We start from the raw sequence: 57,671 nt of genomic DNA, 5'->3' as shown, positions 1-57,671 counted from the left end.
ATTAAATTATATAATTTAATATCTACTCCATTAATTAACAAACAACCTTTTGTCGGATCAATTAATCTAGGAATTAAATTAATTAAAGTACTTTTTCCAGAACCTGTAGAACCAACTACAGCAATTAATTCTGAAGTTTTAACTTTAAAATTAATATCTGATAAAATCATTTTATCATCATTAGAATATTGAAAATAAACATTTTTAAACTCTAAACTTACAATAGGTTTAGATAAAGTTAAATTATATTGTAAATTATTTTTAATCGATGGTTTTATATTTAATAAATATTCTATTTTGCGCAAAGAAACTAAAGCTTTAGGAAACATAGTAAATAATAATAAAAAATTTAAAATGGAATAAAGTATATGGTATTGTAAATTAATACAATTATATAAACCGCCTAAATGAAAATCAGTTGATGCCCCTATTTTTAAAATATAAGCTCCAAAACCAGTAGTAAAAATAATAGAAATATTCAATAATAAATAAAATAAAGGTTCCATTGAAAAAATTGAATTAAACAAATGAATATTTAAAAGAGCATATTGAGAATTTATTTTATCAAATTGATAACCTTCATAATTTTCTGTATTTAAACTTTTAATAACTTTAATACCAGTTAAATTTTCCCGAACTTTAGAGTTTATTTTTTCTAAAACTTTTTGTTTTTTTGTAGATAATAAATAATTTTTAAAAATAATACAAACAAAAACAATAACTAATAAAGGTATAATAGCCAAAACAATATAAGAAAAAACCATGTAAATTCGATAAATTAAAATTAAACTAATTATCAACATAATAGGAGCCACAATTAAAGCTCTATAAAGGCTAGCCATAAAATTAACAATTTGACCAACATAAGTAATACTACAATTCATCAAAAAAGGAACACCAAGATTTTTCATTTCTATAATTGAAAAAGTCTGAATTTTCTTAAAAATATCTGCATTTAAATCTTTAAAGATTAAAGATGATGTTTTAGCAGAACAAAAATTAATAATTAAATTACCTAAGATAGCACACAAAACCAATAATAATAAAGTAAAAGTAAAAAATAAAAAATTTTGCGAAGCAACAGGATTATCAATAACATAACGACCTATAATCAAAGGAATACCAATTTCACCACTTGCTATAAATAAAACTGCCAAAATATTTAAAAATAATATAATTTTATAACGCATAATATATTTAAAAATTAATTTCATAAAACTGATTTTGTACCTTCTTAATTAAATAAAAATCAAAAAAATTAAATTTTTACTAATCTTTATTCGTTTTTTTAAATATCAATAAAAATTCTAACATTTTTTTAATATTTTTGATATAAAAAAAAATTAATTCATATTACAAAAAAACAAATAAGTTTTCTTGATTTAATGAATTAATTTTTAAAAAAGATATAAAATAATTTATTTAAATATTAAAGTAAATCGTTATTCATATTATCAATATTTGGATAATTTTTTTCTAGTACTTCTTCAACAACAGCAGCACCAGTAGTTACCATTATAGATGCTATAGAAGCTGCATTTAAAACAGCTTGTCTAGTTACCGCTGTAGGATCCATAATACCATCTTTAACTAAATCTACAAATTGACCAGTTTCAGCATTAAAACCAAAATTATCTTTTTGTTCTAATTGTTTCTGAAGAATCATAGAAGCATCAAAACCCGCATTAGTTGCAATTTGTTTAGTAGGTTCTAATAAACTTTCTAACACAATACTATAACCTTTACGAACACTTTCGTTTGCAGAATTTAATTCACTTGATGCAGTTTTATAAATTTCTACTAATGCTTTTCCTCCACCAGGAACAATACCTTGTTCAATAGCAGCCTTAGTTGCATTTAAAGCGTCTTCGATACGTAATTTTTTTTCTTTTAATTCTGTTTCAGTAGTAGCTCCTACATGAATAATACCAATACCACCAGTTAATTTAGCTAATCTATTGGTCAAATTATTTAAATCATGTTGATTAAAATCTTTCATGTTTTTAATATTAGAAATTTGTGATTGAATTTCTTGAATACGTGTTTCTAAAGCAGAAGTTTTATTATCAACTACCAAAGTAGTACTATTTTTTTTAATAATAACTTTATTAACTTTACCTAAAAATTTTTCATCTACATCTTTTAACTTCATATTTAAATCTTTAGAAACAAAAGTAGCTTGAGTTAAAATAGCCATATCTTGAAGCAATTCTTTTTGATGATCACCAAAACTCGGAGCTTCAACCGCAACTGCATTTAAGTAATTACCCTTTTTATTAGCGACCAAAATACTTACCATTTCATTATCGAAAGATTCGGCAATAATTAGCAAAGGAACTCTATTACTTAATGAATATTCTAAAATACGATTAATTTCAAATATACTATTAATCTTATGATCAGTAATTAAAATAGCAGCTTGTTCTAATTCTATTAAAGAATCTTTTTGATTTACTACAAAATAAGGAGACACATAACCTTTTTCGAATTGCATACCTTCAACAACATCTAATACAGTTTCAAAACTCTTAGATTCGTCCACATTAACAACTCCCGTTTTACCTACTTTTTCAATAGCAGCAGCTACAATTTTTCCTGTTTCTAAACTACCAGACGAAATAGTAGCAACATTTTCGATTTCTTCTTGAGTATTAACAGAACGAGATTTGGCTAAAAGTTGTTGAGCTACTACACGAGATGCTTCTAAAATACCTTGTTTTAAAAGAACCCCTTTAAAACCACCTGTGTCTAAAGCTTCAAAACCTTTACGAATCATACTCTGACCTAATAAAACAGCTGTAGTTGTACCATCTCCTGAAACATCATTAGTTCGAGTAGCTATTTCGCATATAGCTTTAGCGCCGGCATTATGATAAGCGTCTTTAAAACTAATTTCTTTTGTAATAGTTACTCCATCATTAATAATTAAAGGACTACCATATTTTTGTTCTAATAAAACATTTTGGCCTTTAGGACCTAAAGTTATTTTAACTGTATTAGCTAATAAATCTATCCCTTTTAAAATTTTTTTTCTTGCTATTTCGCCATAAACAATTTGTTTTGCCATATAATTATCAAATACTCCTCTTTTATCCTAATAAATAATTAATTTTTTTAAAATTTTCAAAATGATTAATATTAATAAAAAATCAAATTATTAAGAATTAACCTTATTATTAATTTTAGCAATAATATTTTCTAATTTAACAATCAAATATTCTTCTTCTTGAAATTGAACCTTTTCTCCAGAATAATTCTTATAAACTACTAAATCATCCGTTTTTAAATCAATGACTTTCGGTCCAAAACTAACTACAATACCTAAAGATTCTTCTTTGCGAGGGCTAGTACTAACAATAAGACCTGAAGAAGTACGTTCATCTTGAAATTTTGGTTTTAAAACAACATAATCATTTAAAGGTTGAATTAAAAAATTTGTCATAACTTTCTCCTTTTTTGTTATAAAATAATCAAATTTAAAATTTTTTTATATAATGAAAAATAAATTAAAAATTTTTAACAATAATATTCTTAATTGTTTTATCAAATAAATTTTCAGAATTTAATTATTAATCAATAAATTAAATAAACAATTATAAATAAATATTAAAATATGAATAGATTATTTTCATTTCGGCATTCGGGAATTGTCTTTCTGATATTCTATTAAAAAAGCCTTTTTTAAGCTTAAAAAAGTGTCTAACTGCCCCATGCAATAATATCTTATTATAAGATATTAAAGTTCTTTCATCTTGCAAAGATCATTGTTCTTTGCATTAGCCATATTCTTATAAAATATTTACTTTGTCTTTTGTTCTGATAATTTTTATTACCTCCATTGTTCTTTTAAGAACTGTGGTCTTTAAGGGAATCTTTTTAACTTTTTTAACTTTAAATATCTACCTTAATTATCAAGGAAAGATTATCGTTAAAAAGCTGTGAAAATCCAGTTTCCCATTAATAAAATAAACAATGCCAAGAATTTATATTGATAAATTTTGAACCTATCACTTATAGTAGTGTACAAAACAGATGTATTAAATAGATCAGCCACTTTTGGCTTATCTTTGTAATCATGTGGTAGCGGCATATTTTGAACTAACTAATTAGTTGTAACCTGATTTTAAGAACTGCGTTAATTATTTATCGTTTCCTTTAAAAAACCGGTAAAAAACAGTCTTATCCTTTAAATATTTATCGGCACTGGTTTATTGGTTAGATAACATAATATTCATGTCTCTTTAGAGTCCAACACTAATTAATTATAATTCAATTTATAATCTTTTTTCAATATCAATTTAACAAAAAAAATTAAATTTTATTTTTAATCGCATGTTGAAACATTTGTAAAAACTCATTCATAGACATATTACGTTTTTCAAGTTTATTATATTGACGAACATGTAAAGTATTATTTTGAATTTCACGTTCACCAATAATAACTTGAAAAGGAATTTTGTCTTGATAAGCAGAACGAATTTTAGAATTAAAGGTGTGATCTTTATTATTTAATTCCACTCTTATATGATTTCGTAACATTTCTTTTCGTAAATGTTTAACATAATCAAGGTGTAATTCATTATTAACCGGGATAATAACAACTTGTACAGGTGCAATCCATACAGGGAAAAAGCCCTTGTGCTGTTCCATTAAATAAGCGGTAAATCTTTCTATAGTAGATGTGATAGCTCTATGAATAACTACAGGAGTTTTAGTTTGATTATTACAATCTATGTAAGATAAATTAAATCTTTTAGGCAATAAAAAATCTAATTGAATAGTTGATAAAGTGATTTCATGATGTAAAGCAGTTAGAACTTGCACATCAACTTTAGGACCATAAAAAGCAGCATCACCGATTTTTTCCTGATATTTAAGATCTAATTCGTTTAAAATATCTCTTAAAATTTTTTCAGAATTTAACCACATATCGGGATCATCAAAATATTTATTTTTATTATTAGGATCACGAGTACTTAAATTAAAATAATAATCTCGAATTTGAAAATCTTGATAAACCTCTTTAATTAAATTAATAATTTCAACAAATTCTTGTTTAATTTGTTCCGGTGCAATAAAAATATGGGCATCATTTAAAGACATAGCTCGTACTCTTTGCAATCCTGACACAGCTCCAGAAGGTTCATAACGATGCAAAAGACCTAATTCAGCTATTTTTATAGGCAAATCTTTATAACTATGTATTTTTTGACGAAAAATTTCCATATGATGAGGACAATTCATAGGTCGTAAAATTAATTGTTCCCCATCTGGCAATTGCATAATGGGAAACATATCTTCATTGTATAATTGCAAATGACCAGATGTTTTATATAAAGAGATATTAGCTACAACCGGAGTATAAACGTGTTGATATCCATATGATATTTCTTTATCAACAATATATCTTTCAATAATACGACGAATGGTTGCTCCTTTAGATAACCAAAAAGGTAATCCAGTTCCAACAACTGACGAAAACATAAAAAAATTTTGTTCTTTATTAATAAATTTATGATCTCGTTTTTTTCTTTCATCTAAAGTTTTTAAATAATTAGCTAAATCCTGTTTTCGAAAAAAAGCTACCCCATAAATACGAGTTAAAACCTTATTTTGTTTATTGCCTTTCCAATAAACTCCAGATATTTTTAAAATTTTAAAATAACGATTAAGATTAATATTAGGTAAATATTGATCTTCTGTGCAAAAATCTAAAAAATTACCTTTTTTATATAAAAATAACTTTTGCGAAGACTCAATTTTTTGCAAAGAATCTATTTTATAATAATTAAATTTAAATAAACTTCGAATTTCAGAAACAGATAATTCTGTTTCAGTAATAGGTAATTTTTCTTGCATGATATTAATCATAGTTTTTTCAATAATACCAAAATCTTTTTCTGAAATTATATTATTAACTGGATCAATATCATAACAAAAACCTTCTGAATTTATATACTTATCCACTAACAATGAATTTGGATAAACACGACAAATAGCCTGAGCCATAATTAAAGCAGTATTGTTATTTAAAATAGACCAAGCTATACTATCGGATATTGTGATAATATTTAATACACCATCTTCATTTAAAGGCTTATCCAGATTCACTAATTTATTATTAAAATAAGCTGCTATTGGTAATTTTTCAGAATTATTTAAAAATTCCAAATTTTCAGAAATAATAATTTTACTAACAGTAATATTATTTGGAAATATTTTTTTTTGATGATTTTGTTGATATTCAATTTCAATCATGTCATAATCCGATCCTTTAAACAATTTAATTATTTTATACAATTATTCCAATAATTAATTTAAATTTATTAATAAAAATATTTTCAATCTTGCAAAAATTAAATAAAAAAATAACAAATAACATGTATATAAATAAAAAACCAAAAATAATAAATATTATTTACCTAAACAAAATTTCGAAAATAATTCATTAATCAAATTTTCTTGTAATTTGCTACCTAAAATATTTTCTAAAGATTGATAAGCTTCTTTTAAATGAAGCACATGTATATCTATAGGCATATTTCTTTTTATATCTTTTAAAATATTTTTTAAAGATATAATAGCTTTTTTTAATTGATGAACTTGCCGAAGGTTAAATAAATAATCGAAATTTCGCTCTTGAATATCTTGCAAATTAAATTTTTTTATAATTTCTCTTTTTAAATTTTCTATTCCCTCTTGTGTATGATTAGAAATAAAAATAATCTGCGATTCTAATTCGGATGATAATTTCAGATTAATTGACAAATCCGATTTGCTACCTACAATGATTCTATTTTTATGTTTAGTCATTTCTAATAACATTAAATCTTCCGGTTCTAAAAGATCATGAGCATCTAATAATAATAAAATCAATTCAGCTTCGTTTATAAATTTTTTAGAAATATTAACTCCTAAATTCTCTAAATAATCATCAGTATTACGAATTCCTGCTGTATCAATTAAACGTAAATTAATACCATTGATAGTTACATAAACATCCAAAAAATCTCGAGTAGTTCCCGGAATATCAGATACAATAGCTCTTTCTTCTCCTAAAAAATTATTTAGAAGGCTAGATTTTCCTACATTAGGTTTACCTAAAATTAAAGTTTTAATACCTTCTTTAATAAAACGAGTTTTACAAGAATTATCTAAAATACTTTGCAATTTATTAATTAAAAATTCCGTTTGAGGAACAATCAAATTATTAGTAACATTAGGTATATCATCATATTCGGGATAATCTATATTTACTTCTACACTAACTATTAAATTTAAAATTTGTTTATTTAAATCTTGAATATTTTTAGAAATTTTTTTTTGCAAACCTGCATTAGCTAATTTGATAAACTTAATATTTTTAGCATGAATTAAATCCATAATAGCTTCTGCTTGCAATAAATCAATTTTTTTATTTAAAAAAGCTCTTTTACTAAATTCACCTGGCTCTGCTAATCTAATAAACGGCAAAGATAAAACTCTTTCTAACACAAGTTTAGTAATTAAAATACCTCCATGAGCTTGAATTTCGATAACATCTTCACCTGTAAAAGATCGAGGAGACCGAAAAACAGAAATTAAAACTTCATCTAAAACTTCACCTGAATTATTCAAAATAAAACCATGATGAATAGTATGAGTTGCCACTTCTAATAAATTAATTTCTTTAATACCTTTGAAAATACTATTAATACCCTCAATGGCTTTTGATCCGCTTACACGAATTACACTAATACTGCCTATGCCTAAAGGTGTAGCAATAGCTGCAATAGTTTCTTGTAAAAACATTATTCACTCACTTCATGTATATTTTTATATTTTTTTATTATTTTAATTTTTTTAATCAACATACCAAACAAATTATTGTTTTTAATATGTATAAATTATTTATGTTTTAATATTAAAATTTATTTTACTACTGATATCTGTTATCAATAATCATCACCATCCGAACCAAAGAATAACTTTCCTTTCATCCAAATTGCCATAATTTAACTTTTTTCAAAGAATAACTGAGTATCATCTACTCATTAATTATTTCTTCTGATCTTTCTTTATTTCTTAAATTCTTGAATATCGTGTATTTAATTAGTAGTTATCTGATCACCCTTACATAAAGAAAGAGTTTGTGTATCTCTCATCCTAATTTAATCAAAATTGCATATGTTTTTATATGTTTTTTTGGTATGGCGAATTTAACTTTTTTAAGTATATCTAATTCTCAGGTTTCTCCAACCTCAATATTCTGTTGAACTCTCATAATGAAATTTTAATTGCTTCTCACGGAATTTTTTTGACAACTAAATAGTTCGCAATAAGCGAAAAATCAAAAATTATTAGATAAAATCAAAAGTAATTAATTACCGATTTTTTTATAGATAATATTGATATATTCGCGATGTTATTACTCAATTTTTAGAATTTTGATATCGTAAACGATTATCTTTACGTTCCACAAATCTTATTAGTTACAAAACAAATCCAATGATAAGCGAATATTTATCAGATTATTCATCCCATATCATATTCTCATTTAATACTTTGATTATTTAACAAACGTTTTCTATAAAGGCACATTAAATTTATTTTTGACGATTAACTTAATAATTACTCATTAAGTTGTACTTATCTAATTGTTAAAAAGTTTGATTCTAATGAATTTTATCTAATTATTTGTTAATTTCATCAATATAAAATCAATATAAATTTATTTAATCTAAAGATCAACCTGAATTACTTAAAATAAAGTTCAGCTTTTTAGAAATAGTGAGATTCCAAGTTTTAAACTTGATATTACTCTTTATTATTAATTATAAATAACCCGTTATTACCTCTCGCAGTGTGGTGATTGGTTAAATCACGAGATATTTAGGTTTCTTTGGTTTTCATAATCTTTAATAGAATTTTTAGCCAATTTAATAACTTGATTAATTTCTTGTTGATTATAAACATTCATACCGCAAGCACGAAAATGCCCTCCACCATTAAATTGATGAGCGATATGATTAATTTCAGGCCCTATTGAACGTATACTTATCTTCCAATAATTTTTAATCTTATTTTCTATTATAAATAACCATACAGGATATCCTTGGATATTATGGAAAATATTCACTACACTATTAATATCTTCGAACTTTAATTTAAATTTGTCAATAATATCATGAGTAATCTTAATATAAATTAAACCATCCTCAGCAATAAAATTACTACATACATATCCTTTAAATCTTAATATATTAATAGGTTGAACAGTGATTTTAGTATCAATTTGAAAAGCATCAAAACCATAACATAACAAATCAGAAACAATTTGTAAAGTTTTATAATTTACTCTATCAAAACGAAAATGACCAGTATCTGTAACCATACCAATATAAATAGGTAAAGCACCTTTGATACTCAAATTTAAATCATTAACTTCTTTAAAAGTATAAATCATTTCCGAACAAGAAGAAAAACTTGGATCAATCCAAGAATTTTGTTCATCTCCGTAAATTTCTCCTATTAAATGATGATCAATACGTATAATTTTTTTAGCTATTTTATATCTAACATCACTAATTACATTAGTATTTCCGCAATCCACTACAATAGCTAAAGATTGAGATATAACATCATCATTAATTTCATCCATTAAACCTAAAAACGAAAAAATAGGATTATTTTCGCCTAAAGTATAAACTTTTTTATTAGGAAAACTTTGTTGAATAATATCTTTCAACCCTAATTGAGAACCATAACAATCTCCATCGGGATTTTTATGCCCAAATATAGTAATAATATCAAATTCATTTATATTGTTAAGAATTAAATGATTCATAGATATTGTATCGGGATTCATTTGTATCATATTTTGATTCATTTTTTCTATTCTCCTATATTAGTTAAATTAAATCTTTTTTTATAACATTAATTATGAGCAATCCTTGTATAAGCTTCCATAAATAAAAAATTTATTTTTTGTTTTAAATTAGTTGTTTGGCTATCAATAGCTAAAATTTCCGTAAACAAATCATTTAATATCGAGCGAAAAAAAACTACATCAACAAAAATAGGTGTCGTGAAATAAGTATCTTTATCGTTATTATCATAAGTATGTTCTTGAGCGAATTTAACCGATTTAAATTTATACAATTCTCGTCTTTTTATTTTTTGATCTCCTATTACTTTCGGATTTTGCTTATCAGTAATATTATTTTTCTCGCAAAAATAATTTTCCAATGTTCGAATTTGTTCATCAATAAAATTTTGTTCACTAGAAGTCTTGGAATTTTTTAAAGTATTTAAAACATCTTCGCGAGTAATAATAAAACCGCCCTTGCCTAACAACATATCCATATAAACATCTTTAGAAATCAAATGCTTCAAAAATAACCAAGAAGCTAACATTTTATCATCATCTTCTGAATAAAATAAATTAACATTAGGACCTTGAATAATATTTTTATATTGATCGTTATAACTCATACAAGGAAAAGGAGTCATTTCTATATTAAAATCTGATACTTGATTATGTAATAAATCAGATCGTCTGGTAGAAGTAATAAACATACCAGTTTTACGTTGCATAAACATTTCTTTACTACTAATACCAATTAATTTAGAACTAGTTAAAAAACCTTTATTATAAAAGTTTTCTTTAAAATATTGCATATTATTTTTAACATTTTCATCTAACAAAAAACTCTTAATTTCGTTTTCATCTTTTGGATAAGAAATCCCTTTTTGTTCGTTACTAATAATAATTAAATTAGCTAAACTTTCCGATGTAATAGGAATAAAAGTTCGATCTTTTTTAAGTTCAATCAATTTAGCACAAAAAGTTTCTAAATAAGGCCAAATCAAATAATCTTTGTTAACTTTTAAAACTTTAAAATCAAATTTTCCTTGAGAATCAATAATTTCAGAACAATCATCTTTAAAATCTACCTTATGTTTTTCATAAAAAAATTTATTCAAATCATCACGATATTGTTTAAATAAATCACTATCATAAAACATAACTTCTGTAGATTTAACAAATGGTAGACTATAGTGATGAGATTTTCCGTCGTAAACATTAGATAATTGTAATTTTTTCGCATAACCTTTAAAAAAACTATATTTATTTTTATGTTTAGAAGTATTACGAAAATCATCATCATAATCTATAAAAATATCTAATGGTACCACTTTAAATGATTTAGAATAAAATTCAATATGATCATCATAAGAAAATGCAATATTAGGTTGTTTATTAACAGGTAAAGAATTAGCAACACTTTTACAAATTTGTTCCCAATTAACCTTATTAACCTCTTTAATTTTAATATTAGGATTATGTTGTTCAAATTCTTTAATAGATAATTTAATAATTTCTAACTCTTTAGGATACAAATTGTGCCAAAAAATAATTTCTACAGGCTTTTTAAGAGTTTTAAAATAACTAACTTGAGATTCATGATTGTAAAATTTTTGACTAATTACATTCCTTAAATTATCATATTTTTTAGTAAAAAATTCGTTATTTTGAGAAGTCCGAAAATAGTTAGATATTATGATAAAAATAACTATGGCATTAAAATATATAAATATTTTTCCCACATTACCAATATTTAAAATTTTAGATTTTAAATTAACCTTTAATACCACGTCGACTATCTCCAGATATAATATATTTTTTAAAAATAATAAATAAAAATAATAGAGGCAAATTTATTAAAACAAAAATAGCCATTTGAAGATTTAAAGTATCCGTAACAGATTCTGAATCAAAAATTTTTCTTATCATATTAGTCAACAACTTCGCTCCAACCAACTCTGGCCAAGCATAAGCATTCCAAGCTGCTATAGTTCTGAAAACAGCAATTACAATAACAGTAGGTTTTGTTATAGGTAATAAAATTTTCCATAAATATTGCAAATTATTAACGCCGTCCACTTTAGCTGTATAGTATAATTCTTTAGGAACACGTTTAAAAGTTTGAATTAACAAAAATAAATGTACTACATTAATCAAATAAGGAAAAGTCATGGCGAAATAAACACCACCAGGAATAATAGAACCATTACCATTATCAACCAAACCTAAATTAGAAACAGTACGAAAATTAGTCAAAATTAAAGTTTCGCTTGTAATTGACATAGCTAAAAACAATAACATTAAAATAATTCTTTTTAAAGGGAAAACAAAAAAACTTAAAGCAAAAGCGGCTAAAACACAACAAACAGTTCCCAATAAAGTAGAAAAAGATACCATAATACAAGTATTTGTAAAATATTTTAAAAATTTAAAATCTTTAAGAGCGAAAACATTTTTATAATTAATAAATTGCAAACCTTGTTTAGGCCAACTTAATAAATTATTTTCTACAATATCTTTATGACTTTTCAAAGAAGTGATAACCATTACATAAAAAGGAAATGTTAAAAATAATAAAATTAAGATCAAAAACAAATATTTAACAATAGCAAAATAGCTTATTTTACCTAACTTATGTTTAATATTACAAATATTGACGCTTATAAAACGATAAATCTTATTAATATTCATATAAATAATTATTATAAATCCACTTTCATCAATTTATTTTCTTTTTTAGAAATATAAAAACTCATAGTAGTAAACACAACAGAAATTAATAATAATATCGTAGCAGCAGCTGCTCCTTTAGAATAAGAATTATAATGAGAACTAGATAATTGATTATAAATATAACCTACTAAAGTTTGTACTCGATAATTAGCGTTCCTCCCGAAAACACCTATAACAGATTCATATTCTTTAATAACCATTAAAGTTTCAATTATTAATTGATAAAAAATAGTCGAAGCCAATAAAGGTAAAACTATTTTTGTCAAAATACGAAACTTAGAAGCTCCATCAATTTTGGCTGCATCGTAATAAGATTTATCAATATCTTGCAAAGATAAAATAAACACAAAAATTTTAAAAGGTAATCTAGCCCATATATTATAAAAAACTAAAACAAAAATTTTATGAGAATAAGGAGCAGAAATGTTGATCCAAGGTTGAGGTTTAATACCAAAAAAACCTAAAAAAGAATTAAATAATCCTTCTGGTCTAATCGCGCTAGTAGTATTGTAATAAAAAAAAGAACCAAAAATCATACTCATAATAATAGTATTAGATAACAAAGGTAATAAAAAAAATGTTTTAAAAAAATGTTGCACTACATAATTACGAACGCTATTTAAAGCTAAAGCGATAATTAAAGATAAAAAAATAGATATTGGTACACAAATAATTACTAGAAGAAGAGTATTTCGTAATGCAAAAACAAAATCTACATCTTTAAAAATAGAAATATAATTGCTTAAACTAAAAAAATCATAAAGCTTCATGCTAAAAGAATCGTTAAATTTATCATATTTAGCATTAAAAGAAATAATAATATTTTTAACTAAAGGATAAAAAGTAAAAACAGTTAAAAAAACCAACATAGGCGATAAATAATACCAATGTCTATGATTTTTATGCCCCATATTTTCTAACATTTAAAAAATCCTATTTTCATTAATTTTATCAAAAACAAATAATTTATTTTTTTTAATATCAAAGCGAATTTTTTGTTTATTAATTTTATTAGCATTTAATTGTTCTTGTTGGTAAGTAGGTATAATAACTTGAAATGTCTTATAAATAGATTCAGTTTTTTTTGCTAATAAAACTAATTCGCGACCTAAATTTTCTAAAGCTATACCTTCAATTTCGAAAATTCCATCTTGTTTCAATTCATAACCTTCAGGTCGGATCGCAACATAAACTTCTTTATTATTAAATGATTGAAAACGTTGATCTTTTAAAATAACATTTTTACCTACTTTTAAATTACCACAATGAAGCATACCATTAAATACAGAAATAAGAGGAACACCCAAAAAAGAAGCTACAAACAAATTAACAGGATTATTATAAATTTCGTGCGGAGTGCCACATTGCTGAATAGTACCTTTATTCATAACATAAATCTTATCACTCATATACATAGCTTCTTCTTGATCATGAGTGACTAAAACAGCAGTTACATTAGTTTTTATTTGTATTTTACGTATTTCATCTCTCATCCTAATACGCAAATGAGTATCTAAATTAGATAAAGCTTCATCTAACAATAATATACCAGAATATTTAATTAAAGCTCTAGCAATAGCTACACGTTGTTGTTGGCCTCCAGATAATTCAAAAGGCATTTTATCTAAATAATCACTAGTAGATGTTAAAGCAGAAATTTTATCTAATTCTTCTTGAATTTTGTCGGAAGATACTTTTAAATTTTGCAAAGGAAAAGTAATATTTTGGCGAGCAGTCATATGAGGATATAAAGAATAATTTTGAAATACTAAACCTACACCTCTTTTTTCCGGAGGAACTTTTGTGACATCAACATTGTCAAAAAAAATATTACCTTCAGTAACCGAAATTAAACCTGCTATGATATAAAGAATAGTTGATTTACCACAGCCTGAAGGCCCTAAAATACTTACTAATTCTCCTTTTTTAATTTCCAAATTAATATTTTTAACTGCGAAAGTTTTTTTATGATTATGTTTATTAACAAAAACTTTAGAAACATTTAACATTTTAATAAACATGCTTTTTATATAACCTCTTTTAATTTTGTTTTTTAGAATTTTTTATTAAAAAAGAAATGTTAAAAAATATTACAATAACTCCTAGGAAAGGCAATAACATCCCTTATATTTTCTAAACCTGTTAAATAAAGTAGCATACGTTCAAAACCTAAACCAAATCCAGAATGAATACAACTACCAAAACGACGTAAATCTAAATACCAATCTAAATCTTTTGTATTTACTTGCATTTCATGCATTTTATTTTCTAAAATCTTCAATCTTTCTTCTCTTTGGGAACCGCCTACTAATTCTCCTACTTTTGGAACTAATAAATCCATACCCGCAACTGTTTCATTATCATCATTATTACGCATATAAAAAGCCTTAATATTTTTAGGCCAATGTGTCACAAAAATAGGTTTTTTGAAAACAACTTCTGTCAAATATTTTTCATGTTCTGTAGATAAATCCGAACCGTAAATAGGTTTTTGTTCAAAATTAAAAGAACTTTTATCAAGAAGAGTAATAGCCTCTTTATAAGTAATTATTGGAAAATCTTTAAGATTAACAACATAATTTAATCTATTAATTAAACCAGGTTCAATATTTTTATCAAAAAAATCTAAATCAGATTTATTTTTTCGTAAACAAAAATTAATTACATACTGTAACATTTGTTGAACTAAAATAATACTCGATGACAAATCATAAAAAGCCATTTCTGCTTCAATCATCCAAAACTCAGAAATATGACGAGAAGTATTAGATTTTTCTGCTCTAAAAGTAGGAGAAAAAGTATAAACTTTTTTAAAAGCTGTCGCAAAAGCTTCAGCTTCTAACTGTCCTGTTACAGCTAAAAAAACAGGTTTTCCAAAAAAATCTTTTTTAAAATCAATAATATTTTTATTTAGGTCCAAACTCGTTACTTGAAATAAAGACCCAGCTCCTTCGCCATCATTAGTAGTAATAATAGGAGTATGAATATTAATAAAACCTTTATTTTGAAAAAAATTATGTATAGCAAAAGTCGCAGTATTACGTAACCTAAAAACAGCACCAAAAAGTTTTGTTCTTAATCGTAAATGAGGTAATTGTCTTAAAAAAGCTCTAGAATGTGGTTTTGGTTGAATAGGATATTTTATAGAACTAGAACCTAAAATAACAAAACGAGAGGCCACAAATTCTAAATTACTAATAGAAGCATTCTTCAAAGGCATCAAAATACCTTCTATATAAACAGAAGTACCAATATTAAGTTCATTTTTAATTTTTTTTAAACAAATAAATTCATTATCTTTACAAATAACTTGCAAATCTTCAATAAAAGAACCATCATTAATATCAACAAAAAAAATATTTTTTTGAAAACGACAATTTTTTATCCAACCATTAATAGAAATTTTTTTTTTACGTATAAAGAATATTTTTCATAAATATTTTTAATAGTTTTGTTAGCCAACATACCAAATAATATATCTCTTTCGATAAATTTCTCTCAATAATATAATTATTGAAATTAAGTTTTTAATTGTAAGTTTAAAATAATCATACCAGAATAAAATTAATTAAAAAAAATAATAAATTTTATCTTTTTTATGTAATCTTATAAATTAAAACAGTAACCAATATACAAGGACATTTGTATCTTCTTTTTAATTTTTAATTATTAATATCTTTACTTTACTATTGTTAGTCGAAACAAATTATGACTAATTTATTTTATCACGTTATCATCTTTTTTGTCTTTGAAAAATTTATTAATTTTATTTACTCAAATTTTATTAATAAGTATTAATAGTAAATACAAAAAATGATTATATTTTCAATCTAGCAAATTTGTTTGAAAATCTAATTTTAAAAAAATATATCTAATAAAAATCTCTTAATATATTTGTAAAATTTAATAAATTACAATTAATAATTTAGATAAAAATGATAACTAATAAATTATTTGAATTCAATGAAAATAATAAAATAAAATTTTCTTTAGAAAAATAAAAAATTAAAAAAATTTTAATAATCTTTTATAATTATTTAAAAAATTCCATTTAATATTAAAAAATGAAAGAAAAATAATATTAATACTAATTACTATAAACTATAATAATTTCATATTAGAATTATATAATTTTTATATCAAATGTCAAGAAAAATTAAATAAATATAAACTTAATATAAACTTACATAAACAATAGTCCAAAAATAAATATGCAGTTTTATTCAACTTTTAAATTTGATTTATTTTAAATTAAAAAACCAAAATAAAAGAAAAATAATAGCTTTTAAATGAATTTTAAATAAAAATTAACTTCTAATATCATAATTACAAAATATGTTATAATTAAAAAGTTGATATTATTTTTTGGATATTAAAATATTCATTTTAATAAAATCATTGCCATACATTAAAATTAAGATTTTATAAATTAAAAAAATGCGAATTTCTTATAAATAATTAAAGACACCAAAAGAAGACCTAAATATAAAATAATCTCACCAATCACTAATACTGATAAAATAAAAAATTCATAAAAAAAAATAATCAGTAACTACAGCAATTCTTAAAATCTGGTTACGAAAAACATAATTAGTCAAAAAAGATATATTAACCAAATAATTCTAAGAATATTCAAGAATATTCTTTAAAAAATAAGAAGATCACTGTGATATAAGAATCACTTTTCTAAGAAATCAAGATTTGAGATTTAGGTTATTAAATTAACCGATAATAAGATAAAAATTATAAGTTCCGGCAATAAAGCGAATTTTTTATTAGTCATCGGAAAATTCAAATTTAATAGGGAATCATTAAATAGCTGCTCGCTCAAGGAGAAGGCTAAAAAATTGATCAAGCGAAATAATTCAGCAATTTATGGTTGATAAACTTACTGGTTCGGTTAAGAATAAGACTTGTTTAATAATAGATATCAGAAACATAAATCTAGTTGTCGGAATACAAATTTAGGAAAATAGGAAAATTTTCTATTTTATTTAAAGAGCGTTATTTATAATAAATACCAAAAAAATAAATAATCTCAAAAAATAAATAATCTATTACTATTATTAAATGAAAATTAAAATTTTTAATATCATGTTAAATTTATTTCATATTCAAATAAGAAATAACCTTAACAAAAGATATTTTTTTTGATAATTATTTGAATTGATAATTATAAAAATTGTAAATAAAAAAGTACAAATAAAAAATGCATTTTTTTAATTAATAATATTAATACAAAAATCTTATAAAACTTATAAAGATTTAAATAAACTTTTAATAAGAAAAATGACGACAAAATTTTACAAAAATTAAAAAATTTTAAATATAAGGATTTTATATGATTACATTAGCTATAGACGCTATGGGCGGAGATTTCGCACCTAAAACAGTAATTCAAGGAACAATAGAAGCTTTAATTGCAAATCAAAATTTAAATATTTATTTATATGGTATTCAAAGCCAAATAGAAGATTGTTTACAAAACATATTTACCACAAATATTTTAAATTCTATTAAAACAAGATTAAAAATTATAAATACTCCTTTATACTTACCTATGAATGCTAAAAATATCAGAGAAGCTATAAGAGATAATCTCCCTTATTCCATGTTAGTAGCTCTCAAAGACACTGCCAATTCAAAAACTTCAATAGATAGTTTTATAACAGCTGGACCAACACAATCTTTAGTTTTAGCTAGTTACCTTATTATAGGAACCTTACCTAGTATAAAAAGAATATCATTGGCACTTATGTTTAAATCCATCGATCATCGAACTAGAATTTTAACAGATGCAGGAGCTAATGCGGAAATAAAAGAAGAAAATATTTTAGATTTCGTTGTATGCGCTAATTTTTTAGCTCAAACATTATTACATATTCCTAACCCAAAAATTAAACTTTTAAATATAGGCACAGAGTCTAATAAAGGCAGAAATATAGATATTAATATATTTAAATTATTAAGCAATAATCCCAATATTAATTTCCAAGGCAATGAAGAACCGAATAACTTTTTCAATACAGAAGCTGATATTTTAATAAGTGATGGATTTACAGCCAATATGATTTTAAAAACATTTAAAGGAACTGTAGAAATGTATAAAAGACATTTAAAACAAATACTCACTAGTAATCTTTGCACCCAAATAATTAGCAAAATCTTTTTAGAAAAAAACATAAAAAAACATTTTCAACAATTTAACACAGATGAAACAGGAGGGGCTATATTGTTAGGATTAAACAAACTGATTATCAAAGCTCCTGGAAATTCTACAAGTAATACTTTCTATCAAACTATTAATCAAACTATTAATTTAATCAAAAAAAATTTTTTAAAAAAAATAATTGAAAAATTTCAATAAATACAAGGATTATCATGTATCTTCAAAATTTATTTACAAGATTAAATATAAAACCTAAAAATATTAATTTATATATTAACGCTTTAACACATAGTTCATACGCTAATGAACATAATTTAAAAAATCAAAATAATGAAAGATTAGAATTTTTAGGTGATTCCATTATTAATTTTCTTATGGCCAATTATCTTTATAGAAAAAATCAAGATAACGAAGGTATAATGACTAAAAAAAGAGCTCAAGCTGTTTGTGTAGCATCTCTATTAATTTATTCAGCTGAAATAAATCTAAAACAATATATTTTATTAGGAAAAGGCGAACGCAAAAGAGGCATATATAATTATTCCATTATTGCTGATGCTTTCGAAGCTTTATTTGCGGCTATTTACTTAGATTTAGGTTATTTACAAGTTAAAAAAACTTTTCATTATGTAGTAGTTCCTTGTTTATCAAAAGTCATAGGTATTATTGATTTTAAAACACAACTACAAGAATTAGTACAAACACGTCATCAACATATTAAATATAAAATTGTTGCTGAAACAGGATTAGCGCATGAAAAAGAATTTATTGCCGAAGTATATTTATCTGAACAACTATTAGGAAAAGGCGAAGGGAAAACCAAAAAATCCGCTGAACAACAAGCAGCTAAAATAGCTTTAGAAAAATTATCACAAGAAAGTAAATTAAAATAATGTTAAAACAAATATATGAAGAAGGATATTTAGATATAGAAAAAATTTTAATTAATCAATATCTAAAACTTAATTTACTCATTAAAGAAGTCAAATTATTATTATTCCTTTTTCAACAATACCGAACTCCTATTCTATCGACAGAAAAAATAATACAACAAACTAATTTTTCCCTAACCGAAATAGATACTGTTTTAAGAAATTTAATAAAAAAAAATTTTTTATTTTTATATCAACAAAAAATTAATAATCAAGTCCAAGAAATGTTCGATCTTAGTCAGACTTTTGATAAAATTGAAAATTTATATAAACAACTAAAATTAAATAAATTAAAACATAAAAATACTTCAAATATTAGCAATACTATATCTAATATAGAAAAAATTAAAGGAGATGTCTTAAATAGCCAAGAATTAGAAATAATTAAAAAATGGTATATCGAATTTAATTATCCACAAGATAAAATTATAAAAGCAATCCAACAAGCACATATTCACAAAAAAAAATCTATTTTTTACATCAACAGTTTGTTAAATTACCAAAATAAACAAAATATATCGCAAGATAAAAATATAGAAAAAAATCTACATAAAATTTTTAATAAAATAAAATAATAAGTTAAAAATAAATAATTTATCATTTTACCTTATCTAACTCTAAAAATATGTTATAATTGAAGGCGATATTGAATCTTTTTTATAAACCAAAAGATTTAATAATATAATAAAATTATAATAATATAGAGGAGAAGAAAAAGTTTCTTTATGAATCACAAAGAAAATTTTTTACAAACTAAAAACGGCAAAATTACAGTTGGTGTGTTAGCATCTTTAGGTATAGCTATAGTTGTTTATCTAATAGCAGCTAAATTATTACATTGGAAACCTTTTAACATAACAACATTAACAAATAAAGATTTTGAAAATTTAAAAGTGGATCTTAAAGACTTAACTGGAAAACAAAAAACAAGTGATCTTTCTTCAGACGATGCTAAAAAAGAAGCGCAAAAAGCAGTTGATGGTCTAAAAAAAATAATAGATGCATTTACAGAAAATAACAAAGCAGATGATAAAGATAAAAAAATCTCTAGCGCAACAATGCAATTAGCAAATGATTTAAAAACAAAAGCTGATGATGCATTAAAATTTGTTAATGATGAAAGTGCTGCTTCTAAAGGTTGGGATGATGCAGACGTATTAAATTTTGTAAACAACAAAATGGTTAAAACTACTGACATCGATAATTTATTCACTAAAGCTAAATCAGATTTAAAATTATCATAAAATCAATTTAATATTTTTTAATAAAAAAAAGTGTTCATAAAAGAACACTTTTTTTATTTTTTTTGACGACAAGTTACCGCAGTTAAAATAAAATCTTTAAATAAGGGATGTGGATGAAAAGGTCGAGATAAAAATTCTGGATGAAATTGAACTCCTATAAACCAAATATGATCTACTAATTCTATTATTTCTACGATTGATTTTTGCAAATTAAAACCCGAAACTCTAAAATTTTTATTTCGCATAAACATAGAAATATATTCGGAATTCATTTCATAACGTTGACGATATCTTTCAGAAATTACTAATTTTCGATAAATCGCATAACTTTTACTTGGAGTTACAATTTTAGTCTTTTTTAAACCTAATCTTAAAGTCCCTCCTATATCAGTATCACTAATTTTGCATTTAATTACCGGATGAGGAGTATTTTCATCTATCTCCGTCGAATTTGCTCCGAATAAATTTAACACATTATTAGCATATTCCACCACAGCCAACTGCATACCTAAGCAAATCCCAAAAAAAGGGATATTTCGGCAGCGAGCATAACGAATAGCTTGTAATTTGCCTTCAATAGCTCGACTACCAAAACCACCAGGAACTAAAATACCATCACAGTCGCACAAAAACTCATGTACATTATCACTATTAATATCTTCAGAATAAATAAATTTAATATCAATGCCTACTTTATTAAAATAAGCTGCATGTTTAAGAGCTTCTACTACAGATAAATAAGCATCATGAAAAGAAGTATATTTACCAACTATACCAATCTTAACAACTTTTTTTAAAATTTTCATCTGTTGAATCATTTCTTGCCATGCTGATAAATTAGCTACTGGTAAAGATTCTAAATTAAAAAATTTCAAGATGAAATTATCAATTTGTTGAGCATGCAAATTCAGAACAATAGTTTCCACAATAGAAACATTCACATTAGAAAAAATAGCTTCTTTTTTAACATCACATAAAATCGAAATTTTTTCTTTTATTTCTGCCGAAATATCACTTTCACTTCTTAAAATCAAAATTTGAGGTTGAATGCCTAAAGATCTCAACTCCTTCACGCTATGTTGCGTAGGTTTAGTTTTAGGTTCTCCTGAAAATTTTAAAAAAGGTATTAAAGTATTATGTATATATAAAACATTTTCAAAACCCAAATCTTGTCGCAATTGACGAATTGCTTCTATAAAAGGTAATGATTCTATATCACCGATAGTTCCCCCTATTTCAACAATTAAAATATCATATTGACAAGAATAAACATTTTTTAAAATTCGCGATTTAATTTCATCTGTAATATGAGGAATAACTTGAATAGTTTTTCCTAAATAATTTCCTTGACGTTCTTGTTGAATAACATATTGATAAATTTGGCCTGTTGTAATACTAGAATCTTTAGTAAGATTAATATTCAAATATCTTTCATAATGACCCAAATCTAAATCGGTTTCGGCTCCATCATTAGTCACAAAAACTTCACCATGTTGTTGAGGACTCATAGTTCCCGAATCTACATTAATATATGGATCTAGTTTTTGCATAAAAATTTTTAAATTACGTTGTTTTAATAAATATCCAAGAGAAGAAGCTAACAAACCCTTTCCTAATCCAGAAACAACTCCGCCTGTAATAAAAATAATTTTAGTTTTTTTGTGCATTGATACATTAACTATCCATTCATTATTATTTTTTTAATTTCATTCTACCTTTATTAAATTTAATTTTTCAATTTAAAACCTATAGTCTCTCCTATATTAACTTTAGTTTCTACACCCATTTGAGAATTATTCAAAATTAATTGATTAAATTTAATTTTATTAGGTTCAATTAAGAGTACAATAACAGAACCTCCAAAAGAAAAAAAACCCTTTTCCTGGCCTTTTTGAAAACTACGGATCGGATGGTTATTGATTTTACCTACTAATAAAGCTCCTACTTCCATTTGTATAATATCCCCAAAATTACAAGTTTTTAAAACAGTATATTCACGACTATTTTCGGAAAAAACATTAAAATATTTAAAAGCAATGGGATTAACTGTATGCAATCTCCCTTTAATTTTCACATGCTTTTCATCTTGAATGCCATGATCTACAAAAATATATCTATGATAATCAAAAATTTGCAATCTCAACATCACTAAAAAACCATTAAGATATTTTTTAACTAAATAATCATTTTTAAAAAGATCATTTAAATGATAAGAAGTATTTTTAATATTAAAAAAGCTATCAGCATTAATATTAAAAATACGAATTTGACCCTCGCCAGGACTAATAAAAGTCAAACGAGAAGCGTCAAAATTAATTTTTTTATAAACACGAATAAAAAAATCATTATAAGATTTAAATGAATTTTGTGTAAATAAACTAGTATTAATATGATTTTTAACGATAATCTTTTTAACATGAATACGCGAAAAGATAGAATTTAAATAAAAACTAAATATTTTACTAAAAATACGAGAAATAAATATTCTTAATAAAAAACGTTTCCACCATTTTTTTTGTATATCTTGATATAAAAATTTTTGCAACCAACTAGTTGTCACTTGCTTATGTTTGTTGTTCGTTCGAAATAAAAAATTCACATTCTCCTCGCATTAAAAAAAATATTTTTGTTTATAAATAAAAAAACAAAAATAATAATAAATAATAAACATAAAATCAATAATACCCCCAAAATATCAGGTTTATTAAAATGAAGTTTATCACTAATAAATAAAAAAGATAATAACATTAAGCAAAAAACATATACACTTATAAAAATTTTATCCCAATACAATATTTTAAAAGGATCGAAAACAAATAATAAAACTAATAAAGGAAACAAAATAGATGCAACGGTTACAGGAACACCAACAAAACTAGAAATACTTACTTTTTTTTTAGAACTTTCATTTAAAACATTAAAATAAGCTAAACGAATTAAAGATGTTAAAAGATATAAACAACTAATTAAAATAAAAGCAATATCGTAATAATTTTTAAAATCTAAATCTTTATTAAAAATTTTTTTATAAAAAGATATACCTATAAAAATAGGTAACATACCGAAACTAATCAAATCGGCTAAAGAATCTATTTGGACACCATATTTTTTTTCTTTAAGAGAGCGACTTTTTTTGCAACGACTAACAATACCATCTAAAACATCTAAAATTCCAGATAACAACAATAAAAGACAAGCACCAATAATTTTGTTTTGAGTAGCAAATATCACTCCTAAAAATCCACTTAACAAATTTAAATAAGTCAAATAAACAGTATAATTATAAATTCCTAAAAACATAATTCACTATTACAACCTTCATCTATTATAAATCGAGAAAAAAACTTAATCATGTTTTAATTAATATAATCTTCCTAAAATGATATAAAAATGAACAATTCACATAACTTACTCAATAATTATATTCGTTAATATCTTCATTTTTATCTTCTGTATTAGAAGAATCACTTTCATCTCTTAGAGAAGCTTCATCATCGTCTAAAACTGTATCATCTATATCTTCTAAAATTTCACGATCAGCTGTTTCATCTGTAGAGATAAAATCTGAATCGTTTTCTAATCGAAAATCATCATCCAAATTATTAGAATATTTTAAATCTAATAATTCAGGATCAATATCAGATTTTTCTTCATCTGCATAATATTCTTTATCCCATAAATCTAAATTATCAGTTTTAATCCCCCATAAATCTTCACCATGAAATACAAATAATCCGCTAACAACAATATCCGAATACAATTGCAAAAAACGTTCTTGTTGTAAATCTTTTATTTTTTTTATTTGAAAAACCTGTTCTATTAATTGATGAATAGGCATAGGTTTTTGATTTTTTTGCAAAATATCTAAAGCCAATTCTAACATAGAATATTCTAAATAATTTTGATTATTACTTGTTTCGTTTATCATAATATTTCCAATAACCTTCTTTTTTGTATTTTTTTAACAATTATTCAAACTATTAAACTTATAAATATTCATAAAAAAACATCCATAATAACCAATAATGTTAATAAGCGATATTAAAATAAAATTAACTCCAAAAACTTCTAATTGACAATTATTAAACTTCTAAATATTCCGAAGCTCTTGTAATAACATCGCGAGAAGCTTTATCAACCTGCTGCAAAACATTATTAAAAGATAATAAAATACTTTCTTGTAATAGATCTAAATTTTGAAGAATTTGAGAATTTTGAATACGTACATCAATAACTTGTTTAGTTCCTTGCATCACAATCATTACATCACCCACACAAGCGGTAAACTCTCTAGATTCTAATTTTTTTTGCTCATATTTAATAGATTCTTGAATTCTTTTTAATTTTTCGAACATATTACATTCCGTTCCTTATTCTAAATTATGATTTTAATCCGTCAATCACTATATTATAACTACAATAGGAACAAAATATTAAAAAAATTGTCTTATTTATCATTTTGATCTAACTTTATCAATACCAAAATATTCAATAGCTAACTGAAAAAATTGAGTTTTTTCGGCAAAATTATTAGAATCATCAGAGACTAATAATTGAACATTATTCGACGAATTAACATTAGAATTTATTAAAAAATCATGTTGAGACGTAAATGTAGCATGTTTTAAATAAAAATTAACATCCAATTTAGACAATTCAGAATCACATATATAACGATTTTTTTGATATTGTTCAAAAAGAGGAAATAATTTTTGTTCCCAATCTTGATACAAAATTACAAAATACTCTTTCATTAATTTTTTTTTGTTATTTAAAATAGTTTTTATTTTATTTTTAATATGCGGTTTAAGTAATTGTTGATATTCTTGAGTATTATCGCAAGCAATTAACCATTCTTTAGTTAAATTAATTAAACACAATTTACTTTTATATAAACACATAGCAGCCATTTCCAAGTTTTTATCAGAAATTTTGGTTAATTTATGCCAATTTTTCCATAACTTTTGAGTCATAGATAAATCAGGAGTTATTAAAATTTGTTTGATACCATATAAAAAACTATCTAATTTCTCAGAATTAAAAGTATTATCATTTGCGCGTTCAAAATCCAAAACACTAGAATTTGTTGATAAACTAATATTACTTAAAGAAGAAGTTGTTAAGATCTTGGGAAACGACAATAACTCTCTTTTAGGCATAACATTTTCTAGATTAAACCGGTTATTATCAACATAAGTGATATTTTGATTATTTAAATTACCTTTTTTTTTATATGACATTAAAAATTCTTTCAAGCGAATGAAATTGATAATAAAATATTTTTTTTTATGAAAATTATGTTTAAGATTATTTTTCCAAGTAAATAAAAAAACAAAAAATTGATCTTTAGAATTAATATCTAAATTTTTAAATATTTTTTTAAAATTATTATCATCATCTTTCCATTCTTGAATAAATAAAGTTAGAAAAAAATCTATTAAGTCTTCCATAAAAAATAAAATATCTACATGAGGATGCAAAAGATTTTCTAAAAAATCAATCATCGTAACAAAATCGCCATATAATAAATAATTCATTAATTCATTCATTTTATGTTTCGGAACTAATCCTAAAATTTTCGAAACTTCGTCCGAACCGATATGACTATTATGATAATAAGTGCTAACTTGTTCTAATCTATTTAGGGCATCTCGCATGCTACCTTTAGAAAAAATAGCAATTTGATACAAAGCATTTTCGTGAATATCAATATTTTCTTTAATAGATATAAATTTCAATTGTTTTACTATATCTTCTGTTGTAATCTGCTTTAATCCGAAATGTTGAGTACGCGAAACAATAGTTTTAGGAATTTTATTAAATTCACTTGTAATTAAAATAAAAATAATTTTAGCAGGTGGTTCTTCTAATAATTTTAACAAAGCATTAAAAGCATTATAAGATAAAACATGAACTTCATCGATAATGTAAATTTTATATTTGCCAAAAATAGGTTTATATTTTGAAGTATCTTGTAATTCTCTAATTTCATCTACACCATTATAAGAAGCGCCGTCTATCTCAATTAAATCAAGATTGTTTCTTTGATTTATACTTATACAAGATTTACATAAATTACAACAATCAAAACTAGAATCATTAGAACAATTAATAGCTTTAGCTAAATTTTTTGCTAGGGTTGTTTTTCCTACGCCCTTATCCCCGCTAAACAAATAACAATGATTTATCTTACAATATTGAATAGCATTTTTTAAAGTTTTAACAATAATATCTTGGCCAATAATATTTTTAAAATTTTGAGGCCTATATTTACGATATAAAGACAAATAATTCATAACTCGACAACACCTTTTTTATTTTATTCTGTTAATTTTGCTTGAATTTAGATAATTATAAATTATTATCGGAGAATTAATTGAATTAATTTCTATTTTTTAATTATTAAAAAATTAGAAAAAGAGATATCATTAACTATAATTCTATAATACAAAGGTTTAATAGAATAAAAATTCATTAATTTTGAAGAATATAATAAAATTAACATTAATCGAGATAAATCTTGAGGTTTTTCTAAATTAATATCGGAAGCTAAATAATAATTTTGATTAAATTTTAAATTTTTAACAAATTTAAGAATATTATTTTTAGTATAAAAAAAATCTTTCTTTAATAAACAATTTTTTTTATTTTTTAATAAATTTTTTGATTTTTCCGATATTAAAGTTAATTTACTAATAACAAAATTTTGTTTAGAACGGCGAGGTTTATAAAAGGAAAATTGATCTAAATTACGAATATAACTCAAATTAAATAAATAATTATATTCAAAAACATGATCATGAATCAATCTAATACCACGAAGCAATAAGTTTAACAAATTATCGTTTTTATTATCAAACAATAAAATTCGCTGACAAATAATTTGTAAATATTGTTCGTTTTTAATATCAATAATTTCTATTAATCTATCGGCAATTTTTAAATTCAATTTCATTTGTTGAATTTGTTCTTTGATTATTTCAACATTTTCTTCTAAAGTTTTTTGATTAATAAGACATAATTGTTCGCTTAAAGATTTTACATAAATATGATAATCTTCCAATTGATTTAAAAATAAATTAATATATCTACGATATTTAAAAAAATTATCTGATGTTTTTAACCAATAATAAGAAGAATCAAAAAAATTTTTTTTATAATTCCTTAACAATTGGGATAATAAAAGTTGTGTGTTTATGTAGTTTTTCGAATTTAACAAATTATAATAAAAACGATAAATATTAGACTTTAAAATTTTTAATTTCCACAAAATATTTTGTGTTTTAATTAAAGCTTCATAAAAATTAGCATAATTTTTTTCTATTAACAAAGATTTTAATAAAGCATAAATACTATAAATATTACCGATAGATTCAGGTTTTACTTGATTTACAGTTTTTTTAAAAAAATGAATCATTTCTAAACTATAATCAAAAAAACTTAAACAATCATTATTGTAACCAATTCGTTCTTCACCAATCCATCCATATTTTTTTAATAAATAAATAATTTTGGAAGCTTTTTGTTTAGAATCAACTGAAACTTGTGAATCAATTTCATCATCCAAAAAGAAATTATTTTTATTAAAATAGTTTTCCAATACAGAAATGGCTAAATTTTTATTAATATATCCATCAAATTCGTCATTTGCTAAATCTGCTAATAACAAAAGACAATCTAAATAAATTTCTTTATTAGAAGAAGATAATAAATTAAAAAAATTTAATGGTAAAATATCGAATAAATTATACGACATATTTTAAAATCCAAAAAACCTTTCTAATTTATTTATTTTATTATCGAAAATATTAATTTATGGAACTTATTATCAAATTTGTTAAAATACATTGTCTAAAATTATATAAAATATAAACAAATGTTAAATAATTTAACTTAAATAAAGGATTAAAAACAAAATGAAAATTAAAACTATTAGATCTTTCGATCCCTATCACCAAATACCGATTAAAATTTGGCAAACAATTTTTCAAGAAATTCGATATACCCCTTCCTCTTTTGATTTACAACCGTGGCGTTTTTTTATAATTACTAAATCTACAGATAAAGAAAAACTAAAAAAATGCATGATAGGAAATATCCCGCAAATCACAAATAGTTCTGCTATCATCATATTATGCGGAAATATTAATAAAGTCCAAGATGCTTCATATATTTATAACAATAAACTAAAACATAAAAATATCTCATTAATCCAAAAAGAAATTATTTTAAAACAAATAAAAAAACATTATCATAACATGAATCCGCAAACATTAAAAAATGAAATTTTTTTTGAGTGCGGCTTAATTGCCTGTAATCTTGTTATTACTTTACAACATTTTAATTATAATACTTGTTTTATGGGAGGTTGTTATTTTGATAAATTAAATGAATTATTCAATATAGAAAAAAAATACATACCTATTATTCTAATAGCTGTAGGTCAAAGTAATACAAAAGATAAAATTGAATCTACAATAAATAAAAATATCGGAAACTCAATACCATTTAAACTAACTATAAATGATTTTGTTAATTTTTTATAAATTTCATTTCATTTGTTAAAATAAAATTTTTTTAAAAATATATAAATCATAAATACCTCCACAAGTTTATAAAATTTATAAAAAATCCCAAAATTATTAAAAATAATATTTAGATTATTTAAAAATTACTTATAAAAATAAATTCAAATTTATATATAATTACTTTTTAAAGAAAAAAAACCTTAAAAAAATCAACAATATAATCTGATTTTTTTAAAATAAAAATATCTCTTATTTATATTTTATTAAATAAATATCAATTCATTAATAAACAAATTATAAAATTTTTTTAACTCATAAAAAATAAAACAATAGAAATCAAAAATTTGATTTTTTATAAATATTAAATTTTTAAATTTAATTTAAAAAATTTATCAAAATATCCTTAATAAAATAAAAAATTTACAAAAAAAATAATATAAATGGTGGAGATGAGGGGATTCGAACCCCTGTACAAAATTAATCAGTTTTATTTGTTGTACATAATTATTTTGTTTTATGGGATCAAAAACAAACAAAAAATATTTAATAATTGTAAAAATAAAAAATAATTAATTCAATAATATAATATTTAATTTTTTAAATATCTAATTAATAAATAACCTAGATATCTCCAAAATTAATTAATAAAGCAAAATCAAAAATTATATAAATTTAATTTGCTTACGCTGTTGCGCGAGCCATACCCAAATTTTTTGCATAATTAGCAAAAAAATTGTTTTTATTTTTATATTCATTTTGACTAATTTTATTTTCTTTATTGCCGTTTATTAAAAACCTCGAACGTTTTTACTTGCGCAACCAAGTTATGACAAATAAAACCTTTTAATTTTGGCGAAGCCAATAAACATCCCCATTTATATTTTAATTTAAAAAAAAATATAATCAATAAAGAAATATTGATTAAATTTTTTTAATTTTAGGTAATAAGGATGATAAAAATTCACTCTTCAAGTTGTGTAAAAAAATAAGAGATGATTGAACAAATTCTAACCAATAGTGTAATAATTTATCATAATTAGTGATAACAGTATCTTGGGTTGAAATTTTATGAATTTCATATATTGGTTTTTGACTTTGAAGATAATCTTCTGTATTATGTACATCATCAATTTTTCTAGTATTATATTCCAGTTTTTTTTTATAAAAAGGTTCATTTTCTACAGCTTTTTGATATAAAAGAGTCCCACATAAAGCTATACAAATATTAAACATAATAAAAAAAATAATATTAAATAATTTGAAAAACATAATATAAAACCTCTTCAGAATATTTGAAAATAAAATTACAAGAACAAAATATATTTGATTTTAATTATTTTATTTAATACAGATAGATTAATTGTATTTTATACAACGATTTATATTTGTTGTTTTATTTACAATCAGCCCCCGTCCAAACCGGAAAAGCAAGTTTCCAAGTATCCAGCTTTCAATAATTTACTCTCTTACGAGAACTAATTTCAATTCACGGTTGATTAGCTATTTATTCTTATTGTTCTTATTCTTTCTGATATCATGTATTTGCTGATTGGTTATTTTGCGATGAAAATATTTACACAATACCTTTGTTCTTTTATTCATGATCCTTGGGTGATTCGCGTTGCGAATAGTCCCAATGTGATTAATTTGAAGTGGGGTTATTTTATCGCAATTATCACAACGTTCCGCTTTCAAACGGTCAGTTAAGATTCGTACGACCTTAGAATATGTATTTTTTGATGGTAACATCAGGATTTTCCTTATAGTTACGCATTTTTTTAATTCTATCCCGATAATAGTTAACCCATGGTTCATATTGGGTTTTTATTTTATTAATATAAGGGATAGCCCAAGTTGAAACTATATTGAATTTATTTTGAATTCTGGCAATTGACGTCTTCCGTTTCCTTGTCAGTGTTTTCAAACAGCTATATTCAGCTAGATAACTTAAATAGGTCAACATAGCTAAAGTATCGGATATATCTCATCAATGGTTTTATTATCAATCCCGGAGGTACCCGCGCCTTCGTTAGCGGCAATTTTATTAAATGCGGTTAACGTATTATAAAAGTTATTCATTCCTTATTGTAGTTCTCTTTTTAAAGAGTAGCCATTTGATGAACAATATTGAATTTTATCCCGTGTTCGCCAAAGTTTAGTTTCTATTGAAACCGTTGTTGACATAGTATATCAATCCCTTTCTTGATGCCACTGAATAAATAGTAAATTACTTTCTTCTTTCGCCCTATAAGAGTGATTAACTCTTTTCTCGGTAAGCCGATTAACTAAATTATTCCAAATTTAGGTTTACCCTTACGACTACTAAAAAGATTCTTTATCCTTGACCATCCAGACTTTCATTTCCAGATTAGTAAACTTAATTACTTAGTTTTAGGATTCTCCAAGTTACACTAAATTTCGACCTTAATTCCTTAGGGGAAGTATCCTCTTTAGGAGGCTGATTCCAGGTTTTTCTGATAAACTACTCAATACTCGTACCTCATATTAGTAGGATCTGGACTGTTCGTTTCAGCAACTTTCGAGACAGGTTTGTTAAATACCTCAATTTTTCCTTCTTAGGCCATCTCAGGCTTGCCCGTAGAATTATTTGGTGGCGGCGTCTTCTTGACTAATTTGCTTTCGTCGCAACCCGCTTTTATGGTCTGCTCTAATCTGACATTCTTTCGTTTGCTAGACCGACCATCTCCTTTCAGAGTTTATCAACCCTGGCTATTGGTTAGATAGCACGAAATTTAGGCCTCTTTGGCGCACTTTCTAATAACATAAAGTTTTTAAAAAAGAAACATCTTCATAAAAATTGGAATTATTTAAAACACCTTAAAGTAGCTAATTGCAACAAACTAAAAGGTTTATTGTAATGAGGATTAAAATAAGAATCAATAGAAAATAAACTTTCAACAGTCATCTGTTTTTGAATACACAAACTCAAAATATTGATTTGTTCCAACAAATTAGATTTAGATAAAATTTGACCACCTAAAATTTTTTTAGTGTCTTTTTCAAATATAATCTTGAAAATAACTCCATTATAGTCAGGCATAAACTCAGGTTTATCAGCATCTTTAATAACTTCAAAATCATAATTTAATTTCAATCGTGAAGCCACATATTCCGTAATTCCTGTAGAAGCAATATTGAGTTCATATATTTTAATAGCGCTAGTACCTTGAACTCCAGAAAATGCTATTCTATTATTTTTAATATTTAAACCTACAATAGTTCCTGTTTTAACAGCATTTGTAGCCAAAGGAATGTATTTATAATCCATTAAAGGATTATATAATACATTAATACAATCACCACAAGCATACACATCAGGATGAGAAGTTTGTAAAAATTCATTTACAATAAAAGCACCATTAGGTGATGTTTTTAAATAATTATGAGCAATACTGGAATTAGGAACGAAACTAATACATAAAATAACCATTTCTGTAGCAAAAATATCTTTATCAGTTTTTACATGAGTAACTAATTCGTTTTTAGTAACAAATTGAGAAACTTTTTGTCCTAAAGCCAAATGAACATGATTATTTATAAATTGTTGTTGAGCAGGTTCAGTAAATTCAACATCTAAATATTTAGACATAATTCTATCTTCAGCATCAATTAAAACAACTTTTTTGTTTTGCAAAGAAAAAGCTTCAGCTAACTCAACGCCAATATAACCAGCACCTATAATAGTAATATTGTTAACATTATGGGCATATTTAATAATTTCATTCGCATGCTCAAAATTTTTGCATAAAAACAAGTTTTTAGAATTAATTCCTTCTAATTTAGGAATTACTGGCCAAGAACCTGTAGATAAAATCAATTTATCAAAATAATCAAAAAATTCTTCATTAGTTTTTAAATTTTTAACACAAATTTTTTTCTGATCAAAATCAATCTGTAACACTTCATGTTCTAAACACATATTTATCCCCAACGCAGACAATTCTTGGGAATTAGAATAAAATAAACCTTTTTTATCTTGAACAACTCCACCAATATATAAAGCTATACCGCAAGATAAAAACGAAACATTATCATTTCTTTCGTAAACAGTAATATCGATATTATCATATGGATAAGTTTTTCGAATAGTTTTAACAGCTGCAGTACCCGAATGAGTACAACCGACCACTATAACTTTCATCTTTTCATTCATTAATATCACCTTTTCATCTATTAAAATTATATTTATAAGTTTCCGTGATTTTAGTTTTTATAAATAATTAATTATAAAAGATATACAATTAAATTATAACATATATAAAAAATTAATTTATAATTTAAAATTAACAAAGTCTTATTCTAAAGGTAATTGTTTAATTAAATTTAAATCATGAAATTTTTTTAAAATTGTTTTATTCAATTTAACTCGTTTTTCAAAATCTTGTTGTGTAAATAATTTTTCACCACGTGCTTTCACAATATTATTGGCCCCTACTTGACCTAAACCATCAATAGTAATAAAAGGCATAATTAAAGAATTGGATGATAATTCCATCACAAATAGATTAGCTTCGGATTTATTCAAATCAATAGGTAAAAAATTATAACCTCTATCTTTCATTTCTTTAGCAATTTTTAAAGTATGCAATTTTTCTTTTTGAACTAATGTAAGTTCTTTTTTAGATTTTTCATCAATAATTTTTTTTAAATTATCACACGCCAAAATCATATTATCATAATCAAATTGCGACACTCTAGTAGAAAAATACCCTTTATAAAAAAGTAAAGGAGCATGAACCTTAAACCAAGCTATTCGTAAAGCCATTAAAACATAAGCAGCAGCATGAGGTTTTGGAAAAAGATATTGAATTCTTTGTAAAGACTCGATATACCAATCATCCACATTATGATCACGCATTTTTTTAGATAAATATAACCATTTTTGTTTATCATGATTTTGTTTTCCCTTACGAACCAATTCCATAATTTCGAAAGCCATTGATTTTTCTAAACCTTTAGAAATTAAATAATTTAAAATATCATCACGACAAAAAATAATTTCATCAAAAACAACACATTGACCTTTTAAAACCATATTCTTGCAAACAGACAATGAAAAAGGAAATAACCTAATATATTCATTATTCAAATTTTCTTTAGATTGACATTTATCAATATCGTCTTGATCTTTTTTTATTGAAGTTTTGATTTTCAAAACTTCATTTACAAGTGACTCTTTGATTTTCTGAAAATTATTCACCAAAAATTCTTTAATGTGAATTTTCATTAAATTTATAATATTTATAATATCTAAAATTCTATCACATAAAAATTTTTTAGATAATTTTACAAAACAATTTAAAAATTTGTTAAAATCATTTATTGGATCATTACCGCTAATATTATTTTTAATTAAAATTTCTTCAAAATTTTTGTTTAAAAAAAATTCGATTTGAAAACAATTTGATTTCGTAATATCTTCGCTTAATTTGTTTAAAATTTCCTTTAAAAATTGTGACTCATTTTCAATATTACTTTTTTTTAAAATTTCATTCAACAATTCCTCGCCACTATTTTTAATTTTATTTAAATATTCAACAATCTTATGATAATCTAAAATTTGTTTATAACCAATATTTAGATCAATAATATCTTTAATTTTGTCCTGATGATTTTCTAAAATACCAAATGCTTTTATAAATTCCGTGTTTTCTAATCTATTAATTGAAGAAATTTTTTCTTCACGAAAAACATAAATTCCATATTCAAAACAATCAGGAATTACTTGTTTAATGTGATCTTCGAAATAAGTATTAATTCGATTTATCATTTTATCATTAAAACCATCATCAACAATATTTTTAATAGATAAATATCGATCTTGAAAAATTAAATTAGCAATGTCCAAAGGAATATCAAAAGGTACATACCTTTCCAAACAACCAAAACCCTTGGATTTTAAATAATCTTCAAAATACTCACGATGAAAAAACAATATTTTTTGAGCATTACCTGACCAAACACCAGTACCATGTGATAAACCTGATACTTTCACTAAATTAGAAAAATTAAATTTTTTTTCTTGTAAATAAATGTCTTTTAACATCTTGATAACAAAATCTGTACCAAATTCAGGAATTGCCTGAGAAATTTTACAATCATCCTGATTAGCAAAAATTTCATAAACTTGTTGATCATCGACAGGAATATCTTGGAATCTACTAAAAGGGAATTTAGAAGGATTTTGAAGAACATCATCCATCAAAAACTTAATCAAAGTAGGATCATCATGGCCCAAAATATCCAACTTAAATAAATTTTTTTCTAAAGCATGATAATCAAAATGAGTGGTTTTCCATTGCGAAGAAACATCATTAGCAGGAAACTGTATAGGAGTAACATCATATATAGATATTCCACCAGGAATAATAACAATTCCACCCGGATGTTGACCTGTAGAACGTTTAACTCCTTCAATCATTGAAATTCTACGTTCTTTTTCGTCCTTGCGGATATTAACATTTTTTTCTTCCATAAAAGATTTAATATAACCATAAGCATTTTGTTTAGCAACTGTTTGAATAGTTCCAACCCGAAAAACACAATTTTCCCCTAACATTTCTCTTAGATAATTATGAATTTTATTTTGATAATCACCAGAAAAATTTAAATCAATATCTGGTTTTTTATTACCATCAAAACCTAAAAAAGTTTCAAAAGGAATATCCTGACCATCTTTCACGAAGAGTTGATTACAATAAGGACATTTCTCTTTTGGCAAATCATAACCAGAAAATATATTTTTAATTTTTTTTTGATATTGTTGTATATCTACAATAAAAGGCCAAGATCGAAAATAATTGTTATATTCGAATGTTAACGTTTCAGTTATGCTCATTTTCATAATAGTATATTTGCAAATAACACAACGATAATGAGGAGGTAATGGATTAATTTCGGTAATACCTAAAATATTAGCTATTAAAGAAGCTCCAACTGAACCACGAGAGCCTACTGGATAACCATCTTCATTAGATTTTTTAACCAATAAATAAGATAAATAATATATTGCTGCAATATTATTAATTTCCAAATTATCTTTAGGTGCAATTACAGATAATTCTTGTTCAATCCTATATTTGATACTAGGATGTAATAATTTTCCATACAAATTAAAAATTTTTTCATTAATGATATTAAGAATTTCTGACCTAATGCTAGAAATATTTAAACTCTTAGCAAACATATTATCAGGAATATTAAAAAGTTGATTAGAAAAAAATTGAAATTTTTCGATTTGTTGATTTAATAAATGAGTATTATTAATTACAACATCTTGTTTCAATTGTTCATCATTAATAAAATCAAAAGCATTTAACATTTCTTTAGTAGTTAAAAAATAATTATCAGGTAAACAATGCGGATCTTCATACTTTGAAAGACGGTGTATACCGCCACCAATTAATTTCGCATTAATATAAACTTCACGTAAAACTTTTTCGTAAGGATATAAATAATGAACATCTCCTGTTGCAATAATAATTTTATTTTGTCTTTGAGCTTCTTTAATAATTTTCAAAATAATATCTTGAATTATAACACGACCGTATAAATTGTCATTTTCAAATTTTTTAGAACCATTCAATTCATGCATAATATGACGATATGCGTTAGGTGGTTGTACCTCAATATAATCATAATATGAAATAGCTTGAGCTAATTCATCATCATTTTTATATAAAGCAATATTAAAAACATTACTATCAAAACAACCACTACCAATTAATAATCCTTCTCTATATTTTTCAAAATTAGATTTTAATAAACGAGGTTTTTTCAAAAAATCTTTAGTTAAAGCATCACTGATTAATCGAAATAAATTTTTATAACCTTTTTTATTTTTTACCAAAACATTAACATGGTAAGGTCTTTCCCATTTAATATCCAAAGCACCTTGCAAATCATAAAAATTTAATATTTGTTGTTTTTCTAATATTTCTAACATTTTTAAAAAAACAAAAGCAGTAGCTTTAGCATCGAATAAAGCATTATGATATTGACCTTCTGAATCAAGTTTAATTTTCAAAGATTGAACAATTTTTTCTAAAGAAAAAAATTTTAACAAATTATTCAAATGCTTTTGAGCTAAAGCCAAAGTATCAATAATAGGTAATACAGGCCAAAATAAACCAATTTTTTTAGATACTTCTTGCAAAAATTCAATATCAAAACTAGCATTATGAGCTACTAATGCGCAATCCGAAAAATCTGTAATAAAATCTAAAAAATTCGGAAAAATTTCTTTAATATGAGGTTTTTTTGACAAAATTTCATTAGAAATATTGGTTAATTCCTGAATAGAATCATTAATCTTTATATCTTTTCCGGGATTAATTAATTCATTAAAATATTGGACAATTTTACCATTTTTAATTTTTACAGCAGCTATAGAAATAATCCGGTCCCTAGTTTTAGAAAAACCAGTTGTTTCAATATCTAAAACCACATAATTATAATTTTTTAAAAAAAAATTCGAAAATTTATTTAAATTAATTTCTTGATTAGTAATAAAAATTGGTTTTTCTTCGACAAAATTCAATTCTACTCCTACAATAGCTTTAATATTTTTATTAGAAATATATTTAGAAATTTCGGGAAAAGCATATAAACCATCATGATCTGTAAAAGCAATAGCTTCATGACCCCATTTTTCAGCTAATTCTATATAATCTTTAGCACTAGTAATAGCATCTAAATTGGACATTTTAGTATGAGTATGAAATTCAATACGTTTAGTCCCTGAATAATCATCTAATTTTATTTTCGATTTTAATTTACAATAACGAACTAAATCAAAATAAAGTCCTTTATCTTTTATAGAATTTTCTTTAATCGAAATTGTAGCTAATATTAAACTGTCCGCGGGTACATCGCTTAAACTAAAATTTTTTTTATCAATATTAAAATAATTTGACCATTCAATAATCGAAATTGAATCTTGATGACTATTAGGATCTACTAAATAAAATCGAGTTTTTTTAGGATCTTTTTCTCCATATTGGACAAAACATTTTATTAATATTCTATTTATACGCAATTTATTAACGAATAATTCGAATTTCTTTTTAAATTCATTTTCATCTTTATTTGCATCATCAATAAACGGAATTTCTGAAAGCAAATATTTTTGTTCAGGAATCTGTTCTAAAATTTCAAATGTTTCTAAATCTTCTAAATTATAATATTTTTTTTTAACAATTTTAATGGTAATTAATACTAAAACTCCTTCGGGTAACAAATCAATTAATTTTTGAGATTTCTTTGTTTTTAACCAGTGATTAATTACTATAAAATCTACCTTAAAATTTAAATTTGATAAAAAATTTTTAGGATTGACTAATTCAAATCCGATTTTATTCCATTTTAAATCACGATATTTCACATGATGTTGCACATAACCCAACAAATTTTTAATTTCAATCGGACCACAATCACTTGAAATTAATTTTTCTATCTTTTTAAGATCTTCAAAAGTAGAAATTAATTCAAATTTAAATTCAAATTTATATATTCGCATCATTAAATCTTGTAATTGAGATAATTTTAATTGAAATTCTTTTAATTTATTATAATATTCTTTTGTATCATTTATCTTTTTATAAAAATGTTTATCTTTAACAAATAAACATTTTTTACGATCAATATAAATAAAAGGAGTTTTACGAAAACAAAATACTAATTCTTTATCTATATTCGGATCAATCAAAAATCTATCTAACATATATTGATAATGTTTTTTCCAAATAGAATCATCCTTTAACAGATTCCAATTTAGAATACGAAAATGCACATTAATTGTAGGTTGTAATTGTACAAAATTTTCTAAATCTTCACTTAATTGTTTTAAAAAAAATTTTTGAAATTCTTTTTCAAAACATTCAAAATGTGTAGTTTCTTCAGGATATTCTTCTATTTGGAAAAAACAATCCCAACTATTCGTTTGTTTATCATTAACCACAACTTCTATTAATGGAAAATTTGGAATATTTTTATTTTTAATAAATTTTATAAATTTTGAATAAAGCTTCATTATCAATCTCAACTTAATTTTAAGTATTTATTTTTAGTTTATTATTGGAAAATTTCATATATAAAGAAAAAAAACATGAAAAATTTCATGTCACTTTAAAAAAATAATTTTTTGGATGGTATGGTACTGATGATCGGACTCGAACCGATATAAGTTCTTCACTTGTTTGATTTTGAGTCAAATGCGTCTACCAATTCCGCCACATCAGCATTAATAATAAATCAATTATAATAAATTATTAATTAATACTAACTAACTATAATAAGATTATATCATAACGTCTCTTGAAAAACTATCTGTAAAATTTTTTTCTATCTTAAAAAATTTCATGAAAAATCTTATTATTCTTAAATAAAATATAATTCTAATAAATGTCTTAAAATAAAAAATAATTTTACAAAAAATTATTCTTCTTTCATAATTAATGTTTAAAAATAAATATAATTAAACAATATAATAATATTGATGTCAATTAAATAATAATGTTTATTTATATCATCGTGACTATTTTCTAAAAAATAATTATTTTTAAAATTTTAGCATTTTTATAATTTTGATTATTAACCAAATAATATTCTTTATTAGATCCTAAATAAAAAGTATCTTCTTGTTTCAATAAATAATGTAATTTATCTAAAATTAAAAAAATCTCTCCCTCTAAAATAAAAAAAAACTCATGATAAACAGATTTAAATTGTATTTCAGTTTGACCTTGGGGTTTAAGCTCAATAATAAGCGGTTCTATTTTAAATTTATCTAAATTTTTAAAAATATGATAAATTTTATTTTTCAAATGGGGATTATATTGAATATTAAAATCTGTTTTTTTATTGATTGATACCATAGATTCTTCATATTGGAAAAAATCTACTATTGAAACTTTAAAAATTTTTAACATTAAAAACAAAGTATTTAGAGAAGGTAAGATTAAATTATTTTCGATCTGCGAAATATAGCCTGTGGTCATATTAATTTTTTGCGCTAATTCTCTTTGAGTTAATTTTTGTTGAAATCTCAAATTTCGAATTTTATCACCTATGTACATATTATTTTAATTCCCCTGCATGTTGTAATCAAATAATATAAATTTTAAATACCAAATATTTGAATTAATTTCTTATATAATTGCATAAATTTAATCACCATTTTTTTTTTCAAAATAATTAAATTTTTCTTATAATCTTTTTGTAAAATTCGTTTATTTTGATAAAATTTATACCACCAAAAAAATTTCAAAATAATTAAACGCGTTTTTTTAAAAAACAATATATTTTTAATTTTAAATTGTTGATAAACTTTAATTTTATTAATCCGATCCAATAATCGATTATTGTTTGCAATAATTTCTTTCTGTTTTTTCCAATGTTGAAATAAAATTTTATCTATTTCCTCGTTTTGTTGTACCTTAAAAAGATTATTACGATGATTTTGATCTTTTAAATATTTTTGATAAAGATATAATTGATTTTTGTATTCAGAATTAATTTTTTTATTTTTATTATCATATGTTAGTTTAATTTTTTGCTTTTGAGTTATAAAATCTTGATCTATTTCAGTTAAAGAATCTTTTAAATTATCTTGAATTAAATCTATTTGGCGTTTCATTTCTTTTAATTTTAATTTATTTTGTTTTTCATATAAACTAATCTCATGACGAATTTGTTTTTCTTGTTTTTGATATTTAATTATAATCTCATTTAAACTATCATCATGCATTATTCTAGTAATATCAAAAAAAACCTGAGAAATACAATCAATAATATATTCGCTTTCTTTTAATAAAAAATGTTTTTCTTCTGATTGATTTTTTTGTATATTAAAAATTTCTTCCTTAATATCGTTATATTCTTGCATAAAAAAAATTCTAGGTGATTCTAAATGCTCATAATAATATAACCATTTCTTTTTCATTTTATTGAGATAAAACGAAGATAAAATACGATGCCAAAATTTAGAATTAGAAAAACTTTTAAGTTTAACAGTCAATTTAAACATTTGGTATTGTAATAAATTATTATTTTGCACAAAAAAATTTTGTTGTTGTTTCAATTTATTAATCATTTGATCTTTTGATTGCTGATGTTTATTTTGTTGATATTCTAAATATTTCATTTTTTTTTTAAAAAAATTTCCTATATTTTCATAAATTTTCATTTTTTGTTCAAAAAAAACTAAAAATTTTGTATTTTTATCCAAATTTTTCAATTTCATTCGATGCATTAAGACACTAATAAAAGAAATATTTTGATTATAAAAGTTTAAAATCACTTTATTCAAATTAATTTGTTGTTTTATCTTATTCAATCTTAAATCGATCACATTTATTTTCAATAAATAAAGATATTTAAAATGTTCTTCTATAACTTTTTCTACAAAAATTTTATTTAATTTATAAATTAAATGTAAATGAATCATAGAAAAACTATTATTAATTGTTTTTAAATACAAATGCCAAAAAAGATCAAATTGTTCTTTAATTTGTTGTAAAATTTTAAAATGTGTTTGATTTTGTTTATTTAAATAATTATTAAATAATATAGCATTTATTAAATTTTTTTGTTTAATAAAATTATTTTTAGCAACAATATCTCTAATTTTAATTTTTGGTATTTCCACTTTATAAAAATAATTTTGTTTTTTTTGTTTATAAATAATATTTTTCAAATTTATTTCGTATTCCTGATGATAATGCAAATTAGAAAGTTTTTCTTGTAATTTTTGTATTTCTTGAAGATTTTGCAAAATTTCGCGATCATATTTCGTTTTTAAAGGAATTTTTGTCATTTGCAATTGCATTTTAAGCAAAAATTTACGTTCTTGATTTTGATTATGTAATAATAATATATCTTTTTGATATTGTATATCATTCAATTTTTCGATTAGAATAAAATTTTTACGCAAATGTTCGTAAGATAATTTTTGTTTATGTTGTTCATTTATAACTTCTTCCCTAATGATGCCATATTTTTTTTTTATTTTTAATAAAGTTAAGTCCACTTCCAAATTATCAATTTTTTGCAAATAATTATTATAAATTAATTTGTGTTCTTGTTTTTGGATTGAATCAAAATTATTAATTTTAAAATTTTTTATTTTTTGGAAAATTTGTTTATTATATTCGACAATATTTACATTTTTATTATAAATAAATTTAAATTTCATATATTGAAAACGCCACTCATATAAACGCATCGAATACATTCGTTGATAAACAAAAAAATCTCGCATTAAATTCGTCATTATAGGATAACTATTTATGAACATTGGTTGAATAAAAAAAAATCCCATTATACCTTGATTCCAAATATTATGTTTTTTTTTAAAAATTATTTCTTTTTTTTCTATAAATTCCGATTTTAATTGATCGAAAATTTTATTATGAATTTCTATTTTACGTTGTAACAAATTAAAAGAATTTTTGATTTCTTTAGTAAAATCTATCTCTTTTTGTTTTTGTTGTTCTTGTGTTTGTTGAATTTGTTTTTTGTAAAAATTTTTCATATTTTCTAGAGAATGATTAAAAATATCTTTTAATTGTTTAATTTTTTGATTTAAAATGATAATTTTTTGATGAAAAAAATCATAAATATCTGAAATATTTTTTTGATATTTTTGATTAGCTTGAAAATATTGTTCTGTAAAAAAATCATTTTGTTCCATTTGTTCTTTGTGTACTTCGTTTTCCAACAAATTTAATTTTTCCAAAGCAAGATGGTATTTACAATTCAATTTATCTTTTTGAATATTATATTCTGTAATTATTCGATCTTTTTGTAAAACACTTTGTTGTTTTCTTTTTATAAACTCTTGATTTAAATAAATTTCTTTATTAATTGTAATTAACTTTGATTTTTCTAAATTTTTACTGAGTTGTTGTTTTAAATTATCTACATTATAATGGTAATCTACATTTAATTGCGGAATATTAGAAGCAAATTGAGGAGTTAAATTTGTATGAGGATTAGCACTATAAATAGACAAAAAAATCAAAAAATCTTTCATATAGTTATCATCAAATAAATTTATTTGTTGAATTTCTTGACACAAATTAATTATTTTTTGAATTAACAAATCTATTATAGGATCATAATTTTTTACATTATCTAAACAATTAATATCATCATTTTTAAATTTTTTTTGACGCATTATATTACAAAAATCCCCTTAAAGCAGTATTATCACTGAACTTATTATATATTTGATTTTTTACTTTTAACAATAAAATTACATATTAGAAAAAAATAATAAATGCTATTTTATAAAAAACTTAAAAATAATAATTAATTAACATATTATTACAAAGAAAAATTATAATCTTCTTACCAGGAAGAGATAGTTAACTAATCTAATATGATGAAAGAAGAAAATAACTCATTATTTATTCGGACCGAGAAAGCTAGGAATAATTTTGAGTTAAGCTTCCGCGAACCATGAATAAAATTCATGAACGATCTTTCAAAAAACCGACATTGAAACAAGAACTCAAGCGGGGGACGAATTAACTAACTCGCATTTAATCTAGTTGATATCAACTAAAGGGGGGGGGCAGAAACACCCGAAGTTGATAAGAGAACATTAAATGATATGAACTTAAACAAATTAAATAAATATCATCTAAAATACGTTCATAACCAAGACAACTCGAAACCAGTTAAAGAATTCTCATTCCTCATGATAATAAAAGAACCAGGCCCCTGGGTACCCACCATCAAAGATCGGTTAATACAAAAATGCCTCGAACAACTCTTAATTCCCTATTTTGAAAATATTTTTTCAGAATAGAGCTTTGGATTTAGAACCAAAAAATCTGGCCATGACGCTATCAAACGCGTCAAACAAAGATTTAAGGGTATTGACTATTTAATTAAAATGACATTTAAAGATTTTTTGACACCATTAAACATAATATCCTCCATCACTAGAGTTCGGAAGAAATTGAACCATCAATCGGGATAGGGAATAAAATATAACTTACCAATTCAAAAGATGAAAATAGAATCATGGGAGAAGTGCTCCTGAGAGAAAATTAAAAGAATGATGAATTAATAAGAGGAAATGACTAAAATAATATCTGTTCCCAGGACGAACGAGATTAACTGATAGGTTAATAGCGCAGAAATGCGAAATCTGTCAATTATAAATCAATCTCTGGAAATCCATCATGTCGGAACACCTAACTGGAGAAGAGCGATAGATCAAAAACGCTGGTAACCCATCAGAGACAAGTTTATCATTGCAAAAAGCTCAACAAAAAAATATATGATATCCAAAAAATTAAAGTCTATTTAGCACCCTTAAATATTATTATAATAAAAAAAAGCAAAATTTAAATAAATTTAAAAATTTTAATTTTTGATTAAAATCTTAAATTTATTATAAATTAATTACTTATGATATCTAAAAATAATACAAAATATTTTTAATAATAAATTTTTTTAGAGATAACATGATCTAATTCGCCATTAGCTTTATAAATATATTGTTTATTCCATACATTATTTTGTTCATCAATAAATTGTTCGTCAATAAGAGCTAAATCTTCTTTATTTTGTAATTTTTGATAATGCTTATAAGAACGATTACTTTTATCTTTTTTATCTTCGCAACGTCTGTCTACAATAACTTTATTTTTATAAACGTCTGAACACCACATATGTTGATTCAAATCATATTCGCTAATCTTAAATATTTCGTCATTACGATCTTGATAAACTATTTTAGTTTTTTTATTGGCTAATAAATCGGTTTCTTCTGTAATAGTTTTATAAAGAATACCACCAACAAAAAATTGCTTAACTATCTTTTTTTTATTATCTTTTGCGTTAAAATAGTGAAAAATAGATTCAATTATACCATTTTTCAAAGAATAACGAATTTTTTTTATCAAAACAGGCATCTCTGAACCATCAATGATATGATAAATTTCTGTAAAAAGACGTTTACCTAAATCATTATAAATATCTTTATTCATACGACTAACTTTTTGTGATTTATTATAAATATAATCTATAGTATACAAAATATTATTAAAATCATTATATTTAGTAACTTTACTCAAACAATCATTAGATTTATCAAAACTATAATTAACATTGTATATTTCTATTTGACTAATTTTTTGCAAATCATTATAAATTTCTTTAATTTTATTAATAACTTTTGATGATTTATCATAAATATATTTAATTGTATACAATTTAAAGCCATTTTCTTTGTTATATTTGGTAACTTGTGTTATAAAATTTTTCTCATTATATTCTTCAAACATAATAGGAAACTTATCATCTTCGTTTTCATATAATTTAATTCCTACTAATTCACCATTTTTAAAAACTTTTTTTCTTATATCAGTAATACTTTTTAAAAATTCTTGATCAATTGAAAAAAATTTTTTCTCAGGAATCACCATTTTTGAATCATCATTATATTTGTTAAGAATATTATTTTTAGGAGACAATATAACTTCTTTAGAATTTATTTGTGTTTGATAATTAGAAAAAACTGCAAAAAACATTCCACTTATCAAAAATAAATTAATAATACATACAATCAATTTATAATTAAAAATTTTTGTGATATTCATAAAATATTTTATAACTTCCTTGATTAATGAATTTATTATAAAAAGAAAAAAGAAATTAATCGAGATAAACTTTTTAAAAATGTCATCTCGATTAATTTTACCAAATAAACAAATAAACAATAATAACTTTTTATAATAATCAAAAAAATATTAAAATAAAATTAAATAAAAGTAAATCATTATTATATAAATCAGATATCTCTTAATATAAAACCTTTTGACTTTCTAAAAACTCTTTAATGTATTCAGGAAAATCTGAAGTGCGAACATCAAAACAAAAAATCTAATTGTTCCCAAGTAAATCCAAATTCAAAAAATTGCGAAATACCAATAGTCTCATAGTATATAGAGCTTTTTAAAAATTTTTTAATATTATCATCTGATAAATAAGCTTGAATAATTCTGCTTCTTTGTTGTTTAGTCAAAAAGTGATCAGGTTCTTGTATAAAAAATCTAAATACATCATGATAATTTAAATTTTTTGAATCTATAAAATCAACTGGTTTACCTTTCAAAACATTTTTAATATATTTATAAAAAGCTTTATTTTGGAATTCAAAACAAAAAGCTAATTGTTCCCAAGTAAATCCAAATTTAAGTAATTTTGAAAAAAGTTTAGAATCTTTTTTAATACAAAATTTTAAAGTTTCTCGAACATCTAAATCACCTAAATAAGATTTAATAATTAAATTTCTTTGTTCTTGAGTGAAAAATTTATCAGGTTCTTCATCCAAAAATATAAATAAATCATGAACATATAATTCTGATAATTGTTTCCATATAACCTTTTTACCTTTTAAAACTTCTCCAATATATTTAGGAAAATCTGAATTGAAAAAGCCAAAATAAAAAGCTAATTGTTCCCAAGTAAATCCGAATTTAAATAATTCTTGGAAATTAATGTAATTTTGAAGAATATATTCTTTTAATAATCTTCGAATATTATAATCATCTAAATAAGATTTAATAATTAAATTTCTTTGTTCTTGAGTGAAAAATTTATTAGGTTCTTCTTTGAAAAAAGAAAATAAATCTTCAGGATGTAAATTTGGAATAATTCTCCATTCAATTACTTCAAAATTTAAAACTTTTAGAATCAATTCGAAAAAATTCGGATTATAAAAATGTCTTTGGCCAAAAGAAACAATATTAGTTCTTGGTTGATTATTTTCTGGTGAACCTGAATTTACTGTATGACTAATAGTTTGAAAACTTTGTGTAGTTGATTGGGAATCTTCTTGTTGATTGTTTTCATTATTAATTATTGGTTGAGTATTTTCTGGTGAACCTGAATTTACTGTATGACTAATAGTTTGAAAACTTTGTGTAGTTGATTGGGAATCTTCTTGTTGATTGTTTTCATTATTAGTTCTTGGTTGAGTATTTTCTGATGAACCTGAATTTACTGTATGACTAATAGTTTGAAAACTTTGTGTAGTTGATTGGGAATCTTCTTGTTGATTGTTTTCATTATTAGTTCTTGGTTGAGTATTTTCTGGTGAACCTGAATTTACTGTATGACTAATAGTTTGAAAACTTTGTGTAGTTGATTGGGAATCTTCTTGTTGATTGTTTTCATTATTAGTTCTTGGTTGAGTATTTTCTGGTGAACCTGAATTTACTGTATGACTAATAGTTTGAAAACTTTGTGTAGTTGATTGGGAATCTTCTTGTTGATTGTTTTCATTATTAGTTCTTGGTTGAGTATTTTCTGGTGAACCTGAATTTACTGTATGACTAATAGTTTGAAAACTTTGTGTAGTTGATTGGGAATCTTCTTGTTGATTGTTTTCATTTTCTAAGACCAAAGGGTCGTCTTGTTGAAAATCATAATAAGATTTAGGCGGGAAACTTGTTATTGATCCGTCTTTTATAAATTTAGTATTTTCTTCATTATTCGGACTTTGTTCAAAAATTTGAGAATTATCAAGAAGGTTCTTGTAAGCTTTATTTTTGTCATAATTAACAATAATCAAACCTATTAAAAAAACACTGATAATAATAAAAGAAGAAATTAAAATATAAGAAATATTTTGCCATAACTTATTCATGAAATTCTATATTAATTCCTTTTTCTGTTTTCGAATCAAAAATAATAAATAATTTAATTCAATAACTTAATAAATATCTATATCATCTTTAATTAGGTTTTTTTGAAATAAATCAACATTACTTAAATTATTTTTAAACGAATATATACATAAAATAATTAATAATAATCACTAAATTTCATAAATATTAAATTACTACCAAAAATAAATCTTAAAGAAACAAATACAAATAAATTTTCATTTTAATTTAAATTTATTCAATAATAAACATTAACTAGATATAACCAGAGCGAACTACCAAAATTACTCCAAAATCCCATTTAAAAATATTTAAATTAATTCGATTGATAATTAATTGATTAAAAATACTATCAATATAAAAATTAAAAAGAATATTAAAATCTTGTTGATAGAATTTTATCATTATTATTTTCTCTAATAGCGCTTTCTATATCTATTCAATCTATTTAAATTAAAATTATTATCAAATAACGCCGTTTGTATATAACTTAAAAGATAATAATCGAAAAAATTAAATTTAAAATAAATAAGAAAAAACTATTAATTAAAATTCGATCCAGATGATAAAAAATTATAAATTACCAATCGTTATTAAAAAATAAAATTATATCAATTTACTAAATAATAAATTTACTCTGGTACCTATTTGATTAGGTAAATGGACCATTTGTTTATCTTTTAATCGGAATTTATCAAAAATTTTATCACTTATAAACTCTCTATCATAATTAGGACCTTTCATTGCGATAAAACTACCTTGATTATTTAATAAAGGATAAACTAATTTTAAAATAATATTTAATCTTCCTAAAGCTCTAGCTATAAGATAATCATATCGAAGATGATGCTTTTCTATCTTCTGGTTATAAATATAAACATTTTGTAAAGATATTTTTTTAACTAAACTTTTTAAAAAAATAGTTTTTTTATAAGAAGATTCGATTAAAATTAAATTTAAATGAGGAAATGCAATTTTTAAAGGAATTCCCGGAAAACCTGCTCCTGTACCCATATCACACAAGGAATTGATTTGATTAAAATCAACCAAAGAAGACACTAATAAAGAATCATAAAAATGTTTAATATATATTGATTCAGGTTCTAATATCGAAGTTAAATTTATTTGATTATTAGAATCGGATAAACACATAGCATATGTATGAAATTTCATCATTTGAAATTGATTTAATTTGAATTTTTTTTGTAAACATGATTTATACATGAAAATTACTATACTTTTGCAAATAAATTAATAAAATATTAATATCAACAGGATTCACTCCAGAAATACGAGAAGCTTGAGCTATATTAAAAGGTTTTATTTTAGTTAATTTTTCTTTAGCTTCTTGAGATAAATTGTTAATCATTTGATAATCAATATTATTAGGTATTATTTTTTCCTCCAAATAAGAATTTTTTTTAACTTCTTTTTCAGATTTTAAAATATAATCTTCATATTTAATTTGAATTCCTACTTGCTCTATAACATCAGCAGAATATTGATTTGAAAAAAAATTATATAAAATATCTTCTTGTAAATCAGATCTTTTTAATAACTGATATAAACTCATACGACGAGAACCCAAATGAATATTTAATTTACGAAAATCCTCTATATCTAAATAAAAATTACTTAATTTTTCTTTTAAAGAATCAATTTTCACTTGTTTGCTTTTTAACCAATCGAAAGTTTTATAATCAACTAAACCAAATTTAAAACCATAAGGCATTAATCTTAAATCTGCATTATCATGCCGCAATAATAAACGAAACTCAGCTCTAGAAGTTAATAAACGATACGGCTCATAAGTCCCTTTATTAATTAAATCATCAATTAAAACACCAATATAAGCTTCATTACGTTTTAAAATAAAAGGAGGTTTATTTTGAAGTTTTAAAGCTGCATTGATTCCTGCGATTAGTCCTTGACAGGCAGCTTCTTCATAACCACTAGTACCATTAATTTGACCAGCTAAAAATAAATTTTTAATTTTTTTGCTTTCTAAAGTATGAAACAGTTGATTCGGATTAAAAGCATCATATTCGATGGCATAAGCGTATTTAACAATTTTAGCTTTTGAAAAAGCTGGAATAGTTTTTAAAATTTCTTCTTGCACTTCACAAGGCATACTCATAGATAGTCCTTGCAAATACATCTCATCAGAAAACAAACTTTCAGGTTCAATAAATAATTGATGTCTATTTTTATCACAAAATCTTACTATTTTATCTTCTATAGAAGGGCAATAACGCGGACCAGAACTATAAATATAACCACTATACATTGCTGATTTATCTAAATGTTTACGAATTACTTGATGAGTATCATTATTAGTATGAGTCAAAAAACATAATTTCTGCACACCTAAATCATTAATAATCGAAGGAGAACTAAAGGTTCGGAAAATGTTATCACCCGCTTGTTCAACAGTTTTACTATAATCAATAGTATCTTTATGAACTCTAGGAGGAGTTCCTGTTTTTAAACGAATAACTTCCATTCCAAATTTTTTTAATTGTTCACTGATACCATAAGTGGTAGGAGCTTTATTAGGACCTGAATTTATAATTTTAGAACCTATTAAAACTTTACTTGTTAAATAAGTTCCTGTAGTTAATATAATAATATCACTATAAATAATCTTGCCGCTAATTAATTTAACTCCTTTAACACATGAATCGTTTTCTTGAATAATTAAATTTTCAACCAAATCCTCTATTAAAGTTAAATTAGAAGTTTTTTTAAGTGTTTTTAAAATAAACTGAGGATATTTAATTTTATCTATTTGAGCTCTTAAACTTCTGACAGCTGGTCCTTTAGAAGTATTTAACATTTTCATTTGAATTTGACAAATATCAGCAGCTTTTCCCATAATACCACCTAAAGCATCAATTTCTCTCACAACTACACCTTTAGCTGGACCACCTATAGAAGGATTACAAGGGAGGGAAGCTATTTGTTGTAAATTACCAGTGATTAACAAAGTTTTATGAGATTGTTTTGCTAAAGCTAAAGCAGCTTCTACACCGGCATGACCACCGCCTACTACAATAGTTTGGTAATATTTCATTTTAAGCATGCCTTTCCGAAAGAATTGTCATCTTTTAAATTAAATTTCTGATAAAAATAATTAAATAAATTTATTCATTTTCATTTTTGATTTTATCAGATATAAAAGTTAAATATTCTTTATGTTCTAATAAAATTTTTTCTGTAACTTCTTTTCCCAAAAAACTTTCCATATTATTTTTAAATTCTTGGAATAATTTCTTTTTCTTATCTACAAAAACACTATTCTGATTTTTAATTAAATATAACGAGAAAATCAAAAATAACAGAAAAAATAAGAATATTAAGAGTAATTTGAAATTACCTAAAAAATAATTTAATTTAAAAAAGACAATAACATTTAATACATAAAATAAAAACCCGCAAAACATATAAAAATATCTCTTTAATAACATAGAATTATAAGTTTTTAAAGAATTCAAAATATACTTAATAAAAAAAATATTAATTTCAGGTTGATATAAAATACTAAATTTTTCATAATAAAATTTATCTATAAAAACTCGATAAATATTATCTTTTAAAGTCCAAACAACATACTGATTTAATTTAGTAAAATTATCTTGATATTCATTTTGTTTCAAATAATAAAATTGAATTTTAACCTGTTGTTGATCTAATTTATATTCATCCTCATGAAAAGGCTCGCCTTTGACAGAATCAAAAACTAAAGGTAAAAGCTGAAATTTACTTTCATTCCAAAAATTAAAACCCAAATTGTTAAACCTATCCTATTTATTTTTATTAAAAATTAAATTACCTTTATATATATAAATTATATAACAAATTTTCTTAAAAATCACCACTCACATGCAATAAAATTTATGGCTGCTTCAATTAAGATCTGACCAAATTCATTTTAATTAACATTGAATGATGATTTTTAAAAAAATTATTAAATATATAATTTAAACATCATCACCTAAATTATTATACATTAAAAAATCAATTATAAGAACGTTTATGTCTTAAATCAGAAAAAAATTTTCTTAAAATATTACGACTCTCTGATTCAAAAATAAATAATTTAACAAATTTTTCATGATATTTTAAATTATTATAGATATATAAAAAATTATGATAAAAATTAAAATTCACATTAGAAGCGCTATAATAAATTTTATTAACTCGAGATTGAATTAAAGCTCCAAAACACATCATACAAGGTTCTAAAGTAACATAAATATCAACCATATTCATTCTATAATTTTTTAATTGAAGATTAACTTCTATAAGAACTAAAAATTCTGCATGACTAAAGAATAATTGACTATTTTCTGTATTATTATGGGCTCTAGCTACAATTTTATCATCTATTACCGCAACAGCCCCTACAGGAACTTCTCCTTTTTCAAAAGCTTTTTGCGCTTCCCGAAAAGCTTCTTTCATAAAGCAAAAATGTTTTTTTTTCATAACCAAATGCAAACCTAAAACAACATTAATACAAAAATAATTTAAAATTTAAATTTATGACATTTTCGACAACAAGGTTCATGATAATCTTTTCCGCCTATTAAAATTATTGGTTCTTTCTCAATTGAAAATTTATTTTTCAAATTAGAATAGATTCTTTGAGTTCTGGATGCTTCTTTTCCGCAAATAAAACAATAAGATCTATATTTAGTGACTCTATCAGCAATAGATAATAAATATGGCATAGAACCAAAAGGTCTACCACGAAAATCTAATTCTAAACCTGCTATAATAATACGTATACCTTGATAAGATAAATCATTAACAATTGTTTCGATATCAGAATCTAAAAATTGGGCTTCGTCAATAATTATAAAATCAATACCCGGTTTTATAAAATTAAAAATTTCTTGACTTTGACCAATTAAAATAGCAGGAGCTTTTTCTAAATTATGGTTAATTAATTCACTTTTGCACGAATAACGATTATCAATAAATGGTTTAAAAACTAAAAATTGTAATTGTAAAGATTTTAATAAATTAATGCGTTTGATCAATTCAGTTGTTTTTCCAGAAAACATCGGACCGCAAATAACTTCAATAAAACCTTCTTCATCTACCACCATCATTATAAAGATAACCTCTCTCTTCGTTGATAAATAATTAATTCAATTTGATTTTTTGTCTTTAGCGCCTGATAATTTACCATAACGTTTATAAAATTTATCAATCCTGCCTGCGACTGTAACAAAAGATTGAGAATTTGTATAAAAAGAATGACAATTAGAACAAGTTTCAATCTTAATTTTTTCCACAGTAGTTCCGATTTTATGTTTTTTATGACAAGTAGCACAAGCGACTTCAATTTCATAAAAATTAGGATGTTGAATAGTCTTTTTCATAAATTATATCCTTTTCTAAATAAATAAAATTAATATTTTTTCATAACCAATACAAACGATTTTTGAATAATTAAAATTTGATAAAAAAATCTTCACTAATACATTTTAACATATTCACCAAATTTAAATTAAAATATCAATAATAAAATCAAAATTTTATATTAATTTTTAATAATATAAAGGATATTTAGCAATTAAGGTTAAAACTTCCTTTTTTATCTGTGCTAAAATAATTTCATTTTGATAATTTTTTAAAGCACGATTTATCATATAAGCTATTTGAATAAATTCTTTCTCCTTAAAGCCTCTTGTAGTCATAGCAGCAGTTCCTAGTCGAATTCCTGAAGGATAAAAACCTTTCTTTTTATCGAAAGGAATAAAATTTTTATTAACTATAATATTAATTTTTTGCAAAATATCTGCCGCAATTTTACCATTTAATTGGGGATTATTATAAGTCACATCAACAGTTAATAAATGATTTTCTGTAGTACCACTAATAACACGATAGCCTAAACTTATTAAACAATTAGTTAAACACAAAGAATTTTTTACCACTTGTTTTTGGTATAATATAAAATCACTTGTTAAAGCTTCTTTAAAAGCAACCGCTTTAGCAGCAATAGTATGCATAAAAGGTCCCCCTTGTGTTCCAGGAAAAATACCTTTATTAATTTTATTATTTATCTCTAAACTATTAGTTAAAATAATTCCGCCTCTAGGACCTCTAAGAGTTTTATGAGTAGTAGAAGTAACTACATCAGCTTTAGCAAGTAAAGGGCAAGGGTGTAAACGGCTTACTATTAATCCTGCTATGTGAGCAATATCCGCCATTAAATAAGCATTAACTTTATCAGCAATTTGGCGAAATTTTACAAAATCAATTTTTCTAGAATAAGCAGAAGCACCTGCTATAATTAATTTTGGCTTCACTTGATAAGCTATTTTAAGAATATTTTCATAATCAAGAATTTCTGTCTCCGGAGAAACACTATAACTAAAAGAACGAAAGAAAATACCAGAAAAACTTAAAATAGAACCATGACTTAAATGTCCTCCTGCATCCAAAGACATACCTAAAATAACATCATTAGGTTTTAATAAAGCTTGCAAAACAGCGATATTCGCTTGAGTTCCTGAATGAGGTTGAACATTAACATATTTAACATTAAATAATTGTTGAGCTCTTGAAATTGCTATTTTTTCAATTTCATCAACACAATAGCAACCATTATAATATCTTTTATCAGGATAACCTTCTGCATATTTATTAGTTAATATACTTCCTTGAGCTTCTAAAACAGCTGGAGATGTAAAATTTTCAGAAGCAATCAATGTTAAACAATCTTCTTGCCTTTTTGTTTCTTTTAAAATTAAATTATATATTGTAATATCCTTTTTTTTAAGATAATCCATGTTCTCGAAAAACCACCAATATTTTAATTTTTGAATAATATTATATTTTGCCGACAACAGGAAACAACAAATATAACATACCAGCATCTTCTTCGTTAAAAATAACAAAAGATGTAGCAAAACTATCAAAAATCATTTTAAATTCTTTAACCGCAAATACCTTTAAAATATCTTCTAAATGTTGAACATTTAAAAAAGTTTCTACATTTTCATTAGCAAAAACTTCAATAGAATTTAATCGCTCTGAAGCTTGACCGATTTCATCACTACTAGCTGAAATTTCTATAATATTATCTAATCTAATATATAATCTAATAATATTAGAAAAAACATTTTCTTCTTTAGTTAAAACTAAAGAAACTCTTTCTAAAGTTTTTAAAAAATCTAATCTATTAATTTTTACAAAAAAAGGAAAAGAATCAACCTTAATAATAGGCCATGCAGGATATTTTCCTTCTAAAAGAGTAGTTTGAAACAATAAACTATCACATTTTAAAATCATTTTTTGTTTATTAATAAATATATTAACGAACTCGTCTTTTTGATAATCTAATAATTTATATAATTCTTCTAAATTTTTATAAGAAACAGTAATATTAAAATCGCAATAATCTAAATCTAATGATATTTCTTTTTGTGCAATTCGAAAAGTATCTGTAGCCAAAACTCTTAAAATAGAATTTTCATAAATAAAATTAACTCCCATAAGAATTTTTTGTTGCTTATCACGAGAAGCAGCAACATTAACTTCTTTAATAATTTTTTTTAAAAGTTCCTTTTTAATAACTAAACATTTATCAGATTCAAAATCAAAACTAACAGAGGGGAAAAATTGCAAATCAATAACTTTTAATTTATATTCAGAATTTTTAGAATTAATAAATAATAAATAATCTTCTACAAGAGTCATTTCTAACGAACAAAAATCAATTTTTTTAATAATATCTACTAAATGTTTACCTATGATCACCAAAGAACCATTTTGTTTAACTGATAAATCAGTGTCTTTAATTTGTAATTGAATATTCTTATTATAATCCATCGCTTCTAAATAACAAACATTATTTAAAGCTTTAATTTTAATATAATGAAAAATAGGAAAAAGAGTTTTAGGAGGAAGTATTTTGTAAATTTGTAATAAATAATGCAATAAAACTTCCTTTGTAATTTCTAAATGCATAATTGTTTGAATTAACCCTCCAAAGCGAGATTATCATTATTTAACTTTAACATTATTTTCTGAATATTTTTTTCTAAATTTTGATCCACTTTAATTTTATTTTTGATTCTCTGATAAGATTTTGAAATAGTCGAATAATGTCTTTTATTAAATAGAAAACCTATCATTTCATTAGAAATTTTATTTCTCTTTTTAATTAAATAAATAGCTATATCCCGAGGTAAAGAATATTGAGGATCTCTAGATTGACCATTTAAATCACTAAATTTAATATTAAAGAATCGACTAACAACTTTCTGAATGTTCCTAATATCAGTTTCTTCAGGAGAAATATTATTTTTATTCTTTAACAAAGGTTCTAAAGCGATTAATGAATTTGTCAAATTCATTTCGAAACCATAAATTTGAGTATAATTCAATAAACGCAATAAAACTCCTTCTAATTCACGGATATTATCGCCAAAATGAAAAGAAATAAAATTTAAAACTTCTTTATTTAATTTATTTCTTAAATTACTTGGCATTGATAATAACTTTTTTTGAATAATCTTTAAACAATGTTGTTGATCGGGTTTCTTAATATCACTCACTAAACCTGATTGAAAACGGTTTGTTAACCTACCCATAATTTTTTTTAATTGAGTTACAGGTTTATCGCTGGTAATAACTATTTGCTTACGTTGAGAATTCAAATGATCAAAAAGTTTAAAAAACTCTATTTGCGTATATTTAGCATTTTCCATCATTTGAATATCATCTATTAATAAAACATCTAAATTTCTATATTTCGCATGAAATTCATCCATTTGATCTTGTTTCAGTTTAGAAGTAAATTCTTCCATAAATCCTTCGGCTTTCACATACAAAATTTTTTTATGGGGATTTTTTTGAATTATAAAATTACCTATAGCATGCATTAAATGAGTTTTACCTAAACCAACATCTCCAAAAATATATAAAGGATTAGCTCTCAATAAGGTTTCTTCGTTAGCGGTTTTTTTAGCAATTCGAAAAGTAAAATCATTACTCGCTCCTGTAACAAAATTATCAAAATTATACCTAGATTCCAAACCAGAATAAAAATTATCATTATAATTCAAATTAAATTCTTTTAAATCCCAAGAATAATCCGTTTTTAAAGATTTATTTTTATCAAAATTATCTGAATTATTCCCGTTTATAACCATATTTTTATCAGAATTAGTTAGTAAATCATCATCAGTAAAATTATCTGAATTATTCGTATCTATAACCATATTTTTATCAGAATTAGTTGATAAATCCTCGTCAGACAAAAATTTAAAAAAAATTTCTTTATCAGAATATTTTTTAGAAATTTCCTGAATTAAATCTAAATAATTCAGTAAAATAATTTTAGTTTTAATAAAATCACTAACTAAAATAAAAATAGTATTTTCTTCTATTTTATAAGGATTTTTCATATTAATAAAATTAGCTCTAAAAACCTCTGGACTACACCTTATAGACAATTCTTCTACCACTTTATCTAAAACTTGTCTTACCGACAATG

Annotated in this window: 40 protein-coding genes, 1 tRNA gene and 2 pseudogenes (1 of these 43 running past the window's edge); 6 read left to right on the top strand and 37 right to left on the bottom strand. The window is 23.5% G+C overall.

Annotated elements, in window-relative coordinates; all coding sequences use genetic code 11:
* The 11 genes and pseudogenes from H7686_RS00215 to asnS all read right to left on the bottom strand — a co-directional run.
* Window positions 1-1,214 carry the 5' portion of an ABC transporter ATP-binding protein gene (locus tag H7686_RS00215; protein WP_193621792.1) on the bottom strand. Its footprint begins 520 nt before the window's first position, so the window shows 1,214 of its 1,734 coding nt (coding positions 1-1,214); its start codon is at window positions 1,212-1,214; its stop codon lies beyond the left edge, outside the window.
* Window positions 1,215-1,429: 215 nt separating this feature from the next.
* The gene (groL, locus tag H7686_RS00210; RefSeq protein WP_193621791.1) at window positions 1,430-3,067 is read right to left on the bottom strand and encodes a chaperonin GroEL; all 1,638 of its coding nucleotides are present in this window, start codon (window positions 3,065-3,067) and stop codon (window positions 1,430-1,432) included.
* 90 nt (window positions 3,068-3,157) lie between these two features.
* A complete protein-coding gene (locus H7686_RS00205) occupies window positions 3,158-3,442 on the bottom strand; it encodes a co-chaperone GroES (RefSeq protein WP_193621790.1) in 285 nt (94 codons plus the stop codon).
* Window positions 3,443-4,311: 869 nt separating this feature from the next.
* Window positions 4,312-6,258 (bottom strand): threonine--tRNA ligase, encoded by a 1,947-nt coding sequence (thrS, locus tag H7686_RS00200; RefSeq protein ID WP_193621789.1) that lies wholly within the window; start codon window positions 6,256-6,258, stop codon window positions 4,312-4,314.
* 156 nt (window positions 6,259-6,414) lie between these two features.
* A complete protein-coding gene (gene mnmE, locus H7686_RS00195; RefSeq protein ID WP_193621788.1) occupies window positions 6,415-7,791 on the bottom strand; it encodes a tRNA uridine-5-carboxymethylaminomethyl(34) synthesis GTPase MnmE in 1,377 nt (458 codons plus the stop codon).
* A 1,069-nt stretch (window positions 7,792-8,860) separates the two neighbouring features.
* Window positions 8,861-9,868: a DHH family phosphoesterase gene (locus tag H7686_RS00190; RefSeq protein ID WP_193621787.1), complete on the bottom strand. Its 1,008-nt coding sequence runs from the start codon at window positions 9,866-9,868 to the stop codon at window positions 8,861-8,863.
* 47 nt (window positions 9,869-9,915) lie between these two features.
* A complete protein-coding gene (locus H7686_RS00185; protein WP_193621786.1) occupies window positions 9,916-11,637 on the bottom strand; it encodes an ABC transporter substrate-binding protein in 1,722 nt (573 codons plus the stop codon).
* A complete protein-coding gene (locus H7686_RS00180; RefSeq protein WP_193621785.1) occupies window positions 11,621-12,538 on the bottom strand; it encodes a carbohydrate ABC transporter permease in 918 nt (305 codons plus the stop codon). The genes H7686_RS00185 and H7686_RS00180 overlap by 17 nt, the downstream gene beginning before the upstream one ends.
* 11 nt (window positions 12,539-12,549) lie before the next feature.
* Window positions 12,550-13,503, bottom strand: coding sequence for a carbohydrate ABC transporter permease (locus tag H7686_RS00175; RefSeq protein ID WP_193621784.1), 954 nt, complete (start codon window positions 13,501-13,503; stop codon window positions 12,550-12,552).
* Window positions 13,504-14,601 carry an ABC transporter ATP-binding protein gene (locus H7686_RS00170; RefSeq protein WP_193621783.1) on the bottom strand — a complete coding sequence of 366 codons (1,098 nt, stop codon included), beginning with the start codon at window positions 14,599-14,601 and terminating at the stop codon, window positions 13,504-13,506.
* A 59-nt stretch (window positions 14,602-14,660) separates the two neighbouring features.
* Window positions 14,661-16,045, bottom strand: a pseudogene (gene asnS, locus H7686_RS00165) (asparagine--tRNA ligase).
* 1,876 nt (window positions 16,046-17,921) lie between these two features.
* Here asnS and H7686_RS00160 point away from each other — a divergent pair.
* From H7686_RS00160 to H7686_RS00145, 4 genes are all read left to right on the top strand, one after another.
* Window positions 17,922-18,947 carry a phosphate acyltransferase gene (locus tag H7686_RS00160; RefSeq protein ID WP_193621782.1) on the top strand — a complete coding sequence of 342 codons (1,026 nt, stop codon included), beginning with the start codon at window positions 17,922-17,924 and terminating at the stop codon, window positions 18,945-18,947.
* Between the two features lie 14 nt (window positions 18,948-18,961).
* Window positions 18,962-19,642, top strand: a complete 681-nt coding sequence (rnc, locus tag H7686_RS00155) for a ribonuclease III (RefSeq protein ID WP_193621781.1) — start codon at window positions 18,962-18,964, stop codon at window positions 19,640-19,642.
* The gene (locus H7686_RS00150; protein ID WP_193621780.1) at window positions 19,642-20,256 is read left to right on the top strand and encodes a DnaD domain protein; all 615 of its coding nucleotides are present in this window, start codon (window positions 19,642-19,644) and stop codon (window positions 20,254-20,256) included. Before rnc ends, H7686_RS00150 begins: the two co-directional genes overlap by 1 nt.
* Window positions 20,257-20,406: 150 nt before the next feature.
* Window positions 20,407-20,925 (top strand): hypothetical protein, encoded by a 519-nt coding sequence (locus tag H7686_RS00145; protein ID WP_193621779.1) that lies wholly within the window; start codon window positions 20,407-20,409, stop codon window positions 20,923-20,925.
* A 53-nt stretch (window positions 20,926-20,978) separates the two neighbouring features.
* On the opposite strand, the gene H7686_RS00140 is transcribed toward H7686_RS00145, so the two are convergent.
* The 7 genes from H7686_RS00140 to H7686_RS00110 form a co-directional block, all read right to left on the bottom strand.
* Window positions 20,979-22,592: a CTP synthase gene (locus H7686_RS00140; protein WP_193621778.1), complete on the bottom strand. Its 1,614-nt coding sequence runs from the start codon at window positions 22,590-22,592 to the stop codon at window positions 20,979-20,981.
* A gap of 59 nt (window positions 22,593-22,651) precedes the next feature.
* Entirely contained in the window at window positions 22,652-23,524 is an 873-nt protein-coding gene (locus tag H7686_RS00135) for a phosphatidylserine decarboxylase (protein ID WP_193621777.1), read from the bottom strand.
* Window positions 23,521-24,225 (bottom strand): CDP-alcohol phosphatidyltransferase family protein, encoded by a 705-nt coding sequence (locus H7686_RS00130; protein ID WP_193621776.1) that lies wholly within the window; start codon window positions 24,223-24,225, stop codon window positions 23,521-23,523. The genes H7686_RS00135 and H7686_RS00130 overlap by 4 nt, the downstream gene beginning before the upstream one ends.
* 112 nt (window positions 24,226-24,337) lie before the next feature.
* The gene (rpoE, locus tag H7686_RS00125) at window positions 24,338-24,853 is read right to left on the bottom strand and encodes a DNA-directed RNA polymerase subunit delta (RefSeq protein ID WP_193621775.1); all 516 of its coding nucleotides are present in this window, start codon (window positions 24,851-24,853) and stop codon (window positions 24,338-24,340) included.
* Window positions 24,854-25,007: 154 nt separating this feature from the next.
* Window positions 25,008-25,280 (bottom strand): YbaB/EbfC family nucleoid-associated protein, encoded by a 273-nt coding sequence (locus tag H7686_RS00120; RefSeq protein ID WP_078122998.1) that lies wholly within the window; start codon window positions 25,278-25,280, stop codon window positions 25,008-25,010.
* Window positions 25,281-25,379: 99 nt separating this feature from the next.
* A complete protein-coding gene (gene dnaX, locus H7686_RS00115) occupies window positions 25,380-27,221 on the bottom strand; it encodes a DNA polymerase III subunit gamma/tau (RefSeq protein ID WP_193621774.1) in 1,842 nt (613 codons plus the stop codon).
* Window positions 27,222-27,313: 92 nt separating this feature from the next.
* Window positions 27,314-28,681, bottom strand: a complete 1,368-nt coding sequence (locus H7686_RS00110) for a Wadjet anti-phage system protein JetA family protein (protein ID WP_193621773.1) — start codon at window positions 28,679-28,681, stop codon at window positions 27,314-27,316.
* Between the two features lie 160 nt (window positions 28,682-28,841).
* Between H7686_RS00110 and H7686_RS00105 the strand changes: the two genes are divergently transcribed.
* On the top strand, window positions 28,842-29,471 hold the full coding sequence (locus tag H7686_RS00105; RefSeq protein ID WP_193621772.1) for a nitroreductase family protein: 630 nt from the start codon (window positions 28,842-28,844) through the stop codon (window positions 29,469-29,471).
* A 903-nt stretch (window positions 29,472-30,374) separates the two neighbouring features.
* On the opposite strand, the gene H7686_RS00100 is transcribed toward H7686_RS00105, so the two are convergent.
* From H7686_RS00100 to H7686_RS00065, 8 genes are all read right to left on the bottom strand, one after another.
* Window positions 30,375-30,722, bottom strand: coding sequence for a hypothetical protein (locus tag H7686_RS00100; protein WP_193621771.1), 348 nt, complete (start codon window positions 30,720-30,722; stop codon window positions 30,375-30,377).
* Between the two features lie 231 nt (window positions 30,723-30,953).
* The gene (locus H7686_RS00095; protein WP_193621770.1) at window positions 30,954-31,202 is read right to left on the bottom strand and encodes a hypothetical protein; all 249 of its coding nucleotides are present in this window, start codon (window positions 31,200-31,202) and stop codon (window positions 30,954-30,956) included.
* Window positions 31,174-31,416, bottom strand: a complete 243-nt coding sequence (locus H7686_RS00090; RefSeq protein WP_212304271.1) for a hypothetical protein — start codon at window positions 31,414-31,416, stop codon at window positions 31,174-31,176. Before H7686_RS00090 ends, H7686_RS00095 begins: the two co-directional genes overlap by 29 nt.
* Before the next feature lie 861 nt (window positions 31,417-32,277).
* Window positions 32,278-33,615 (bottom strand): FAD-dependent oxidoreductase, encoded by a 1,338-nt coding sequence (locus H7686_RS00085; protein ID WP_193622024.1) that lies wholly within the window; start codon window positions 33,613-33,615, stop codon window positions 32,278-32,280.
* Between the two features lie 153 nt (window positions 33,616-33,768).
* On the bottom strand, window positions 33,769-39,504 hold the full coding sequence (locus H7686_RS00080) for an exonuclease domain-containing protein (protein WP_193622011.1): 5,736 nt from the start codon (window positions 39,502-39,504) through the stop codon (window positions 33,769-33,771).
* Between the two features lie 121 nt (window positions 39,505-39,625).
* Window positions 39,626-39,713 (bottom strand) — tRNA-Leu (locus H7686_RS00075).
* Between the two features lie 302 nt (window positions 39,714-40,015).
* Window positions 40,016-40,549, bottom strand: coding sequence for a helix-turn-helix domain-containing protein (locus tag H7686_RS00070; RefSeq protein WP_193622012.1), 534 nt, complete (start codon window positions 40,547-40,549; stop codon window positions 40,016-40,018).
* A gap of 44 nt (window positions 40,550-40,593) precedes the next feature.
* Window positions 40,594-43,650: a hypothetical protein gene (locus H7686_RS00065; protein WP_193622013.1), complete on the bottom strand. Its 3,057-nt coding sequence runs from the start codon at window positions 43,648-43,650 to the stop codon at window positions 40,594-40,596.
* A 396-nt stretch (window positions 43,651-44,046) separates the two neighbouring features.
* On the opposite strand from H7686_RS00065, the pseudogene H7686_RS00060 reads away from it, so the two are divergent.
* Window positions 44,047-44,420 (top strand): annotated as a pseudogene (locus tag H7686_RS00060) (reverse transcriptase domain-containing protein); the annotation flags it as partial.
* Between the two features lie 503 nt (window positions 44,421-44,923).
* Here H7686_RS00060 and H7686_RS00055 read toward each other — a convergent pair.
* The 11 genes from H7686_RS00055 to dnaA all read right to left on the bottom strand — a co-directional run bounded on the left by H7686_RS00055 (window position 44,924) and on the right by dnaA (window position 57,669).
* On the bottom strand, window positions 44,924-46,087 hold the full coding sequence (locus H7686_RS00055) for a hypothetical protein (RefSeq protein WP_193622014.1): 1,164 nt from the start codon (window positions 46,085-46,087) through the stop codon (window positions 44,924-44,926).
* A gap of 269 nt (window positions 46,088-46,356) precedes the next feature.
* Window positions 46,357-48,138 carry a hypothetical protein gene (locus H7686_RS00050; protein WP_193622015.1) on the bottom strand — a complete coding sequence of 594 codons (1,782 nt, stop codon included), beginning with the start codon at window positions 48,136-48,138 and terminating at the stop codon, window positions 46,357-46,359.
* A 625-nt stretch (window positions 48,139-48,763) separates the two neighbouring features.
* On the bottom strand, window positions 48,764-49,381 hold the full coding sequence (gene rsmG, locus H7686_RS00045; RefSeq protein ID WP_193622016.1) for a 16S rRNA (guanine(527)-N(7))-methyltransferase RsmG: 618 nt from the start codon (window positions 49,379-49,381) through the stop codon (window positions 48,764-48,766).
* Complete coding sequence (mnmG, locus tag H7686_RS00040; protein ID WP_193622017.1) at window positions 49,374-51,230, bottom strand: tRNA uridine-5-carboxymethylaminomethyl(34) synthesis enzyme MnmG; 1,857 nt, start codon at window positions 51,228-51,230, stop codon at window positions 49,374-49,376. The genes rsmG and mnmG overlap by 8 nt, the downstream gene beginning before the upstream one ends.
* 70 nt (window positions 51,231-51,300) lie before the next feature.
* On the bottom strand, window positions 51,301-51,945 hold the full coding sequence (locus H7686_RS00035) for a hypothetical protein (RefSeq protein ID WP_193622018.1): 645 nt from the start codon (window positions 51,943-51,945) through the stop codon (window positions 51,301-51,303).
* 229 nt (window positions 51,946-52,174) lie between these two features.
* On the bottom strand, window positions 52,175-52,618 hold the full coding sequence (locus H7686_RS00030) for a nucleoside deaminase (protein WP_444517545.1): 444 nt from the start codon (window positions 52,616-52,618) through the stop codon (window positions 52,175-52,177).
* 65 nt (window positions 52,619-52,683) lie between these two features.
* Entirely contained in the window at window positions 52,684-53,271 is a 588-nt protein-coding gene (locus H7686_RS00025) for a thymidine kinase (RefSeq protein ID WP_249175827.1), read from the bottom strand.
* 39 nt (window positions 53,272-53,310) lie between these two features.
* Window positions 53,311-53,544: a 50S ribosomal protein L31 gene (gene rpmE, locus H7686_RS00020; protein ID WP_193622020.1), complete on the bottom strand. Its 234-nt coding sequence runs from the start codon at window positions 53,542-53,544 to the stop codon at window positions 53,311-53,313.
* Window positions 53,545-53,712: 168 nt separating this feature from the next.
* Window positions 53,713-54,960: a serine hydroxymethyltransferase gene (gene glyA / locus H7686_RS00015; RefSeq protein WP_193622021.1), complete on the bottom strand. Its 1,248-nt coding sequence runs from the start codon at window positions 54,958-54,960 to the stop codon at window positions 53,713-53,715.
* 40 nt (window positions 54,961-55,000) lie between these two features.
* A complete protein-coding gene (dnaN, locus tag H7686_RS00010) occupies window positions 55,001-56,140 on the bottom strand; it encodes a DNA polymerase III subunit beta (RefSeq protein WP_193622022.1) in 1,140 nt (379 codons plus the stop codon).
* A gap of 11 nt (window positions 56,141-56,151) precedes the next feature.
* Window positions 56,152-57,669 carry a chromosomal replication initiator protein DnaA gene (dnaA, locus tag H7686_RS00005; RefSeq protein WP_444517544.1) on the bottom strand — a complete coding sequence of 506 codons (1,518 nt, stop codon included), beginning with the start codon at window positions 57,667-57,669 and terminating at the stop codon, window positions 56,152-56,154.
* Window positions 57,670-57,671: the final 2 nt, after the last annotated feature.

This window comes from Candidatus Phytoplasma asiaticum (genome assembly GCF_015100165.3).
In the GTDB taxonomy this organism is placed as follows: Bacteria; Bacillota_I; Bacilli_A; order Acholeplasmatales; family Acholeplasmataceae; genus Phytoplasma; species Phytoplasma citri.
This window is presented reverse-complemented; position numbering and strand designations above follow the sequence as displayed.

What these genes read in the sequence shown, in the direction of transcription:
- groL (WP_193621791.1), bottom strand. Translation starts at nt 3,067, where the DNA reads ATGGCAAAACAAATTGTTTATGGCGAAATAGCAAGAAAAAAAATTTTA.
- H7686_RS00205 (WP_193621790.1), bottom strand. Translation starts at nt 3,442, where the DNA reads ATGACAAATTTTTTAATTCAACCTTTAAATGATTATGTTGTTTTAAAA.
- thrS (WP_193621789.1), bottom strand. Translation starts at nt 6,258, where the DNA reads ATGATTGAAATTGAATATCAACAAAATCATCAAAAAAAAATATTTCCA.
- mnmE (WP_193621788.1), bottom strand. Translation starts at nt 7,791, where the DNA reads ATGTTTTTACAAGAAACTATTGCAGCTATTGCTACACCTTTAGGCATA.
- H7686_RS00190 (WP_193621787.1), bottom strand. Translation starts at nt 9,868, where the DNA reads ATGAATCAAAATATGATACAAATGAATCCCGATACAATATCTATGAAT.
- H7686_RS00180 (WP_193621785.1), bottom strand. Translation starts at nt 12,538, where the DNA reads ATGAATATTAATAAGATTTATCGTTTTATAAGCGTCAATATTTGTAAT.
- H7686_RS00175 (WP_193621784.1), bottom strand. Translation starts at nt 13,503, where the DNA reads ATGTTAGAAAATATGGGGCATAAAAATCATAGACATTGGTATTATTTA.
- H7686_RS00170 (WP_193621783.1), bottom strand. Translation starts at nt 14,601, where the DNA reads ATGTTTATTAAAATGTTAAATGTTTCTAAAGTTTTTGTTAATAAACAT.
- H7686_RS00160 (WP_193621782.1), top strand. Translation starts at nt 17,922, where the DNA reads ATGATTACATTAGCTATAGACGCTATGGGCGGAGATTTCGCACCTAAA.
- rnc (WP_193621781.1), top strand. Translation starts at nt 18,962, where the DNA reads ATGTATCTTCAAAATTTATTTACAAGATTAAATATAAAACCTAAAAAT.
- H7686_RS00150 (WP_193621780.1), top strand. Translation starts at nt 19,642, where the DNA reads ATGTTAAAACAAATATATGAAGAAGGATATTTAGATATAGAAAAAATT.
- H7686_RS00145 (WP_193621779.1), top strand. Translation starts at nt 20,407, where the DNA reads ATGAATCACAAAGAAAATTTTTTACAAACTAAAAACGGCAAAATTACA.
- H7686_RS00140 (WP_193621778.1), bottom strand. Translation starts at nt 22,592, where the DNA reads ATGCACAAAAAAACTAAAATTATTTTTATTACAGGCGGAGTTGTTTCT.
- H7686_RS00130 (WP_193621776.1), bottom strand. Translation starts at nt 24,225, where the DNA reads ATGTTTTTAGGAATTTATAATTATACTGTTTATTTGACTTATTTAAAT.
- rpoE (WP_193621775.1), bottom strand. Translation starts at nt 24,853, where the DNA reads ATGATAAACGAAACAAGTAATAATCAAAATTATTTAGAATATTCTATG.
- H7686_RS00120 (WP_078122998.1), bottom strand. Translation starts at nt 25,280, where the DNA reads ATGTTCGAAAAATTAAAAAGAATTCAAGAATCTATTAAATATGAGCAA.
- dnaX (WP_193621774.1), bottom strand. Translation starts at nt 27,221, where the DNA reads ATGAATTATTTGTCTTTATATCGTAAATATAGGCCTCAAAATTTTAAA.
- H7686_RS00110 (WP_193621773.1), bottom strand. Translation starts at nt 28,681, where the DNA reads ATGTCGTATAATTTATTCGATATTTTACCATTAAATTTTTTTAATTTA.
- H7686_RS00105 (WP_193621772.1), top strand. Translation starts at nt 28,842, where the DNA reads ATGAAAATTAAAACTATTAGATCTTTCGATCCCTATCACCAAATACCG.
- H7686_RS00100 (WP_193621771.1), bottom strand. Translation starts at nt 30,722, where the DNA reads ATGTTTTTCAAATTATTTAATATTATTTTTTTTATTATGTTTAATATT.
- H7686_RS00095 (WP_193621770.1), bottom strand. Translation starts at nt 31,202, where the DNA reads ATGTTACCATCAAAAAATACATATTCTAAGGTCGTACGAATCTTAACT.
- H7686_RS00090 (WP_212304271.1), bottom strand. Translation starts at nt 31,416, where the DNA reads ATGTTGACCTATTTAAGTTATCTAGCTGAATATAGCTGTTTGAAAACA.
- H7686_RS00085 (WP_193622024.1), bottom strand. Translation starts at nt 33,615, where the DNA reads ATGAAAGTTATAGTGGTCGGTTGTACTCATTCGGGTACTGCAGCTGTT.
- H7686_RS00080 (WP_193622011.1), bottom strand. Translation starts at nt 39,504, where the DNA reads ATGAAGCTTTATTCAAAATTTATAAAATTTATTAAAAATAAAAATATT.
- H7686_RS00070 (WP_193622012.1), bottom strand. Translation starts at nt 40,549, where the DNA reads ATGTACATAGGTGATAAAATTCGAAATTTGAGATTTCAACAAAAATTA.
- H7686_RS00065 (WP_193622013.1), bottom strand. Translation starts at nt 43,650, where the DNA reads ATGCGTCAAAAAAAATTTAAAAATGATGATATTAATTGTTTAGATAAT.
- H7686_RS00055 (WP_193622014.1), bottom strand. Translation starts at nt 46,087, where the DNA reads ATGAATATCACAAAAATTTTTAATTATAAATTGATTGTATGTATTATT.
- H7686_RS00050 (WP_193622015.1), bottom strand. Translation starts at nt 48,138, where the DNA reads ATGAATAAGTTATGGCAAAATATTTCTTATATTTTAATTTCTTCTTTT.
- rsmG (WP_193622016.1), bottom strand. Translation starts at nt 49,381, where the DNA reads ATGTATAAATCATGTTTACAAAAAAAATTCAAATTAAATCAATTTCAA.
- mnmG (WP_193622017.1), bottom strand. Translation starts at nt 51,230, where the DNA reads ATGAAATATTACCAAACTATTGTAGTAGGCGGTGGTCATGCCGGTGTA.
- H7686_RS00030 (WP_444517545.1), bottom strand. Translation starts at nt 52,618, where the DNA reads ATGAAAGAAGCTTTTCGGGAAGCGCAAAAAGCTTTTGAAAAAGGAGAA.
- H7686_RS00025 (WP_249175827.1), bottom strand. Translation starts at nt 53,271, where the DNA reads ATGATGGTGGTAGATGAAGAAGGTTTTATTGAAGTTATTTGCGGTCCG.
- rpmE (WP_193622020.1), bottom strand. Translation starts at nt 53,544, where the DNA reads ATGAAAAAGACTATTCAACATCCTAATTTTTATGAAATTGAAGTCGCT.
- glyA (WP_193622021.1), bottom strand. Translation starts at nt 54,960, where the DNA reads ATGGATTATCTTAAAAAAAAGGATATTACAATATATAATTTAATTTTA.
- dnaN (WP_193622022.1), bottom strand. Translation starts at nt 56,140, where the DNA reads ATGCATTTAGAAATTACAAAGGAAGTTTTATTGCATTATTTATTACAA.